Annotated in this window: 46 protein-coding genes (1 of these 46 running past the window's edge); 15 read left to right on the top strand and 31 right to left on the bottom strand. The window is 65.6% G+C overall.

The genetic code is table 11. The features are described from left to right. The 4 genes from M2320_RS08180 to M2320_RS08165 form a co-directional block, all read right to left on the bottom strand. Window positions 1–2,160 carry the 5' portion of an efflux RND transporter permease subunit gene (locus M2320_RS08180; RefSeq protein WP_264596851.1) on the bottom strand. The gene continues 1,149 nt to the left of window position 1, outside the view, so 2,160 of the gene's 3,309 nt are visible here — the first part of the coding sequence; its start codon is at window positions 2,158–2,160; its stop codon lies beyond the left edge, outside the window. A 187-nt stretch (window positions 2,161–2,347) separates the two neighbouring features. Then, complete coding sequence (locus M2320_RS08175) at window positions 2,348–5,473, bottom strand: multidrug efflux RND transporter permease subunit (RefSeq protein WP_264596850.1); 3,126 nt, start codon at window positions 5,471–5,473, stop codon at window positions 2,348–2,350. Window positions 5,474–5,480: 7 nt separating this feature from the next. After that, entirely contained in the window at window positions 5,481–6,926 is a 1,446-nt protein-coding gene (locus M2320_RS08170; RefSeq protein ID WP_264596849.1) for an efflux RND transporter periplasmic adaptor subunit, read from the bottom strand. 90 nt (window positions 6,927–7,016) lie between these two features. Beyond that, the gene (locus tag M2320_RS08165; RefSeq protein WP_264596848.1) at window positions 7,017–8,522 is read right to left on the bottom strand and encodes an efflux transporter outer membrane subunit; all 1,506 of its coding nucleotides are present in this window, start codon (window positions 8,520–8,522) and stop codon (window positions 7,017–7,019) included. Between the two features lie 291 nt (window positions 8,523–8,813). On the opposite strand from M2320_RS08165, the gene M2320_RS08160 reads away from it, so the two are divergent. After that, entirely contained in the window at window positions 8,814–9,689 is an 876-nt protein-coding gene (locus M2320_RS08160; RefSeq protein ID WP_264596847.1) for a lysophospholipid acyltransferase family protein, read from the top strand. Between the two features lie 7 nt (window positions 9,690–9,696). Here the strand turns inward: M2320_RS08160 and M2320_RS08155 are convergent, their stop codons facing one another. Beyond that, complete coding sequence (locus tag M2320_RS08155) at window positions 9,697–10,428, bottom strand: glycosyltransferase family 25 protein (protein ID WP_264596846.1); 732 nt, start codon at window positions 10,426–10,428, stop codon at window positions 9,697–9,699. Between the two features lie 266 nt (window positions 10,429–10,694). On the opposite strand from M2320_RS08155, the gene M2320_RS08150 reads away from it, so the two are divergent. Genes M2320_RS08150 through M2320_RS08140 form a run of 3 tightly spaced genes read left to right on the top strand, consistent with a single transcriptional unit; the run spans window position 10,695 to window position 13,167 of the window. Next, entirely contained in the window at window positions 10,695–11,489 is a 795-nt protein-coding gene (locus M2320_RS08150; RefSeq protein WP_264596845.1) for a glycosyltransferase family 25 protein, read from the top strand. Continuing rightward, entirely contained in the window at window positions 11,489–12,379 is an 891-nt protein-coding gene (locus tag M2320_RS08145; RefSeq protein ID WP_264596844.1) for a hypothetical protein, read from the top strand. The genes M2320_RS08150 and M2320_RS08145 overlap by 1 nt, the downstream gene beginning before the upstream one ends. 2 nt (window positions 12,380–12,381) lie before the next feature. After that, the gene (locus M2320_RS08140) at window positions 12,382–13,167 is read left to right on the top strand and encodes a glycosyltransferase family 2 protein (RefSeq protein WP_264596843.1); all 786 of its coding nucleotides are present in this window, start codon (window positions 12,382–12,384) and stop codon (window positions 13,165–13,167) included. Here the strand turns inward: M2320_RS08140 and M2320_RS08135 are convergent. The 9 genes from M2320_RS08135 to M2320_RS08095 all read right to left on the bottom strand — a co-directional run bounded on the left by M2320_RS08135 (window position 13,164) and on the right by M2320_RS08095 (window position 27,970). Beyond that, window positions 13,164–15,269, bottom strand: coding sequence for a Hint domain-containing protein (locus tag M2320_RS08135; RefSeq protein ID WP_264596842.1), 2,106 nt, complete (start codon window positions 15,267–15,269; stop codon window positions 13,164–13,166). The genes M2320_RS08140 and M2320_RS08135 overlap by 4 nt on opposite strands. 224 nt (window positions 15,270–15,493) lie before the next feature. Then, window positions 15,494–19,675, bottom strand: coding sequence for a DNA-directed RNA polymerase subunit beta' (rpoC, locus tag M2320_RS08130; protein WP_264596841.1), 4,182 nt, complete (start codon window positions 19,673–19,675; stop codon window positions 15,494–15,496). A gap of 105 nt (window positions 19,676–19,780) precedes the next feature. Continuing rightward, a complete protein-coding gene (gene rpoB / locus M2320_RS08125; protein ID WP_264596840.1) occupies window positions 19,781–23,914 on the bottom strand; it encodes a DNA-directed RNA polymerase subunit beta in 4,134 nt (1,377 codons plus the stop codon). Window positions 23,915–24,158: 244 nt separating this feature from the next. After that, complete coding sequence (rplL, locus tag M2320_RS08120) at window positions 24,159–24,536, bottom strand: 50S ribosomal protein L7/L12 (protein ID WP_184425147.1); 378 nt, start codon at window positions 24,534–24,536, stop codon at window positions 24,159–24,161. Window positions 24,537–24,596: 60 nt separating this feature from the next. Then, entirely contained in the window at window positions 24,597–25,118 is a 522-nt protein-coding gene (gene rplJ, locus M2320_RS08115; RefSeq protein WP_184425149.1) for a 50S ribosomal protein L10, read from the bottom strand. A 614-nt stretch (window positions 25,119–25,732) separates the two neighbouring features. Continuing rightward, on the bottom strand, window positions 25,733–26,431 hold the full coding sequence (gene rplA / locus M2320_RS08110) for a 50S ribosomal protein L1 (protein WP_184425151.1): 699 nt from the start codon (window positions 26,429–26,431) through the stop codon (window positions 25,733–25,735). Between the two features lie 3 nt (window positions 26,432–26,434). Continuing rightward, on the bottom strand, window positions 26,435–26,863 hold the full coding sequence (gene rplK / locus M2320_RS08105) for a 50S ribosomal protein L11 (protein WP_184425153.1): 429 nt from the start codon (window positions 26,861–26,863) through the stop codon (window positions 26,435–26,437). Window positions 26,864–27,085: 222 nt separating this feature from the next. After that, window positions 27,086–27,502, bottom strand: coding sequence for a cupin domain-containing protein (locus M2320_RS08100; protein ID WP_184425155.1), 417 nt, complete (start codon window positions 27,500–27,502; stop codon window positions 27,086–27,088). A 204-nt stretch (window positions 27,503–27,706) separates the two neighbouring features. Beyond that, the gene (locus M2320_RS08095; RefSeq protein ID WP_264596839.1) at window positions 27,707–27,970 is read right to left on the bottom strand and encodes a hypothetical protein; all 264 of its coding nucleotides are present in this window, start codon (window positions 27,968–27,970) and stop codon (window positions 27,707–27,709) included. A 143-nt stretch (window positions 27,971–28,113) separates the two neighbouring features. Between M2320_RS08095 and M2320_RS08090 the strand changes: the two genes are divergently transcribed. Then, a complete protein-coding gene (locus M2320_RS08090; RefSeq protein ID WP_264596838.1) occupies window positions 28,114–28,833 on the top strand; it encodes a Crp/Fnr family transcriptional regulator in 720 nt (239 codons plus the stop codon). Window positions 28,834–28,872: 39 nt separating this feature from the next. Here the strand turns inward: M2320_RS08090 and M2320_RS08085 are convergent, their stop codons facing one another. Continuing rightward, window positions 28,873–30,963, bottom strand: coding sequence for an elongation factor G (locus tag M2320_RS08085; RefSeq protein WP_264596837.1), 2,091 nt, complete (start codon window positions 30,961–30,963; stop codon window positions 28,873–28,875). 229 nt (window positions 30,964–31,192) lie between these two features. On the opposite strand from M2320_RS08085, the gene M2320_RS08080 reads away from it, so the two are divergent. Beyond that, a complete protein-coding gene (locus M2320_RS08080; protein WP_264596836.1) occupies window positions 31,193–31,984 on the top strand; it encodes a sulfite exporter TauE/SafE family protein in 792 nt (263 codons plus the stop codon). Window positions 31,985–32,132: 148 nt separating this feature from the next. Here M2320_RS08080 and M2320_RS08075 read toward each other — a convergent pair whose 3' ends face one another. Both M2320_RS08075 and M2320_RS08070 read right to left on the bottom strand, forming a co-directional pair. Beyond that, window positions 32,133–33,827 carry a methyl-accepting chemotaxis protein gene (locus tag M2320_RS08075; RefSeq protein ID WP_264596835.1) on the bottom strand — a complete coding sequence of 565 codons (1,695 nt, stop codon included), beginning with the start codon at window positions 33,825–33,827 and terminating at the stop codon, window positions 32,133–32,135. A 632-nt stretch (window positions 33,828–34,459) separates the two neighbouring features. Further along, window positions 34,460–36,526, bottom strand: a complete 2,067-nt coding sequence (locus tag M2320_RS08070) for an FUSC family protein (protein ID WP_264596834.1) — start codon at window positions 36,524–36,526, stop codon at window positions 34,460–34,462. A gap of 343 nt (window positions 36,527–36,869) precedes the next feature. On the opposite strand from M2320_RS08070, the gene M2320_RS08065 reads away from it, so the two are divergent. Then, entirely contained in the window at window positions 36,870–37,340 is a 471-nt protein-coding gene (locus M2320_RS08065) for a helix-turn-helix domain-containing protein (RefSeq protein ID WP_264596833.1), read from the top strand. A gap of 117 nt (window positions 37,341–37,457) precedes the next feature. On the opposite strand, the gene cobU is transcribed toward M2320_RS08065, so the two are convergent. The 5 genes from cobU to M2320_RS08040 all read right to left on the bottom strand — a co-directional run bounded on the left by cobU (window position 37,458) and on the right by M2320_RS08040 (window position 41,168). Then, window positions 37,458–37,967, bottom strand: coding sequence for a bifunctional adenosylcobinamide kinase/adenosylcobinamide-phosphate guanylyltransferase (gene cobU, locus M2320_RS08060; RefSeq protein WP_264596832.1), 510 nt, complete (start codon window positions 37,965–37,967; stop codon window positions 37,458–37,460). Further along, window positions 37,964–38,881 (bottom strand): division plane positioning ATPase MipZ, encoded by a 918-nt coding sequence (locus M2320_RS08055; RefSeq protein ID WP_184425175.1) that lies wholly within the window; start codon window positions 38,879–38,881, stop codon window positions 37,964–37,966. The genes cobU and M2320_RS08055 overlap by 4 nt, the downstream gene beginning before the upstream one ends. A 95-nt stretch (window positions 38,882–38,976) precedes the next feature. Beyond that, window positions 38,977–40,185 carry an FAD-dependent monooxygenase gene (locus M2320_RS08050; RefSeq protein WP_264596831.1) on the bottom strand — a complete coding sequence of 403 codons (1,209 nt, stop codon included), beginning with the start codon at window positions 40,183–40,185 and terminating at the stop codon, window positions 38,977–38,979. Between the two features lie 10 nt (window positions 40,186–40,195). After that, on the bottom strand, window positions 40,196–40,432 hold the full coding sequence (locus tag M2320_RS08045; RefSeq protein ID WP_184425176.1) for a zinc-finger domain-containing protein: 237 nt from the start codon (window positions 40,430–40,432) through the stop codon (window positions 40,196–40,198). Between the two features lie 106 nt (window positions 40,433–40,538). Then, window positions 40,539–41,168: a hypothetical protein gene (locus M2320_RS08040; RefSeq protein ID WP_264596830.1), complete on the bottom strand. Its 630-nt coding sequence runs from the start codon at window positions 41,166–41,168 to the stop codon at window positions 40,539–40,541. Window positions 41,169–41,446: 278 nt separating this feature from the next. Here M2320_RS08040 and M2320_RS08035 point away from each other — a divergent pair, with 278 nt between their 5' ends. From M2320_RS08035 to M2320_RS08015, 5 genes are all read left to right on the top strand, one after another. Beyond that, the gene (locus M2320_RS08035; RefSeq protein WP_264596930.1) at window positions 41,447–42,223 is read left to right on the top strand and encodes an alpha/beta fold hydrolase; all 777 of its coding nucleotides are present in this window, start codon (window positions 41,447–41,449) and stop codon (window positions 42,221–42,223) included. A gap of 50 nt (window positions 42,224–42,273) precedes the next feature. Continuing rightward, complete coding sequence (gene cysE, locus M2320_RS08030) at window positions 42,274–43,098, top strand: serine O-acetyltransferase (protein ID WP_264596829.1); 825 nt, start codon at window positions 42,274–42,276, stop codon at window positions 43,096–43,098. Window positions 43,099–43,168: 70 nt separating this feature from the next. Next, the gene (locus M2320_RS08025) at window positions 43,169–43,309 is read left to right on the top strand and encodes a hypothetical protein (protein WP_264596828.1); all 141 of its coding nucleotides are present in this window, start codon (window positions 43,169–43,171) and stop codon (window positions 43,307–43,309) included. A 91-nt stretch (window positions 43,310–43,400) separates the two neighbouring features. Beyond that, complete coding sequence (locus tag M2320_RS08020; protein ID WP_184425358.1) at window positions 43,401–43,796, top strand: DUF3126 family protein; 396 nt, start codon at window positions 43,401–43,403, stop codon at window positions 43,794–43,796. Between the two features lie 187 nt (window positions 43,797–43,983). Next, window positions 43,984–45,015 carry a patatin-like phospholipase family protein gene (locus M2320_RS08015; protein ID WP_264596827.1) on the top strand — a complete coding sequence of 344 codons (1,032 nt, stop codon included), beginning with the start codon at window positions 43,984–43,986 and terminating at the stop codon, window positions 45,013–45,015. A 111-nt stretch (window positions 45,016–45,126) separates the two neighbouring features. On the opposite strand, the gene M2320_RS08010 is transcribed toward M2320_RS08015, so the two are convergent. Together M2320_RS08010 and M2320_RS08005 are read right to left on the bottom strand one after the other, a co-directional pair. Then, window positions 45,127–45,558 carry a CBS domain-containing protein gene (locus tag M2320_RS08010; protein ID WP_184425188.1) on the bottom strand — a complete coding sequence of 144 codons (432 nt, stop codon included), beginning with the start codon at window positions 45,556–45,558 and terminating at the stop codon, window positions 45,127–45,129. Window positions 45,559–45,738: 180 nt separating this feature from the next. Next, on the bottom strand, window positions 45,739–46,506 hold the full coding sequence (locus tag M2320_RS08005; RefSeq protein ID WP_264596826.1) for a rhomboid family intramembrane serine protease: 768 nt from the start codon (window positions 46,504–46,506) through the stop codon (window positions 45,739–45,741). Window positions 46,507–46,934: 428 nt separating this feature from the next. On the opposite strand from M2320_RS08005, the gene M2320_RS08000 reads away from it, so the two are divergent. Together M2320_RS08000 and M2320_RS07995 are read left to right on the top strand one after the other, a co-directional pair. Beyond that, window positions 46,935–47,570, top strand: coding sequence for a PAS domain-containing protein (locus tag M2320_RS08000; protein ID WP_264596825.1), 636 nt, complete (start codon window positions 46,935–46,937; stop codon window positions 47,568–47,570). Window positions 47,571–47,710: 140 nt separating this feature from the next. Continuing rightward, complete coding sequence (locus M2320_RS07995; RefSeq protein WP_184425194.1) at window positions 47,711–48,316, top strand: PilZ domain-containing protein; 606 nt, start codon at window positions 47,711–47,713, stop codon at window positions 48,314–48,316. Here the strand turns inward: M2320_RS07995 and M2320_RS07990 are convergent. The 7 genes from M2320_RS07990 to M2320_RS07960 form a co-directional block, all read right to left on the bottom strand. After that, on the bottom strand, window positions 48,313–49,569 hold the full coding sequence (locus M2320_RS07990) for a Gfo/Idh/MocA family protein (protein WP_264596824.1): 1,257 nt from the start codon (window positions 49,567–49,569) through the stop codon (window positions 48,313–48,315). The two genes, M2320_RS07995 and M2320_RS07990, sit on opposite strands and share 4 nt — an antisense overlap. Then, complete coding sequence (locus M2320_RS07985) at window positions 49,566–50,573, bottom strand: glycosyltransferase family 2 protein (protein ID WP_264596823.1); 1,008 nt, start codon at window positions 50,571–50,573, stop codon at window positions 49,566–49,568. Before M2320_RS07985 ends, M2320_RS07990 begins: the two co-directional genes overlap by 4 nt. Beyond that, window positions 50,570–51,415 (bottom strand): glycosyltransferase family 2 protein, encoded by an 846-nt coding sequence (locus M2320_RS07980; RefSeq protein ID WP_264596822.1) that lies wholly within the window; start codon window positions 51,413–51,415, stop codon window positions 50,570–50,572. Before M2320_RS07980 ends, M2320_RS07985 begins: the two co-directional genes overlap by 4 nt. Beyond that, window positions 51,412–52,782: a GumC family protein gene (locus M2320_RS07975; RefSeq protein ID WP_264596821.1), complete on the bottom strand. Its 1,371-nt coding sequence runs from the start codon at window positions 52,780–52,782 to the stop codon at window positions 51,412–51,414. The genes M2320_RS07980 and M2320_RS07975 overlap by 4 nt, the downstream gene beginning before the upstream one ends. A 58-nt stretch (window positions 52,783–52,840) precedes the next feature. Then, on the bottom strand, window positions 52,841–53,623 hold the full coding sequence (locus M2320_RS07970) for an SLBB domain-containing protein (RefSeq protein ID WP_264596820.1): 783 nt from the start codon (window positions 53,621–53,623) through the stop codon (window positions 52,841–52,843). 5 nt (window positions 53,624–53,628) lie between these two features. Then, window positions 53,629–54,852, bottom strand: coding sequence for a hypothetical protein (locus M2320_RS07965; RefSeq protein WP_264596819.1), 1,224 nt, complete (start codon window positions 54,850–54,852; stop codon window positions 53,629–53,631). 79 nt (window positions 54,853–54,931) lie between these two features. Further along, window positions 54,932–55,768, bottom strand: coding sequence for an aldo/keto reductase (locus M2320_RS07960; RefSeq protein ID WP_264596818.1), 837 nt, complete (start codon window positions 55,766–55,768; stop codon window positions 54,932–54,934). A 480-nt stretch (window positions 55,769–56,248) separates the two neighbouring features. Here M2320_RS07960 and M2320_RS07955 point away from each other — a divergent pair, with 480 nt between their 5' ends. Beyond that, a complete protein-coding gene (locus M2320_RS07955) occupies window positions 56,249–57,493 on the top strand; it encodes a glycosyltransferase family 4 protein (protein ID WP_264596817.1) in 1,245 nt (414 codons plus the stop codon). The last annotated feature ends 178 nt before the right edge of the window (window positions 57,494–57,671 follow it).

Here is a 57,671-nt window from a genome sequence, read left to right as displayed (position 1 = left end):
GGCGGCGTCGCGGTCGATCACCAGATCGGTTTGTAGCGCCTTGGTTTGCTGGTCGGAGGTCACGTCCTTGAGCCGGCCGCGTTTCTGCAATTGGTCGACGAGTTTTTGCGACCATTCCTGCAGGTCCGCCGTATTGTCGGCGCCGAGCGTGTACTGGAATTGCGCCGACGAGCTGCGGGGGCCGCGCGAAAGGTCCTGGGCGGGGAAGAAATAGAGCCGGCCGCCGGGCACGTGGTTGAGCTTGGGCCGCAGCCGCGCGATCACCTGATCGGCGGTGAGATGGCGCTCGCCCAGCGGTTTCAGGGCGGCGAAGACTGTGGCGGTGTTGACGGAGCCAAAGCCGCCGCCGCTGCCGGCGCCGGTGAAGCCGACCACTGTTTCGATGTCGGGGTCCGCCTTCACCACGCGGATCAGTTCTTCGAGCTTGGCGCTCATCGCGGCGAAGGAAATGCTCTGGTCGGCCTCGAGCCGGCCGATCAGGCGGCCGGTGTCCTGCTGCGGAAACAGGCCTTTGGGAATGTGCTTGTAGAGCTGGACATTGGCGACGACCACCAGGACCAGGCTGAGCAGGATCAATTTCGGGTGGCGCAGCGCCACCAGCAGGGTGCGGCCGTAAAAAGCCTGGGTCGCGGCGAAGGCGTTCTGCAGGCGGGCGACCCAGGCGCCCTCGCTCTCGACGCGGCGGCGGCGCAGCAGCAGCGCGCACAGCATTGGCGTGGTGGTGAGCGAAATCACCAGCGAGATCATGATCGCCACCGTGAGCGTCATGGCGAATTCGCGGAAGAACGCGCCGATGATGCCGCCCATGAACAGGATCGGCGCGAACACCGCGATCAGCGACAGGGTGATCGACAGCACGGTGAAGCCGACCTCGCGCGCGCCGAGCAAGGCCGCCTGTTGCGGCGGCATGCCCCGCTCCAGATGGCGCTCGATGTTTTCGACCACGACAATGGCGTCGTCGACGACAAAGCCGGTGGCGATGGTCAGCGCCATCAGCGACAGCAGGTTGAGGCTGTAGCCGAGCAGATACATGGCGGCGAATGTGCCGACGATCGACACGGGCACGGCGATGCTCGGGATCAGCGTGGCCCGGCCATTGTGCAGGAACAGGAAGACGACCAGGGTCACCAGCGCGATCGAGATCACCAGCGAGATTTCCGTGTCCTTCAGCGAGGCGCGGATGGTGACGGAGCGGTCCATGGCCGTGTTCAATACGACATCGCCGCCGAGCGCCGCGGCGAGGCGCGGCAGTTCGGATTTGACCGCATCGACGGTGGCGATGATGTTGGCGCCGGGCTCGGCCGTGAGAATGGCGAGAATGGCGGGGACGCCGTCGGCGAAACCGGCGTTGCGCAGGTCCTCGACGGAATCCACGACCTCGGCGACATCGGAGAGCCGCACCGCATTGCCGTTGCGATAGGCTATCACCAGCGGCCGATAGTCCACGGCGTGCGAGGCCTGGTCGTTGGTGTAGATCTGGTAGGAGCGCGGCCCTTGCTCGATCACCCCTTTTGGCGCGTTGGCGTTGGCGGAGGCGAGCGCCGCGCGCACGTCCTCCAGGCCGATGCCATATTTGAACAGGGCTTGCGGGTTGAGTTCGACGCGCACGGCCGGCAGCGTCGAGCCGCCGATCAGCACCTGGCCGATGCCGGGGATTTGCGAAATGCGCTGCTGCAGAACGTTGGAGGCGAGATCGTAGAGCTGGCCTCTGGTGAGCGTTTTCGACTTCAGGCTGAGGATGAGGATCGGCGCGTCCGCCGGGTTGAATTTCCGGTAGGTCGGGTTGGAGCGCAGCGCCGTGGGCAGGTCGGCGCGGGCGGCGTTGATGGCGGCCTGCACGTCGCGCGAGGCGCCGTCGGGGTCGCGGCGGATGTTGAATTGCAGGGTGACGCGGGTCTGGCCGAGGCTCGATTGCGAGACGATGTCGGTGACGTCGGCGATCTGGCCGAGGTGGCGCTCGAGCGGCGCCGCGACGGTGTTGGCGACGGTTTCCGGGCTGGCGCCGGGCAGGCTGGCGTTGACGGTGATGGTGGGGATGTTGAACTGCGGCAGCGGGGCCACCGGCAGCAGGTAAAAGGCGATCGCGCCGGCGAGCGCAATGCCCAGCGTCAGCAGGATGGTCGCCACGGGGCGGCGGATGAAGGGGGCGGAGATGTTCATTTTTTTCCGGGCGCCCCATTCACAACACGCACGTCATGCCCGGGCTCGTCCCGGGCATCCACGCCGGGACGTTGCTTCCACATTGCAGAATGGACCGGAGCGCCGTCTCCGATTGTCCGCGCGCCTCCCTCCATGCCGGCGTGGATGGCCGGGACAAGCCCGGCCATGACGGCCGAGAGAGCGGGGCTCATGCCAGCGGCTCCGGGAGGGCGTTGTCTGTCGGCTGGTGGCGCGGGCCGCCGCCGAGGCGTTGGGCGAGGCGGTCGAAATAGAGATAGATCACCGGCGTGGTGAACAGGGTCAGGATCTGGCTCACCACCAGGCCGCCGACAATGGCGAAGCCCAGGGGTTGGCGCAGCTCGTGGCCGACGCCGCTGCCCAGCATCAGCGGCAGCGCCCCCAGGATCGCGGCGAGCGTGGTCATCAGGATCGGGCGGAAACGCAGCAGGCAGGCCTGGCGGATCGCCTCCACCGGCGGCAGGCCCTCGTCGCGCTCGGCTTCGAGGGCGAAGTCGATCATCATGATCGCGTTCTTCTTGACGATGCCGATCAGCAGGATGATGCCGATCACCGCGATAATGTCGAGGTCGTAGCCAAACAGCATCAGCGTCGCCAGCGCGCCGACGCTCGCCGAGGGCAGGGTCGAGAGGATGGTCACCGGGTGAACAAAACTCTCGTAGAGCACGCCCAGCACAATATACATGGTGGCGATGGCCGCTGCGATCAGCAGCAGCTGGTTGGTGAGGTTCGACTTGAACGCCGCCGCCGCGCCCTGCCAGGCCAGCAGGAAGGAGTCGGGCAGGCCGATCTCCTTGGCCGCGCGGTCCACCGCCGCCACGGCTTCGCCGAGCGAAACGCCCTTGGCGAGGTTGAAGGAAATGGTGGTGGCGGGAAATTGCGCGAGATGGGTGACGACCAGCGGCCCGTTGCGCGGCTTCATTGTCACCAGGGCCGACAGCGGCGTCTGCCGGTTGTTCGCCGAGGCGTTGGACGGCAGATAAATGGAGTCGAGCCCCTTGAGCGAGGTGCGCACGGAATCGTCGCCCTCCAGGATCACCCGGTACTGGTTGGACTGGCTGTAAACCGTCGAAACGATGCGCTGGCCGAACAGGTCGTAGAGCACATTGTCGATGCTCGCCATGGTCACGCCGAAGCGCGCGGCGGCGTCGCGGTCGACGACCAGATCGAGCGCCGCGCCGCCCTGCTGCATGTCATTGGCGACATCGGCGAGTTCCGGCGACTGCCGCAGCCGCTCCGTCAGTTTGGGCGCCCATTCCTTGAACAGTTTCGAATTGGCGTTTTCCAGCACGAATTTATATTGGGCGCGGGTGACCGAGGCGTCGATCGTCAAATCCTGCGCCGGCTGCATGTAGAGTTTCGCGTCGGGGATTTCCGCCGCGGCCTTGGTCAGGTGGCGGATGATCTCGGAAATATTGTCCTTGCGCTGGGCCTGCGGCTTCAGATTGATGAGGAAACGGCCCGAGTTCAGCGTGAGATTGCCGCCGTCTATGCCGACGAAGGAGGACAGCGAGGAAACGTCCGGGTCTTTCAGGATGATTTCGGCGAGCTGGCTTTGCAGCCGCACCATTTCGGGGAAGGAGACGTCTTGCGGTCCCTCCGACATGGCCTGGATCACGCCGGTGTCCTGCTGCGGGAAAAAGCCTTTGGGGATCGCAATATAGAGCGCGACGGTGACGCCGAGCGTGGCGATCGCCACCATCAGCGTGGCGAATTGATGCCGCAGCACCACGTCGAGCAGGCGTCCGTAGCCGGAAATCATGCCGTCGATGACCCGCTCGGCGCGCAGGTCGAACCAGCCGCGCTCGGCCGCCGGCTTGCGCCGGATCAGCCGCGCGCACAGCATCGGCACCAGCGTCAGCGAGACGATCGCCGAAATGATGATGGTGATGGCGAGCGTCAGCGCGAATTCGTGGAACAGCCGGCCGACCACCTCCTGCATGAACAGCAGCGGAATCAGCACCGCGATCAGCGACACCGTGAGCGAGATGATCGTGAAACCGATCTGCTCGGAGCCTCTGAGCGCCGCCTGCATCGGGCTGTCGCCGCGCTCGACATAGCGGGCGATGTTCTCGATCATGACGATGGCGTCGTCGACGACGAAACCGGTCGAAATGGTCAGCGCCATCAGCGACAGATTGTCGAGGCTGAAGCCCAGCAGATACATCACGCCAAAGGTGCCGATCAGCGACAACGGCACGGACAGCGACGGGATCAGCGTGGCCGGCAGGGTGCGCAGGAACAGGAAGATCACCGCGACCACCAGCACCACCGACAGGATCAGCTCGAATTCCACATCGGCCACCGAGGCGCGGATCGTGGTGGTGCGGTCGGTGATCACCGCCACATCCATGCCCGCCGGCAGGTCGGCCAAAAGCCGGGGCAGCAGGGTTCGCACGCTGTCCACGGTGGCGATGACATTGGCGCCGGGCTGGCGCTGGATGTTGAGCAGGATCGCCGGCGTGCGGTCGGACCAGGCGGCGAGCCGGGTGTTTTCCGGGCCGTCGACGACGGTGGCGATGTCCTTGACCCGCACCGGCGCGCCATTGCGATAGGCGACCACCACCTCCGCATATTGCGCGGCATTGGCGATCTGGTCGTTGGCGGCGATGGTCGAGCTTTGCGCCGGCCCGTCGAAACTGCCCTTGGGAATGTTGACATTGGCGTTGGCGAGCGTGGTGCGGATGTCGTCCACCGCCAGCCCATAAGCCGCCAGCGCCGCCGGATTGAGTTTGATGCGCACGGCGGGGCGCTGGCCGCCGGCGATGCTGACCAGGCCGACGCCGGGCTGCTGCGAGATTTTTTGCGCCAGCCGCGTCTCGCTGATGTCGCGCAATTGCGTCAGCGGCAGGGTTTTGGAGGTCACCGCCAGCGTCATGATCGGGGCGTCGGCCGGGTTGACCTTCGCATAGATCGGCGGCGCCGGCAGGTCGGAGGGCAGCAGGCTGTTGGCGGCGTTGATGGCGGCCTGCACCTCCTGCTCGGCGACATCCAGCGACAGCGACAGGCCGAATTGCAGGGTGATGATCGAAGCGCCGGCCGAACTCGCCGAAGTCATTTCCGCCAGGCCCGGCATCTGGCCGAGCTGGCGCTCCAGCGGCGCGGTCACCGCAGAGGTCATCACCTCCGGGCTGGCGCCGGGGTAAAAGGTCTGGACCTGGATGGTCGGGTAATCGACCGAGGGCAGGGTGGCGAGCGGCAGGAAGCGGAACGCCGAGAGGCCCGCCAGGATGATGGCGATCATCAGCAGCGTGGTCGCCACCGGCCGCCGGATGAAGGGGGCGGAGACGTTCATCGCCGGCTCAGTTCGTGGTCGGCGGCGCGGCGCCGTCCTTGCGTTTTTTTCGGCGCTCCTCGCGGGAGGCGCTGGCGTCGGAGGGTTTGGCCTCGGGCGCGGCTTCGCCTTGGGGCTTGGCTTCGCTTTGAGGTTTGGCCTCGCTTTGCGCCTTGGCGTCGCTTTGGGGTTTGGCCGAGCCGCCCTCCACCGGAGTGGAAACCCCGTCGATCATCACCACCCGCGCCTCGCCGCCCTCGCGCAGGCGGTCGGAACCATCGACGACAATGCGGTCGCCCTCGTTCAGACCCGACAGGATCTGCACGATGTCGCCGTCGGTCTGGCCGAGCTTGACGGTTTTGACGGAAACGGTCCCTTCGGGCGCGACCACCCAGGCGTAATCGCCGGGCGCGCCGTGCTGGATGCCGGAAACTGGCGCCGTCAACGCCTGGGGAATGGTGCTGGCGAGCAGCCGCACATTGACGAACTGATTTGGAAACAGCGCGTCGTCCTTGTTGTCGAAATAGGCGCGCAGCTTGACCATGCCGGTGGTGGAATCGACCTGGTTGTCGAGGGCGCGGGTCTCGCCCTTTGCCAAGAATTTTGTGTTGGTGCGGTCGTAGACGTCGGTTTCGAGCGTCTTGCCCTCCAGGAGCTGCGGCGCGACGCGGCGCAGGGAATCCTCGGGGATCGAATAGACCACCGAGATCGGCTGCAATTGCGTGACCACGACAATGCCGGCGTTCGACGAGGTCGAGGCGGTTCCGGCGGTGACGTAATTGCCGGGATCGACCAGGCGCAGGCCGACGCGGCCGTCGACCGGCGAGGTGATGCGGGCATAGGCGATGTTCAGCGCCTGGGCGTCGACCTGCGCCTGATCGGCGGCGACCGTGCCCTCATATTGCTTGACGACGAATTTCTGGTTTTCCGCGGTCTGGCTGGCGATCGAGTTCTGCTTGAGCAGGCGCTGGTAGCGCTCCTCGTCGGCCTTGGCTTGCGCCAGAAACCCCTGGTCGCGGGCGAGCTGGCCCTCGTATTGGGCCTTTTGCGCGCGATAGGGCCGGTCGTCGATCTGGGCGAGGAAGTCGCCCTTCTTGACCTTCTGGCCCTCAACAAAACCGACTTCCTGGAGCACGCCGGAAATCTGGCTGACCACGGTGACCGTGGCGAGCGGGGTGACGGTCCCCAGCGCGTTGAGGATGACATGGACGTCGCGCCGCCCGACGGTGGCGACGCCTACGGGCTGTGCGCCGCCGCGGTCGGATTTCTTCAATTGCGCCACCGGGGTGGCGGTCTCGATGTTGCGGGTCCAGATGAAGCGGGCGGCGAGCCCGAGCGCCGCCAGAACCGCGATCCAGACCAGAATCGTGCGCAGCCGTCCGCCCGTGCGCGCCGGCGCGACGGGCGGCGCGGAGACGCGGGCCGCGGGCGCCTTCCGCTCCGAGGCGAAATGTTCGAGATCTTCGGTCGTCATTCCACGTCCATTTCACGCCCCGGCGGGGCGGCTTAGCTCCGGATTGCGTCGTCTCCAGCACTTGGAGGCGGCTGGCCCCGGGATCAAGCCCTATTGCGGCGGAATCGGCAGAGACCGCGCCACCGCTTCCGAAAGCGGCGGCGGCTGTTCGGCGAGCAGCTCGGAGGCGTCGAAGCCGCCGCCGAGATATTGAATGAGGTTGACGGTGGCGGTGAACAGCGCCTGCTGCGCGGTGAGCACCGCCTCCTCGTCGGCGAGCAGGGTCGCCTGCGCCACCACGACGGTGGTGAAGGCGACCGTGCCCGCGCGATATTGGTTGAGATAGACCTTGACCGCTTCCGCCGCCCGGTCGCGCGCCTGTTCCCGGATTTTGAGTTCCTTGGCGTAGAGGCGCAGGGCGACCAGCTGGTCCTCGACCTCCTGGAAGGCGGTGAGCACGGTCTGCCGGTAATTGGCCACCGCCGCCCGGTAGGAGGCTTGCGCCGCGTCGGTCTGGGCGGCGCGCAGGCCGCCGTCGAACAGCGTGCTCGCGCCCTCGCCGCCGACCGACCAGATCAGATGCGCGGCGGTGAGCGGAAAAGCGTTGGCGCCCTCGAATCCGCCGGCGGCGTTGAAGGTGATTTGCGGGTAATAGGCCGCGACCGCCACGCCGATCAGCGCGTTCTGCGCCTGCATGGTCCGTTCGGCCGCGGCGACGTCGGGGCGGCGCTCCAGCAGGGTCGAGGGCAGGCGCGCCGGCACCGGCGGCGGCAGATGCGCGAGGCTGCCGACCTTGATGGTCAGGTCGGCGGGCGGGCGGCCGATCAGGGCGGCGATGGCGTGCTCGTATTGCGCGCGGCTGACGGCGGCGGATTCATATTGCGCCTGCGTGTTCAACACCTGGATTTCCGCCGTGATCAGGTCGGCCTGGGACACCGTGCCGCTGTTGTACTGATTGCGGGTGATGCGCAGGGTTTCCTCATAGGCGGTGATGGTGCGCTTGAGCAGCGCCCGCAGCATGTCCTGGCTGCGCAGGTTGAAATAGGCTAGGGCGAGCTGGGCCTGGGCCGAAAGCTTGGCGTTCTCCAGCGTGGCGAGGTCGGACTGGGCGAGGGCTTCGTTGGATTCGACCTGGCGGCGCACCTTGCCCCAGATGTCCAGCGTCCAGCTGATATTGCCCTGCGGGTAGGAAATCCCCGTGGCGACGGCGCGGCGGGTGGCGCTGAGCGCGCCGCCGGTGCCGCTGCGCGTGCCGTTCCAATTGGCCCCGACCGTCGGCAACAGGCCGGATTGCGTCTCGCGCACGATGGCCTTGGACTGTTCGTAGGCGGCGAGCGCGGCGGCGACATTCTGGTTGGTGACGTCGACCTGGGAGGCGAGCCGGTCGAGTTCGGAATCGTGGAAGATCACCCACCAGCGGCCCTTTTGCAGGGAATCGCTGGGATGGGCCGGCTTCCAGCCCTTGGCTTCCTTGAACGTGGTTGAAACCGGCGCTTCCGGGCGCTGGTAATCGGGGCCGACCGTACAGGCCGTCAGGGTCAGGACGGCGCCCAGCGTCGCGAATCGGGCGATCGCTCGCTTGGCTCGAACTCTCCTGTGCGAGGGCCGCGCGGCCATGGTCATTCCTTCCGTCCGTCTGGCGGCAACGTGTTAGCCCGGCGCGGCGCGAAAAGCGAGTCGCCGGATCTTGATTCCCTATCGCCGCAGTAGGGAAAACTTGCAACCACAGTTTGGCTTATCCGGGGCGGCACATGAACGGAAAATTAACGAAGGGGGATGAGCCTTTGCGCAAACCAAGCCTTTCCCGCGCTCGGCTTGACGGGCGCGCGGCCGATGCGCTAGAGGCGCCACGCGTGTTGCGGGCGGCGTCCGCGCCCCCCGCGGAAAATTCAGGAGCAATGTGGTGAAATGGCCACGCGAGCGCGTCAGATTCGCCACCTGCTGGAATATGCCGGCTTTCGCGTCATGGGCTTCCTTCTGTCGGCGCTGCCGGTCGAGGTCTCGTCCAGGCTCGGCGGCTGGCTGGTCGGCTGGTTCGGGCCGAAATCGAAGAAGCGCCACCCCCGTCTGCTGCGCAACCTGAAGTCGGCCATGCCGGAGCTCGACGAGGCCGGCGCGGAAAAGCTCGCCGGCGCGGTCTGGCGCAATCTCGGCTTCGTGCTCGGCGAGTTCTTCCATCTCGAGGAGATCGCCAAGGGGCGGGTCGAGGTGGAAAATCCCGAGGTTTTGCGCGCCATCGCCAGCGCCGGCAAGGGCGCGGTGTTCTGCGGCGCGCACCAGGCCAATTGGGAAGGCGGCAGCTCCGTGCTGGTCGAGTTCGGCTTCAAGCCGCTCGGGGTCTACCACCCCATGTCCAATGCGCGGGTCAACGCCAATGTGCTGGCGACCCGGCTGAAATATTATCCCGGCGGCCTCATGGCCAAGCGCGACCCCGAAACCCCGGTCGCCATGATCCGCTATGCGCGACAGGGCGGCAGCATCGCCTTCCTGGTCGACCAGCAGGTCCATATGGGGCTGCAAACCCCGTTTTTCGGCCGTCCCGCCCAGACCACGCCGTTCCCGGCCATGGTCGCGCGCCAATGCGGCATTCCGCTGGTGCTGATCACCGGGGAGCGCTTGCCGGGTGTGAAATTCCGCATGCGCGCGCTGGTGATCGACGTGCCGCGCACAGAGGACCGCAACGCCGATATTTTCGCCGCCACCGCGGCGATACAGGCGGAGCTGGAGCGCACCATCCGCCAGCATCCGGAACAATGGATGTGGACCCACGACCGCTGGAAATGACGCGTCGTCAGGGGTGCGGGCGCGCCGCGAAGGCGTGGTAGAGCCGCACCTGGGCGCGGTAGATCGGGCGCGACAGTTCGCGCCAGAGCTTTTCCTGCGCCGATTTGCTCGGATGCTGGATCGTCGAACCGCCCAGGGATTCGGAGATCTCGAAGACGCCGGACGGCGTGAAGGTCAGTAATTCCAGGCCGGTCACCCAACTCATCTGCAGGAACGTGTCGACCGGCCGGTCGAACCGCTCGGTGACGGCGAGCAGGCGGCGCGCGGCGGCGTTGGAGACGAATTGCGCCAAGGCGCGCAGCGGCGGCGCGCTCGGATGGTTCAGCGTCACCCGCTGGCCCGCGCCCGGGCGGCGGTTCATCGCCGGCGCCAAAGCATAGTCCCACTGGCTGCGCGAGGCCTTGGCGAAGGCGCAGGTGCGGGCGAAGGCGGCGGCGTCGATATGGGCGTCGTCCTCGAACACCAGACCGAAATCCAGCCCGTCCTCGACAATGCGCCGCCAGGCGGCGCGATGCGACAGGAAGGCGCCGATCTCGGCGCGGTTGAGGCCGAGATAGAAGCGCGGCGCATGCAGCTGGCGCGTGTAGACTTTCGCGACCTCGGCGTCGCTGAGCGCCGCGCCGTCGACGGCCGCCAGAATCTCGGTCGGCATGGGCGTCGCGGCGGCGATCGCCTCCGCCTGCGATCGCCGCTGGCGCGCCCGTTCCAGATGGAGAATGAAGGCCTTGCAGTCGGACACCAGAACGCCCCGCGTTAATTTTTCATTTCTAGCCGTGGGTTGTGTTGTTGTCACGTCGCCGCCCAAATCGTCCGATAGTTTACCACTCCGTCACCACTCCTCACGTATAGTCAAGTCAAGCTTAAGAGTTCCAAGGCGAATCGAACGACTTGGCGGTAGCGCTTGTGGCCGATTTGGTATATGACTGCTCATCGGCCGATGGGAACGCCGCGTGTGTTGCGATTTTGGGCTTGGTTCTCAAGGCGAAATCTGTTTGGAGCAACGGTTTGGCTTGGCCTGTTTTCGTGATTTCGCTGAAGCGCGCCACGCAACGGCGCGCAGCGAGCAAGCGGGCGCTCGAGGCGATCGGGCTGCCCTTCACCTTCTTCGACGCCGTCGAGGGGGCGAAGCTGCGCGATTCCGACGTCGCCAGCGTCTATGACGCCGATCTGAACGCCCGTAAGTACAAGCGGCCGTTGTCGCGGCCGGAAATCGGCTGCTACCTGAGCCATTACGAGCTGTGGCGACGCATCGTCGAGGACAATCTCGAAGGCGCCGTCATTCTCGAGGACGATTTCGACGCCGATGGCGCCCTGGTCAGGGTGGTCGAGGACCTCGGCTCCGCGCCGCCGACCGGCGCGCTGGTCAAGCTGTTCTCGCGCAAGCCGGTGCTGGGCGCGACCATTGCGCATCTCAATGGCGAACGCCGTCTGGTCGCGCCCAATCGCGTGCCGGGCCTGACCCTCGGCTATGCGCTCGACCGCACCGCCGCCGAAATGCTGCTGGTCAATGCGCTGCCGTTCAGCCGGCCGCTCGACATGGACATCAAGCACTGGTGGGAGTTCGGTCTTCCCGTGCTGGTGGTCGATCCGCCGCCGCTGCGCATCGGGGAGCTGGGCCTGTGCAGCCATATCAGCGCCTCGCGCATCGAGGCGGCCTCCCAGGCCAATTGCGGCGGCATGCGCCGCTTCATGGCCAATATCCGCTACCAGCTCGATTATAACATGCAGCTGTTCCATGCGCGCGCCGACAGCCGCCGCGCCATCCGCCGGCTTCAAGAGCAGATGACGAGCCACGGTTGATGCGGCCTGATACGGAACGGACGAACCTCGTCGTGGTGCGCGCGGGGCGGAATTCCTTGCACCCGCGCTGGCTCGAGGGCGCGGAGCGGCGCAGTTTCGATCTGATCGTCAGCGTCTATGATCCCGAAGCGGCTTTCGACCATGGCCCGGATGTGCCGGTTGCGCTGAAAAAGGGCGGCAAATGGGACGGCCTGTACGACGTGCTGGCGCGCGAGGGCGCGCTCGACGGCTATGATTACGTCCTGCTGCCCGACGACGACCTCGACATGCGCGCGGCGGACATTGAGGCGATTTTCGCCGCCATGCGCCGCTACGACCTCGATGTCGCCCAGCCCGCGCTCAGCTGGGACAGCTATTTTTCCCATTTCTCCGTGCTGGCCTGCCCGGGCTTCACCCTGCGCTATGTGAATTTCGTCGAGATCATGGCGCCTTGCCTGCGCCGCGACGTGCTGGAAAAAATCCTGCCCGATTTCGCCCATACCCAGAGCGGGTTCGGCCTCGATTATGTGTGGTGCCGGCTGTCCGACGATCCGCACCGGCGGGCCGCCATCCTCGACAGCATTCCGATCCGCCACACCCGCCCGGTCGGGCGCGTGCTGCGCGGGCAGATGGCGAAACAGGGGCTGATCGCCGAGGACGAAGAGGCGGTTTTGCGCGCGAAATTCGGGGTGACGGGGCGCCACCGTCCCTTGTTCTACGCCGGCATCGACGATCGCGGACGGCGCGTCGAGGGACGCGGGGCGCTCGCCCTGCGCATGACCTGGGGCTATGCGCGGGTGCGGCGGCATCTCGCCATGCAGGAGCCGCCGCTGGGCAATATTTTGACCATCCTGCGCCGGCAATTGACGCGGCGCCCGCAGCTCACGCCGCTGCGCCGCGCGCGGGGCTGATCGTGCCGCTGCCGCTCTCCGCTACCGTGATCTGCCGGGACGAGGAGGCCTGCATCGGCGCCTGCCTGCAAAGCCTTTCCGACTGCGCCGAGATCGTCGTGGTCGATTCCGGCTCGACCGACCGCACGCTGGCGATCATCGAGGATTTTCGCAGCCGGGGTTTTCCGATCGCGCTGCACCGGCGGGACTGGCCGGGTTATGCGAAGCAAAAGCAGTTTGCTCTGGAGCAGGCGCGGCAAGATTGGGTGATCAGCATCGACGCCGACGAATGGCTCGATGATTTTTTGCGCGCTGAACTGCCTGAATTGCTGGCGGCGCCGGCGGAAGTCGGTGGCTGGAGGCTGCCTCGCGTGTTGACCCTTTATGGCGAAACCGAGCCGCCGCCCCCGTCGGTGCGGCCCGACCCGATCCTGCGGCTGGTGCGCCGCGCGGGGGCGCGTTTCGACGAAGACGTTTTGGTGCATGAGGGGCTGGTCGTCGCCGGCGAAATCCGCGACGTCACGCGCGGGCTGCTGCGCCATGAGCGCGGGCTGCGGCTCGACGCGCAAATGCCGAAAGAGATTCTTTACGCGCGGCTCAAGGCGGAACAGCGCATCGCCGCCGGGAAGAAGCCGAGCGTTTTGAAACTTGTGTTCAATCCGCCGATGTATTTTTTCCGGATTTTTGTTCTGCGGCGCGTTTTTCTATGCGGCGCGCCGGGGTTCATTCACGCTATGACCGGCGCGATCTATTCCTTCATGGCCGAGGCGCTGCACTTCCAGATGGCGCGGGAGCGGCGGAAAGGCTAGGCGGCGTCGGCTGTCGCCAGCCCCAGTGTCTTGGCGCGGGCGCTGATCAAGGCGCGGATCGCGCGCGGAATTTGCCTGGCCGATTTCGCGCGCGGCCAGAGCATTTCCGCGGCATCGCTTCCCCGTGGACAGATGGCCTCGTATTCGGCCCAATTGTCAAAGCTCATGCGGTCGACGTTGTCGACAAACGTTTCCGCCGCCGCGCCCTCAGCCAGGACAAGGTCGTGGTCGGCGAGTTCGACATGGAAATAGGTGAAGCGTTCGGGAACGCGGGTTTCGCGGAGGATGCTGGCGCCGTTGACCAGCGCGCCGGCATGAATCAGCGCGCCGCTGATGAACAGCGCGTGGTCAGGCGACAGCAGCAGGTCGCGGCGAGGCATTTTATCACCGAGCGCCCCCGCCTTGATGCGGATGGGGCAGGCCCGCAGTGGATCGGCGAAGCGGCGGTGTATGGTGCGGCGTCCGATCCAGCGGATCGGTTTCGCCTCGCCGTCGCTGGTCAACGCCAGGTCGCCGATGCGCAGCGCCTCGACCGGGGTTTCGCCCCGCGCCGTGGCGATTCGGGTTCCCTCGAGAAAACAGGTGATGTCGGTGTTACTCGCGTCGATTGGACCCGTATAGCCTGCGAGCGTAAGGCTCTGGCCGTCGATGGTGATCACGGTGTCGCCGCCGACAATCTGCGAATCCTGCTGCAGAGCCTGTTGGGTCAGGCCGGAAAAGCCCTCGAACTTGAGGATGAAGGATGCGCCGGCGGCGTTGTAGATCGTGCCGCCCACGCGCCCGGCCGTCACTACAATACGATCCGAGGCGCCGCCAAGATAGATTTGCGCGCCGGCCACGGTTTCGACGGTATCGTTGCTGTCGAGATTGACCCGAGTGAAACCGCTCAGGCTGTTCCAGTCCGAGCCGCCGATGCTGAGCTGACCGTTGAGCAGATCGACATTGACGCCTCCGCCGGCAACCTGCAGATCGAGCGTGGAAGCGCCCGAACCGATGAACGCATTGTTGCGGAAAATCAGATTGCCTGTGACGGCGCCATTGGATCGGGTGCTGAGCGCGACAAGGTTATATTGAACTGCGCCGCCTCCCGCAGTTGCGCTTAACCGGAGGGTGAGCAGGTCAGGAGCGCTCGGCGACGTATCAAGAAGGTGAACAGCGTCGTTTTCAAAATCTATCCGTTCTGACCCCGTCGCTCCCGTGAGAACGCCAGTACCGCCGCCGCCAGCATCAGTGGTCAACTTGATTTCGACATGTGTAGCGCTGAGGGTCGTGTTGCTGAAAGACACGCTGGCGCTTCCCCCGCCGCCGCCGCCGCCATCTGGAGACTTGACAGAGCCATCTCCCTTCCAGCCGCCACCGCCGCCCCTTCCGCCTCTGCCACCCTGCGCGTGCTCTGCGATGACGATTGAACGCGCGGCTACCGAAGCCGAATCGACGGAGACCTTCGCATCGCCCCCCGCTCCGCCTCCTCCCCCTTGTCCACCAGCGAACCAAGCATCATGTGGATAGTTGATATACACGGCGCCAAAACCGCCGGCTCCGCCAATACCGCCCTGACCGCCCGTCGCATCAGCTTGAAGAGTGGCGTCGGTGTCTTGGCAAAACGCCACAAGGTTGGATACGTTGGCGGTGGCTTTGCCGCCTGCGCCTCCCTCGGCGCCGTAGCCTGCCCCAAAGAATATATTTGTTGTATTGAGGGAGTGGACGCCATCGCCGCCGTTTCCACCTGCCCCGCCTGCGCCGCCCAGTTCCGCGAGATGGAATTGGAAATTGTAGGTGACAGGCACACTGGACGAGCCGAGTTCATTGTCAGAAAATGTCGCGTTGACCGCACCGCCCGCGCCACCCGCGCCACCGGGTTGGCCACTCCACTGCTTTACATAGCCGTCAAGGCCGTCGCCGCCTTGACCGCCAAGGCCGCCCGTCAGCTGAGGGAGCAGGATTAGTCCGCTATCGTCAATTGTGTGGAGAGTGTCGAGTTGGTCGCCGTCGAGTGTGGTGGACACGCTCGCGCCATTACCGCCTTTCCATCCCATGTAGGGAGCTTTGTCGCCCGCGCCGCCCACCAAGGAAACATTGGCATCGCTCAATGTGAAGGTCATTGCAATCCTCAGGAAATTCGAAAAAGCAAGGTAATGCTTGAAATAAACTGTTAATAATTATCACCAGAAGTTTGACGCGACGTCAATCAGCGCGATCTTCATATTAACTTATTGAATATAAAAGAAACGTCGTCGTTCAGGGGAGTCTAGGCTCTCTCCGTATCTGCCGCAGTCGTCAAACTGCGCAAAACAAAGGCCGCTTTCGCGGCCTTTGTGCTTTTCGATCACTCCGCCGCCGGCAGGGCCGGGGGCTGCTGCACGCCGGCGGAATCTTCCGCCTTCTGCTGCAGGATCATGTCGTCGCGGGTCGTGGCGATATTGCGCAGTTTCGCCATCGCCGCGCCCGTGCCCGCCGGGATCAGGCGGCCGACGATCACGTTTTCCTTCAGGCCTTCCAGCGTGTCCACCTTGCCGTTGACGGCGGCTTCGGTGAGCACGCGGGTGGTTTCCTGGAACGAGGCCGCCGAGATGAACGAGCGGGTCTGCAACGAGGCCTTGGTGATGCCGAGCAGAACCGGCGTGCCGGTGGCCGGCTTGCCGCCCTCGTTCAAAACCTTTTCGTTGGCCTCGTCCATCTCCAGCTTGTCGACCTGTTCGTTGGCCAAAAAGTCGGTGTCGCCGGGATCGACGATGTCGACCTTCTGCAGCATCTGGCGGACAATCACTTCAATGTGCTTGTCGTTGATGCTCACGCCCTGCAGACGATAGACTTCCTGGATTTCGTTGACGAGGTAAGCCGCGAGCTCCTCCACGCCCTTGATCGCCAGAATGTCGTGCGGGGCGGGATTGCCGTCGACGATGTAATCGCCCTTTTCGACAATGTCGCCGTCCTGCAGATGGATGTGCTTGCCCTTCGGGATCAGGTACTCGACGGGATCGGCGCCGTCCTCGCTCGGAATGATCGAGAGACGCTGCTTGTTCTTGTAGTCGCGGCCGAATTGCACCGTGCCCGAGATTTCCGCGATGATCGCGTGATCCTTGGGACGGCGGGCTTCGAACAGTTCCGCGACGCGCGGCAGACCGCCGGTGATGTCGCGGGTTTTCGCCGAGTCCAGCGCGATACGGGCGATGATGTCGCCGGCCTTGACCTCGGAGCCCGGGTCGAAGCTGAGGATCGAATCGACCGGCAGCAGGTAGCGGGCGTCGCCGCCGCGCGCCAGCTTCAGGATCTTGCCGTCCTTGCCCTTGATCACCAGCGCCGGCTTGAGGCCGGACGAACGGGTGTTCATGCGCCAGTCCATGACCATGCGCTTGGCGATGCCGGTGGCCTCGTCGACCGATTCCGACATGGACATGCCTTCCAGCAGATCCTCGTAGCCGATGGCGCCATCGACTTCGGTCATGATCGGACGGGTGTAGGCATCCCATTCGGCGATGCGCTGGCCGCGCTTGACCTTGTCGCCCTCGTCGACCTTGAGCCGCGAGCCGTACTGGACGCGGTGGGTGGCCTTTTCCACGCCGTCGGCGCCGACCACGACCACGGCGACATTGCGCGCCATGACCATGAGGTCGCCTTCGGAGTTGCGCGCCACATGGCGGTTGCGGATGCGCACTTCGCCGTCGAAGCTCGATTCGATGAACGAGCTGTCGGCGATCTGCGCCGCGCCGCCGATGTGGAAGGTGCGCATGGTGAGCTGGGTGCCGGGTTCACCGATCGACTGCGCCGCGATGACGCCCACCGCTTCGCCCATATTGACCGGCGTGCCGCGCGCGAGATCGCGGCCGTAGCACTTGGCGCAGACGCCATTGGTGGCTTCGCAGGTCAGCACCGAACGGATGGTGACTTCCTGAATGCCGGCCTGGGTGATGCGCTCGATGTGCCATTCCTGGATCATCTCGCCGGTCTTGACGATGACTTCGCCTTCCTGGTCGACGAGGTCTTCGGCGGCGGTGCGTCCCAGAATACGGATGGAGAGCGGGGCCACCACCTGGCCGGCGTCGATGATCGCGCGCATGCGGATGCCGCGGGTCGAGCCGCAGTCCACTTTGGTGATGATCGAATCCTGCGCCACGTCGACGAGACGGCGGGTGAGGTAACCCGAGTTCGCCGTCTTCAACGCCGTATCCGCCAGACCCTTGCGGGCGCCGTGGGTGGAGTTGAAGTATTCGAGAACGGTCAGACCTTCTTTAAAGTTCGAGATGATCGGGCTCTCGATGATCTCGCCCGAGGGCTTGGCCATCAGGCCGCGCATCGCCGCCAGCTGGCGCATCTGCTCGCGCGAGCCGCGCGCGCCGGAATGCGCCATCATGTAGATCGAGTTGATCGGGCGGTCGCGGCCGTTGTCGTCCTTCTTGACCGAGGAAATGCCGTTCATCATCTCGTCGGCGAGCTGCGCGGAGCATTTGCCCCAGGCGTCGACGACCTTGTTGTATTTCTCGCCCTGGGTGATCAGACCGTCGAGATATTGCTGCTCATATTCCTTGGCGAGGTTGCGGGTCTCCTCGACGATGCGCTTCTTCGCCTCGGGCACGACCATGTCGTCCTTGCCGAAGGAAATGCCGGCTTTGCAGGCCTCGCGGAAGCCGAGCGCCATGATCTTGTCGCAGAAAATGACCGTCTCCTTCTGACCGCAATTGCGGTAGACGGTGTCGATCATTCCGGAAATCTCCTTTTTCGTCATCAGCTTGTTGGCGACGTCGAAGGGAACTTTCACATGCTTGGGCAGGAGTTGGCCCAGGATCATGCGGCCCGGCGTGGTGTCGAAAATTTTTGCAACGCGATTGCCGTTCTCGTCATAGGTCCAGCCGCGGCCCTTGACCTTGGCGTGCAGCGTGACGCTCTTCGAGAACAAGGCATGCTCGATCTCGGACATTTCGGCGAAGGCCATGCCCTGGCCCGGCTCGCCGTCGCGCATCAGCGTGAGGTAATAGAGGCCGAGCACGATGTCTTGCGAGGGCACGATGATCGGCTGGCCGTTCGCCGGGTGCAGGATGTTGTTGGTCGACATCATCAGCACGCGGGCTTCCAGCTGCGCCTCAAGGCTCAGGGGCACGTGGACCGCCATTTGGTCGCCGTCGAAGTCGGCGTTGAACGCCGAACAGACCAGCGGATGCAGCTGGATCGCCTTGCCCTCGATCAGCGTCGGCTCGAACGCCTGGATGCCCAGACGGTGCAGCGTCGGCGCGCGGTTGAGCATCACGGGGTGTTCGCGGATCACCTCATCGAGGATGTCCCAAACCTCCGGCTTTTCCTTCTCAACCAGCTTTTTGGCTTGCTTGACGGTGGCAGACAGGCCCTTGGCGTCGAGACGCGAATAGATGAACGGCTTGAACAGCTCCAGCGCCATCTTTTTCGGCAGGCCGCATTGGTGCAGCTTGAGTTCCGGACCCACCACGATGACCGAGCGGCCGGAATAGTCGACGCGCTTGCCGAGCAGGTTCTGGCGGAAGCGGCCCTGCTTGCCCTTGAGCATGTCGGCGAGCGACTTCAGCGGACGCTTGTTCGCGCCAGTGATGACGCGGCCGCGGCGACCGTTGTCGAACAGCGCGTCCACCGCTTCCTGCAGCATGCGCTTTTCGTTGCGGATGATGATGTCGGGCGCGCGCAGTTCGATCAGCCGCTTCAGACGGTTGTTGCGGTTGATGACGCGACGGTAGAGGTCGTTGAGGTCGGAGGTGGCGAAGCGGCCGCCGTCCAGCGGGACCAGCGGGCGCAGGTCCGGCGGGATCACCGGCACTTCCGTGAGGATCATCCACTCGGGCTTGTTGCCGGAGTTGATGAAGGCCTCGATGATTTTTAGGCGCTTCGCCAGCTTCTTCGGCTTCAGTTCGGTGGTCGCCTCGGCGATCTCCACCTTCAACTGCGCGGCGATCTGCTCGAGGTCCATGTTGCGCAGGATCTCGCGGATCGCTTCCGCGCCGATCATGGCGGTGAAGGAATCCTGGCCGAACTCGTCCTGGGCGACGAGATATTCCTCTTCGCTCAACAGCTGACGGTTTTTAAGCGAGGTCAGGCCGTTGTCGATGACGATATAGGACTCGAAATACAGGATGCGCTCGAGGTCCTTGAGCGTCATGTCGAGGAGCAGGCCGATACGGCTCGGCAGCGACTTCAGGAACCAGATGTGCGCGACAGGCGCCGCGAGCGAAATATGGCCCATGCGGTCGCGCCGGACGCGCGACAGCGTGACTTCGACGCCGCACTTTTCGCAGATGACGCCCTTGTATTTCATCCGCTTGTACTTGCCGCACAAGCACTCGTAGTCCTTGATCGGCCCGAAAATGCGGGCGCAGAACAGGCCGTCGCGCTCGGGTTTAAAAGTGCGGTAGTTGATCGTCTCGGGCTTTTTGATTTCGCCGAACGACCAGGACAGAATCTTTTCCGGGCTGGCGATGGAAATTTGAATCTGGTCGAAAGCCTGCGGCTGGACGACCGGATTGAAGAGATTCATGACCTCTTGGTTCATGCTGTGCTCCTGCGATCCCGTGCGGGATGCTCGCTGAAAATTTCAGGCGCAGCCGGTGACGGCTGCGAACGCCATGGGGCAGGGGAGGCGCGCGGCCTCCCCAAATCATTCGGCGGCTTCGGCCGGCGGCAGCTCGCCATCGACGGCGGGCGGGTTGGACTGGGCCAGCTCAACATTGAGGCCGAGCGAGCGCATTTCCTTGACCAGCACGTTGAAGCTCTCGGGAATGCCCGATTCAAACGTGTCGTCGCCGCGCACGATGCTTTCGTAGACCTTGGTGCGGCCGGCGACGTCGTCCGACTTCACCGTCAGCATTTCCTGCAGGGTGTAGGCGGCGCCATAGGCTTCGAGCGCCCAGACCTCCATTTCACCGAAGCGCTGACCGCCGAACTGCGCCTTGCCGCCCAGCGGCTGCTGGGTGACGAGCGAGTAGGGGCCGATCGAACGGGCGTGGATCTTGTCGTCGACCAGATGGTGCAGCTTGAGCATGTAGATCACGCCCACGGTCACTTTTCTGTCGAAGGCCTCGCCGGTGCGGCCGTCATAGAGGACGGTCTGGCCGGAGGCGTCCATGCCGGCCTTTTCCAGCATGTTGACAATATCGGGCTCGCGGGCGCCGTCGAACACCGGCGTGGCGATCGGCACGCCCCGGGTCAGGTTCTGCGCGACTTCGAGCAGTTCGCCCTCTTCGAGATGGTCGAGATCGTCAATGTCGGCGCCGGCGCCGTAGAGGTCCTTCAGCTTGTCGCGCAACGGGGCCGCATTGCTCGACCGCTGGTAGGCGTTGATCGCGTCCGAAATCTGCTTGCCGAGGTTGCGGCAGGCCCAGCCCAGATGCGTCTCGAGGATTTGGCCGACGTTCATGCGCGAGGGCACGCCCAGCGGGTTGAGCACGATGTCGACGGGGGTGCCGTCGGCGAGGAAGGGCATGTCCTCCTGCGCGAGAATGCGCGAGACCACGCCCTTGTTGCCGTGGCGGCCCGCCATCTTGTCGCCGGGCTGGATCTTGCGCTTCACCGCGACGAAGACCTTGACCATCTTCATCACGCCCGGCGACAGTTCGTCGCCGCGCTGCAGCTTTTCGACCTTGTCGAGGAAGCGGCTTTCAAGACCCTTCTTGGCCTCGTCATACTGCTTCCGCATCGCCTCGATTTCGCCCATCATGGCGTCGTCGTCGACGGCGAACACCCACCATTGGCTGCGCGGATATTCATCCAGCAGTTCGCGGGTCAGGGTCTGGTCCTTCTTGAACCCCTTGGGGCCGGAGATGGCGAGCTTGCCGGTGAGCATTTCATGCAGGCGCGCGTAGACGTTGCGGTCCAGAATGGCCTGCTCGTCGTCGCGGTCCTTGGCCAGACGCTCGATCTCCTCGCGTTCGATCGCCTGGGCGCGCTCGTCCTTGTCGACGCCGTGGCGGTTGAACACGCGGACTTCCACGATCGTGCCGGTGACGCCCGGGGGCACACGCAGCGAGGTGTCGCGCACATCCGACGCCTTCTCGCCGAAGATGGCGCGAAGCAGCTTTTCTTCGGGGGTCATCGGGCTTTCGCCCTTGGGCGTGATTTTTCCCACCAGAATGTCGCCGGCTTGCACTTCCGCGCCGATGTAGACAATGCCGGCTTCATCGAGGTTTTTGAGGGCCTCTTCCGAGACATTCGGGATGTCGCGGGTGATTTCCTCCGGGCCGAGCTTGGTGTCGCGGGCCATCACTTCGAACTCGTCGATGTGAATGGAGGTAAAAATGTCCTCCTTCACGATCTTCTCGTTGAGAAGGATGGAGTCCTCAAAGTTGTAGCCGTTCCAGGGCATGAAGGCGACGACCACATTGCGGCCGAGCGCCAGATCGCCCATGTCGGTCGACGGGCCGTCGGCCAGAATGTCGCCTTTGCGCACCACATCGCCCACGCGCACCAGCGGACGCTGGTTGATGCAGGTGCTCTGGTTCGAGCGCTGGAACTTCATCAGACGGTAGATGTCGACGCCCGGCTTGCCGGCGTCGAGCTCTTCCGTGGCGCGGATGACGACGCGGGTCGCGTCGATCTGGTCGACCACGCCGGCGCGACGGGCGGCGATGGCGGCGCCGGAGTCGCGGGCGACCACGCCTTCCATGCCGGTGCCGACCAGCGGCGCATCGGCGCGCACCAGCGGCACGGCCTGACGCTGCATGTTCGAGCCCATCAGCGCGCGGTTGGCGTCGTCGTTCTCAAGGAACGGGATCAGCGCCGCGGCGACGGACACCAGCTGCTTGGGCGACACGTCCATGAAATCCACGGTGTCGCGGGTGTGCATGACGACTTCGCCGGCCTGACGGCAGACGACGAGGTCTTCCATCAGATTGCCCTGCTCGTCGATGGGCGCGTTCGCTTGCGCCACCGAATATTTGCCTTCCTCCATGGCCGACAAATAGACGACTTCGTCCGTGACCTGGCCGTCCTTCACGCGACGGTAGGGGGCTTCAATAAAACCGTACTTGTTGACGCGGGCGAACGTCGCGAGCGAGTTGATCAGGCCGATGTTCGGACCTTCCGGCGTCTCGATCGGGCAGATGCGGCCATAGTGCGTGGGATGCACGTCGCGGACTTCGAAGCCGGCGCGCTCGCGGGTCAGACCGCCCGGGCCAAGCGCCGACAGGCGGCGCTTGTGGGTGATTTCCGACAGCGGGTTGGTCTGATCCATGAACTGCGACAGCTGCGACGAGCCGAAGAACTCGCGCACGGCGGCGGCCGCCGGCTTGGCGTTGATCAGGTCCTGCGGCATGACCGTGTCGATGTCGACCGAGGACATGCGCTCCTTGATGGCGCGCTCCATGCGCAGCAGGCCGAGGCGATACTGGTTTTCCATCAGTTCGCCGACCGAGCGGACGCGGCGGTTGCCGAGATGGTCGATGTCGTCGATCTCGCCACGACCGTCGCGCAGGTCAACCAAGGCCTTGACCACCGCCAGAATGTCGTCGCGGCGCAGCACGCGCACCGTGTCGGGGCAGTCGAGGTCCATGCGCATGTTCATTTTCACGCGGCCCACGGCCGAGAGGTCGTAGCGCTCGGGATCGAAGAACAGCGAATGGAACATGGCCTCCGCCGAATCAATGGTCGGCGGCTCGCCCGGGCGCATCACGCGATAAATGTCGAACAGGGCTTCTTCGCGCGAAGAATTCTTGTCGACCGCGAGCGTGTTGCGGATGTAGGGGCCGATGTTGATGTGGTCGATGTCGAGGATCGGCAGCTCGTCGAAGCCCAGGTTGAGCAAGGTTTCGAGCGATTTGGCGCTGATCTCGTCGCCGGCCTCGGCAAAGATTTCGCCGGTCTGCGGGTTGAACAGGTCCTCGGCGATGTAATGGCCGTAAAGATCCTCGTCCACCGCACGGATGAACTTGACCTTCTCAGCCAATTGACGCGCTGCGCGCGCGGAAAGTTTCTTGCCGGCTTCGACGACGACGTCGCCGGTGTCGGCGTCGACAATGTCGATCGTCGCCTTCACGCCCTTGAGGCGGTCGGCGTCGAACGGCAGGCGCCAGCCGTCCTTCTCGCGCTTGTAGGTCAGCTTGCGATAGAAGCTGTTGAGGATTTCCTCGCCATCAAAGCCGAGGGCGAACAGCAGCGACGTCGCCGGAAGCTTGCGGCGGCGGTCGATGCGGGCGTAGACGATGTCCTTGGCGTCGAATTCGATGTCGAGCCAGGAGCCGCGATAGGGAATGATGCGGGCGGCGAACAGGAGTTTGCCGGAGGAGTGGCTCTTGCCCTTGTCGTGATCGAAGAACACGCCGGGGGAGCGGTGCATCTGCGAGACGATGACGCGCTCGGTGCCGTTGACGATGAAGGTGCCGTTCGACGTCATGAAGGGCATGTCGCCCATATAGACGTCCTGCTCCTTGATGTCCTTGACCGACTTGGCGCCCGTGTCCGGGTCCACATCGAACACGATCAGGCGCAGGGTGACCTTCAGCGGCGCGGCAAAGGTCATGCCGCGCTGGCGGCACTCGTCGACGTCATATTTCGGCGCTTCGAACTCATATTTCACGAATTCGAGCAGGGAGGCGCCCGAAAAATCGGAAATCGGGAACACCGATTTGAACACGGCCTGCAATCCCTCATCGGCGCGGCCGCCTTTCGGCTCCTCCACCATGAGGAATTGATCGTAGGAAGCCTTCTGCACTTCGATCAGATTGGGCATCACCGCGACTTCGCGGATGTGACCGAAGAATTTGCGGATACGCTTCCGGCCGGTGAACGTTTGCGCCATGTCGCTCCTCGCACCTCATTGCTGGCGGGTCCGAATTGACCTCCGCCCGTCCCGGCCTGGCCGGGGATGCACGGTTGAAAAACCGCGCAAAATCCTGGAAGTTTTTGTGTTCATGAGGTCTTCCCCCTCACGTCCAAGTTTTTAAGCCCCTGGGACGGCTTGACGGCCCCGGGGAAAACCCCGGGACCGTCTTGAATTCGTGCCGAGCGAGGGACGCGCGGCGCCCCTCGCGTCAGCTCGCGAATTACTTGAGCTCGACCTTGGCGCCGACCTTCTCGAGGGCTTCCTTGATCTTCTTGGCGTCGTCCTTGGACACGCCTTCCTTGAGCGGCTTCGGCGCGCCTTCGACGAGGTCCTTGGCTTCCTTGAGGCCCAGGCCGGTGATGGCGCGGACTTCCTTGATGACTTCGATCTTCTTGTCGCCGGCGGCGGCGAGAACGACCGTGAACTCGGTCTGCTCTTCGGCCGGGGCGGCGGCGGCGCCAGCAGCCGGGGCGGCGGCGACGGCGACGGCGGCGGCGGCGGAGACGCCCCACTTCTCTTCGAGGAGCTTCGCCAGCTCGGCCGCTTCCAGAACGGTCAGGGCGGAGAGGTCTTCGACGATCTTTTCGAGGTTAGCCATTGTAATGGTTCCGTTGTCTTGAGTTTGGTTCGTTTAAGGATGTGCTTCGCCGGGCCGCGATCACGCGGCGGCGTCGTCCTTCGCGGCATAGGCCCCGACCACGCGCGCCAGCTTGCTGGCGGGAGCGGTCGTGAGCTGCGCGAGCTTGGTCGCCGGGGCCTGGAGGAGGCCAACCAGCTTGCCGCGCAGTTCGTCCAGGGACGGCAGGGTCGCAAGCGACTTCACGCCATCCGGATTCAGGGCCGTGGTCCCCATGGCGCCGCCGAGGATGACGAACTTGTCGTGATCCTTGGCGAAGGCCGCAGCGACCTTGGGCGCCGCCACCGGATCGGCCGAATAGGCGATCAGGGTCGGGCCCTTGAGCAGGGCGCCGATGGAGGCGACGTCAGTGCCGTCGAGGGCGATCTTGGCGAGGCGATTTTTCGCCACCTGCACGCTCGCGCCAGCCGCACGCGCCTGCTTGCGCAGGTTCTGCATCTGGGCGACGGTCAGGCCGGAATATTTCGCCACCACGACCACGCCCGTCTTCGAAAAGACGTCATGGAGCGTGGATACGGCTTGTTTTTTTTCCGCTCTGTCCACAGTGCTCTCACTATGTTGGCGCAATCGAAACGACTGCGCCGGTTGCCGACATGCCGCGAAACTTGCGTCTCACGGCGCCGATGCCTGTCCCCACTTGAGGTCGCGCTGTCGCGCATCCCCGTGGATCAGAGGGTTCGAACCAAACTTGTGTCCGGCGGTTGACCCGCCGGGAAATCCGGTCTTTCCCCGTCTATGCTGGCCGGATGCGGAAAACCGCCCTCCGATTAAGCCTCCCGTAAGGAAAGCGCCGGCAGTCTCGGACAGGACGGGTCGAAGCGTTGAAGCGAACTCCAGCATTTCGGCCCTTCCACCGCTGAAGGCCTTGCGGCGCTTCAACGGAAGCTCTCTCCCGCGAGAGCAAAGATTCGGACAAAACCTTAGGCGCCGATCCAGACCCTTCGGTCCGGGGCGCTCAAAAATCTTGTTCGCGGCTGTCATCCGACCAAAGCGGAAATCGCCCTTTGCGACCTGCACGGGAAAACGGGGATGGGACGCATCCCCGAATTTCGTCTTTTAACGATCTTCGTTTCGCCTGCCAAGAGGGGCGGAACGAAATTTTGCAAATTGTCAAGCGCCCTGACGCAAATTCGCGTCAAGGGCCTATTTTGCAATATTTAGTGCTGCGCCACGGAAATGGAAGAGGGGTCCACCTTCACGCCCGGGCCCATGGTCGAAGAAATCGCCACGCGCTGCAGATAGGTGCCCTTGGCGCCCGCCGGCTTGGCCTTGACCACGGCGTCGACGAAGGCGGCGATGTTTTCCGCCAGCTTCTCGTCGCCGAACGAAGCCTTGCCCACCGAGCCCTGCACGATGCCGGCCTTTTCCACACGGAACTCGACCGCGCCGCCCTTGGAGGCGGCGACCGCGGCCGCGACATCCATGGTCACGGTGCCGACCTTCGGGTTCGGCATCAGGCCGCGCGGGCCGAGCACCTTACCGAGACGGCCGACCAGCGGCATCATGTCCGGGGTGGCGATGCAGCGATCGAAATCGATCGTGCCGCCCTGAACGATGGTGACCAGCTCTTCCGCGCCGACCACGTCGGCGCCAGCGGCCTTGGCTTCGTCAGCCTTGGCGCCGCGGGCGAAAACGGCGACGCGCAGGGTGCGGCCGGTGCCGTTCGGCAGGTTGACCACGCCGCGGACCATCTGGTCGGCGTGCTTGGGGTCGACGCCGAGGTTCAGCGCGATTTCGACGGTTTCGTCGAATTTGGCGCTGGCGCGCTCGCGCACCATCTTGATGGCGTCGGCGACCGGATAGAGCTTGGTGCGCTCAATGCCCTCGCGGGCTTTCGTAATACGCTTGCCGCTCATGGCTTACCCCACAACTTCCAGGCCGATGGACTTGGCGGAACCCTCGATCATGGCCATAGCCGATTCGACCGAATGGGAGTTCAGGTCCGCCGCCTTCTTCTCCGCGATTTCGCGGATCTGGTCGCGGGTCACCTTGCCGACGAAGCCGCGGCCGGTGGTCTTGGAGCCCGACTTGATGCCGGCGGCCTTCTTCAGGAAGAAGGTGACCGGCGGCTGCTTCATCTCGAAGGTGAAGGAGCGGTCGGCGTAAGCGGTGATGATGACGGGGATCGGGGTCCCCTTTTCCATCTGCGCGGTCTTGGCGTTGAACGCCTTGCAGAATTCCATGATGTTCAGGCCGCGCTGGCCGAGCGCGGGACCGATCGGCGGCGACGGATTGGCCGAGCCGGCCGGAACCTGAAGCTTCACGTAGCCCGTGATCTTCTTTGCCATAATGGCTGCTCCCAAGGGATGATTCGCCTGGCTTGCGCCAAAACGAAATGCGCGGCGACGGTTTTTGCCGGTCCGCGCGGGTTGCAGGTTGCGGTGCGGTTTTCACTCCGGCTGGCGACCGGAAAACCTCCCGCACATGTGGGCCTTGACCGGGAAAACCCGGACAAGGTTGGGCGTCTCTATAGGGAAACGGACGGCTTGACAAGTTTTTTTCGGCCGCGGTCAGGCGGGAAGCGCGATCGGCTGACCCTTTTCAAGAATATAAGTCGAGATGATCTTCATCGGGCGGTCGCCGTTGCGGAGAAGATGCGGGCGCCGCGCCGCGATGATCACGCCGTCGCCGGCTTTCACCGGCAGGGGCGGCGCGCCCTCGAGCTCCAGAACCGCCGAACCCTCGACAATATAGCCGGATTCGACGCCGGGATGGATGTGGCGCGGCACCATTGCATTGGCGTCGACCAGGGCTTCGGCGAGCACGGTTTCGAACTCCGGCGTCGGCCCCTCGCCGCGGCGCAGGATCGTTCGACGCACGCCTGCGGGCGCCGCCGGCGCTTCCGCCTGGGCGGCGGTGGCGGCGAAACCCGATTGGCTTGCAATGGCGCAAAGAAGACATTGCGCCAGTCCGCGGCGTGTCAGCATGGGGTCCTCCGGACGTTTTTGCGGCCGCGAGTCGCGGCCTGCAGATTTTACGCTCGGGGAGGCGGGGGCGGAAGTTGTCGCGCGTCGGACCCTGGGTCGGGTCCGGCGCTTGGGCTCAGAGCATTTTCGAGCGAAGGGAACGCCGGTTCGTGGTGAAGAAAATGCGTTGCGCCAAGAATATGGAGCCTGTTCGGTGAACAGGCTCTAGTGCTTCTCGCGCCGTTTCAGGGCGGCGATCGACGAGTTGTTTTCGAAACATTCGCCGCCGGCGAGCTGCGCCCATTCGGTGAGCGCCGACGCCAGCAATTCCGTGGCCTCGCTGCCGGTGAACGCGCGCGATTTGGCCAGCATGCGCATCTGCAGGGCGAGGTAATGGGCGTTGACGACGGTCTCCAGCAGCGACGCGCCTTCGTCGGTCTCCTGGTCTGGCGGTGTTGACCTGTTCTGCTCCTGCGCTGCAGCCTTCATGTCTCGCTCCTGATAATTTTTTGCCTGATGCCCTTGGTCATCCTATGGCGGAATGGAGCGGGTAAATGTTAAGTTTACACCAATTGCAGGTTTGGCGGAGCATTTTGGCGGGGCGTCGTTCCGCAATATGATATGTGGAAGCCATGGGGCAGAAGTCAATCGACATTCCCGCGATCGTAAACGGCTGCCGCGTTTTCGCGCGACTCTCGGAACAGGAGCGTCGTGAACTCTGCGGAAAGGCGCGGCTTGAGCATTATCACGAACGCACGTTGTTGACCGAACGGGATGATCGCCCGGAATACTTGCGCTACGTTGTCGAGGGCAGTCTCGATTACACCCTGTCGACGGCGGATGGCGGATATTCGTACTTGCCAATTCTTCCCGGAAAATGGATGAGCTGGATTGGCGTGTTCGGCACGGCGCCGATGATGTGCGACCTCTGGAGTTCGCCAAATGCAACATTGATCGCCCTGCCGGCTCGCGACCTCCAGCGCATGGTCGGCGCCAATCCGGCCGCGCTGCTCGAAGTCATCGACCGCGTCGGCGAGTGGACCCGGCTGCTGACCGGCTGGGCTCTGTCCTTCGCCGCCTTCGGTCCGGAAAAACGCCTTGTCTATCTGTTGCTTCTCGCCTCTTCCGACGGGGTGGCGCTGGCGCGCGAGGGCCATGCGGCGCCCGTCACCCAGACCCATCTGTCCCAGTTCGGCTTCGGCTCGCGCCAGCGGGTGAGCCGGTTGTTGCGCGGGCTCTCCGACAAGGGGCTCATCCAGATGAGATATGGCGGCGTGGTGATTCCCTCGCGCGTGCGGCTCGAAGCCTATCTCGCGGGTGATTCGGCGCGTGGCAAAGTGTCGCCGGACTGAGGCGGCGCCCGAAGGCGCCGCCTGTTTCCAGCGCTTGCGTCAGTGCGCCGGCGCCTTGGCGGCGGCGGCGCGGTGGGCGACGATGGCGTCGGCCGATTTTCCGACGATTTCGGCCCAATGGTCGAATTTCTGCGCGAACGAGCCGACGCCGGCCGTGGCTGAGCGCAGCTCGACAATCAGGCCCTCCATTTCCGCCTCGGGGATCAGGGTGTTGAGCACGTCCCAGCCGTCCCAGTCGGGGCGGGCGTCATAGCCGAGGATCTGGCCGCGCCGTCCCGAGACGATCGCGGTGATCTTCGACAGGCAGTCGCTCGGCGTGGTGATCTCCACGGCGAGAATGGGCTCGAGTAGCACCGGGCCGGCCTTGGCCAGGGCTTCGGCGACGCCGAGTCGCGCCGCCGTGCGGAACGCCATGTCGGAGGAATCCACGGTATGGTAGGAGCCGTCGGTGAGCGTCACCGCGACGTCCACCACCGGGAAGCCGAGCGGGCCGCGCTCCAGCGCATCCTTGCAGCCTTCTTCGATGGCGCTGAAATAATTCCGCGGCACCGCGCCGCCGTGGACGGTTTCCTTGAAGGCGAAACCGTCGCCTCGGGGCAGGGGGGCGACGTCGAGGACCACGTCGCCGAACTGGCCGTGGCCGCCGGACTGCTTTTTATGGCGTCCGCGCACATTGACCGTGTGGCGAATCGTCTCCTTGTAGCCGACCGAGGGTTTTTGCGTCTCGACCACCACGCCGAACCGGGCGTTCAGCCGCTCCAGCGCCACGCGCACATGCATCTCGCCCTGGCCGAGCAGGCGCATTTCGCCGGCCTCCTGGTCGTGGACGAACACCAGCGACGGGTCCTCCTCCGACAATTTGGCGATGGCCGTGGCCAGGCGGGCCTCGTCCTTGCGGTCCTTCACCGTCACCGCCAGCGCATAGGCCGGCTGCGGCGGCGCGACATGCGGCACGGCCTGCGCCGGCGCGGCCGCCGCTGCGGCGCCCGCCTTGGCGTCGCCAAAAGTGTCGCCGGTGGCGACATGGTCGAGGCGGCCGAAGGCGACGCAATCGCCGTCCTCGACCTTGGCCTGTTTGGTCGCGGTGAGGCCCATCAGCCGGGACAGGCCGGAGATGCGGTCCTCGCCGCGCGCGCTCTTCACCACGCCGCCGTCGACAAAACCGCCGCGCAGCACGCGCGAAAACGTCAGCTTGCCGCCATGGGCGGTGTGCACGGTCTTGAGCGCATGGGCCAGCGGCGCGCCCTGGTCGGCTATGCCCAACCGCGCGCGCAATTGCGCAATGCCGGGCGCCTCGTGGCGAAGCGCTTTGAGCAGGCGGGTGACGCCATGGCCTTCCGCCGCCGAGCCGATCAGGACGGGGGCGACCAGGCCCTTGCGCAGGTCGGCGGTGAGGTCGTCGAACACCTGGTCGCGCGGCGGCTCGATGTCGGAGAGCAGCTCCTCCATCAGCGAATCGTCATAATCCGCCAGTTTCTCCAGCATGGTGTAGCGGGCTTCCTTCTCGCTCGGCAGTTCGCCGGCGGGGACGTCCACCACCACGGAGGGGGCGTGTTCGCGATAGACGAAGGCGCGCTCCAGCGCGAGGTCGATGAAGCCGGTGACGATGCCGTTCTGCCAGATCGGGATTTGCCGCAACAGCAGCGGGGTGCGCGAGGCCGGCTGGAGCAAAGCGAGGATTTCGCGGATGCGCGCCGTGGCGGAGTCGATCTTGTTGAGGAACAGGATGCGCGGCAGGCCGAGCTCCTCGAGCTCGCTCAGGATCACGCGCAGGGCCGGCACCTTGCGCTCGTCGGCCTCGCAGACGACGACGGCGGCGTCGCACAGGGGCAGGACGTTGCGGGCCTCATGGGCGAATTCGACGGAGCCGGGCAGGTCGACGAAGGTGAAGCGGTCGCCGAGATAATCCACGGAGGCGACATTGGCCTCGACGCTGGCGGCGTGGGCGCGGGCCTCCGGGCTGGAATCGCCCACCGATGAGCCGTCGCGCACCGATCCCTGGCGCGACAGCGCGCCGCCTCGGGTCAGGATGGATTCGAGCAGGCTGGTCTTGCCGCTCTGGAACGGGCCAACCAGCGCGATCAAGCGCGGGCCCGAAACGCGTCTGTCGCCGGGCAGAACTTCGCTCATCTTAAGCCTCCTTCGGCTTCGTCCGGTCCGTGCTGCTCCGTGCTGCGACGGGCCTTGTCGCAAATATTTCACTTCTGTCCGATTTTGCCAATGATCAAGATCATGGCTTGAACTTAACCTTCTGACGTAGCGTCAGAAACAGCTCGTGGGCCGGGGTCCTCGGGACAGAAATTATTTGACTATTTCACTAGAAAAAATATCTTAGCGCCGTGAACGGGAGCGGCGGCCGATGGTCTTGAGCGGTTTGGTGGAATGGCCCTTTGTTTTTTCGGGGCTTTTGGTCGGCAGCGTGGTCGGTCTGACCGGCGTCGGCGGCGGCGCGCTGATGACGCCGCTGCTGGTGCTGGCCTTCGGCATCCATCCGGCGACGGCGGTCGGCACCGATCTGCTCTATGCCGGCCTCACCAAAATCGCCGGCTCGACCGTCCATGGCGTCAACAAGGCGATCGACTGGAAGGTGGTTTTGCGGCTGGCCTCGGGCAGCGTCCCGGCCGCGCTCGCCACTTTGTTCGCGCTCTCGCATCTTGGGTTCAAATCCGCCCAGGCCGGCTCCGCGATCACTTTCGCGCTTGGCGTTGCGCTGCTTTTGACCGCGGTTTCGCTGCTGTTCCGGCCCTGGCTGGTGGCGCGCATGGCGCCGGCCTTCGACCGGCTGTCGGACCGCGCCATCGGGGCGCTCACGATCTCTTTGGGCGCGGCGCTCGGGGTGCTGGTGACCATTTCTTCCGTCGGCGCCGGCGCCATCGGCGTCACCGTGCTGCTGATGCTCTATCCGCGCATGCCCACTTTGCGCATCATCGCCTCCGACATTGTCCACGCGGTGCCGCTGACCCTGATCGCCGGCGCGGGCCATTGGGCCATGGGCTCGGTGGACTGGCGGATGCTGGCGTCGCTGCTGATCGGCTCGATTCCCGGCATCATGATCGCCAGTTCTTATGCCGCCAAGGCGCCGGACAGGTTTTTGCGCGGCGCGCTCGCCGGCGTGCTCGTGCTGGTCGGGGCCAAGCTGGCTCTGGCGTGACGGCGGAAGGTTGAGCATCCGTCTGGCCGGAAGGCGCAGCCTTACGGGCGCTGAAAAGCCCGTGGGCCGCCCCCGCCCTTCGAGACGCCCGCCAAGGCGGGCTCCTCAGGGTGAGGGCTTACTGTATTGTTCTTTATAGATAAAATCCTCAGGCCGCCGCGAGATCGCGCACAAAAGTCTCGACGGTGCGGGTGAGGTCGGTGGCCTGGTTCGACAGGCCGCCCGACAGGGACATCAGCTGGCTCGACGCCGCCCCCGTCATATTGGCGGCCTGGCCGACCTCGGCGATATTGTGGGTGACCTCCTCGGCCCCCGTCGCCGCCCTCTGGCAATTGCTGGCGACTTCGAGAATGGCGCCGCCCTGCTGCTCCACGGAGCCGGCGATCGACACCGACACATCCTTCACGCTCGACAGCGTGCGCACGATTTCGTTGATCGATTGGACCGTCGAGCCGGTGGCCTGCTGCATTTCCGAGACCCGGCCGGAAATGTCGTCGGTCGCCTTGGCGGTCTGCAGGGCGAGCTGCTTCACCTCGGAGGCGACCACGGCGAAGCCGCGGCCGAGCTCGCCGGCGCGGGCGGATTCGATGGTCGCGTTGAGCGCTAGCAGGTTGGTCTGGTTGGCGATGTTGCGGATGAGGTCGACCACGTCGCCGATCGCGGCGGCGTTGGCGGCCAGCGCATTGATCTGGGCGTTGGCGCCTTCCGCCTCGCGGAACGCGCTTTCCGCAATTTTTGCCGAATGATTGACCTGATTGGTGATTTCCTTCACCGAGACCGCGAGTTGCTCGGAGGCGGCGGCGACGGTCTGCACGCTGTTCGAAGCGGAGGCGGCGGAGGTCGCGACCACATCCGCCTGCCGCGAGGTTTCCTCCGCGGTGGCGGCGAGGCTGCGCGCGGCGTCGGCCACTTCCGTCGACGACTTGCCGAAGCCGCCGGCGAGCTCGCGCATATGGGCGACGAACCCATTGGCGAGCGTTTCGCGCTGCTGCAGGCGCTTGCGCGAGGCCTCTTGCCTCGCGGCCTCCTGCTGGCGCTGGCTTTCGGCCTCCCGCAAGCCCTGGCGCATGCCGACGAGCGTGCGCGCCATCGAGCCGATTTCGTCCTGGCGGTCGCCGCCGGCGACCTCGGCGGAGAAATCGCCGCGCCCCACCGCGCTCATCGCGCCATCAAGGGCGGTCAAGGGGCGCGTGACATAGCGGCTGACCACCATCAGCGCCGCCCCCACGGTCAGGATCAATCCGGCCAAAAATCCGAGCGCGGTCCAGAGCATGGTGGAATTGACCGAAGCGGTGAGATCGTCGGACGCTTTCTCGGTCGTCTTCATGGCCCGATCCGTCAATTCGGTTTGCACGTCGATCATCTTGAGCAATGAGGGCTCGCATTCGGCGCGCATGGATACGGAAGCCCTGGCGATGCCTTCGGGATCGGTGGCGTTTGCGTCGCGAAGGGTCTTGGCGCAGGCGTTTTCCAGAATGTCATGGAGGTTGCGCGCGGCGGCGTCGAGATCCGCCGCAAAGGCCGGCAGGCCGGCGCGCGCTTTCGCGATGTTTTCGTCGTAGCGCTGCAGGGCGCTCTCGCGATTCTCTATCGCTCTGCGATTGCCCTCGGCATTGGTCGCCGAGATGTTTTCGTAGATTGCGGAGACCACGGCTTGCACGCGGCGATTGGCGCGCGCCAACTGGATTGTTGCGCTCGCGGGCCCGTCGATCAGATTGGAATAGGCGGTGTCGACGCCTTTCAACTGGGAGAGGGCGACGCCCAGACCGACCACGGCGATGCCGCCGAGAACGAGCATCAGGCTCGCGACCTTCCTGCCCAGGCCCCAATCAATATAGCGCATCCGTGTTTCCCCGCTGAATAATCTCGATGATTCATGCAGGTTTACTCTCTTAAGGAATGGTTATCAGACCGTTTACAATCCGTGTCGTCTGCTCATTCTTTGGTATTGATGACGTATCGTGATGATGTTTACTGCTGTTTTTGCTCGCGCGTCCGGCGCCGGTAGGTTATCACGTTTCATTATTTGTCCGGCGCGCATGTCTTTGGCGCAACAGGCGCCGCCTGCTGCTGTTTTATTTGCAGATGAACTGCGCGGATGTCGGCTTTGACGCCAATGGGCGCGGGCGGGCCGGGAGGCTGCTGGAGGACGGTGGCTTCAACCGTCCGGTTGTAATCGGCGGTTCGAAACCGTGGAAAACAGGTGAAATTCTGCGAAATTCGCACGAATTCTTGTCAAAAACCGCGCGATTTTCACCGATGCAACCTTGCGATTGCGTACGAGATGCGGTGCGCTCCGCGGCGGAGGGTGCGCCGGGGCGGCGGGCTTCTCGGCTAAATTATCTCTGCAAAACAGAGTGTTGCGAGGCGAGGCGGCGCCGAAATGTTTCACGTGAAAACAAAGAGAGAACAAAATATGGCGTCGTGCGCGTTTTCACCTGCAATCGCGACCTTACCGCCGGCGAAAAAGAGCGTTCACACGCCCAATTGCGCGGCCAGGCGGCGCAGGCGCTTCGCCTCCACCGCCGCTTCGGCGCAGCGCAGGCGCAAAGCCGCGAAAGCGTCGCTCTCGTCGGGACAGAATTCGCAGGCGGGCGGCAGGTCGGCGCAGGCCGGACGCAATTGCGCCAGCACGGCGGCGCGGGTGTCGTCGAGCAGCGCCGCGCTGTCATAGGGGTCGAGCTCGTCGATGCGGTTGCGGATCAGCAGTTTGATGGTGACGATCTGGGCGGCGGTGAAATAGGCCTGGGTGATCAGCTTGCTGTAGAGCGGCCAGAATTTTTCGGCGCCTGGATTTTCGCGCGTCAGCTTTGAGGACTCGCCCAGGGCGGAAAAACTTTCGATCAGCGCCTTGCGCGCCAGGCGATAGTCCTGCACCGGCACGTTCCAGCGCAGCACGCGGTCGGCGTAGATCGCCAGTTTTTCGACGAAGGCGCGCGCCAGCTTCGCCGCGCCATGGCGCTCGTAATTGGGCAGCAGCAGGTTGAACACATAGGCGAGGGCGGCGCCGATCGCGGTGTCGATCAGCCGCGAGCCCACCGGCGCGACTTCGCCGGGGTCGAGCAGGTGCAGGCCGAGCAGGGCCATCACCGAGGCGGCGACCGAGGTGAGGCGGTAGTCGACGCGGGTGAAGGCGTGGGCGATGCCGACGGCGGAGAGTTGCGCGGCCATCAGCAGCGGGGTGGAGTCGAGCCAGAGCAGGGCGCCGGCGATGCCGCAGCCGACCACCGAGCCGAACAGCCGCTGGTCGCGGCGCTGCGTCGTCGCGCTGTAACTCGCGCGCAAAATGACGGCGATGGTGAGCAGGATCCAGTTGCCGTGGCGCAGCCCGGGCGTCAGCTCGATCAGCGCATAGCCGCAGCCGAGCGCCGCCGACAGCCGCAGCGCGTGGCGAAAAATGTGCGAGTCCCAGCGCAGCTCCTTGACGAGCGGCTTCAGCGACACCCGCAGCGGCGGGGCGAATTTTTTCAGGTCGAGCCCGGACAGCGCCTTTTCCGCCTCGGCGAGGCTCGCGACCACGGCGGGAATGCGGGCAAGCGCATTGAGCACGAAGGCGAGCCGCGCCCGGGTCATGCGCGCGGCCCGCAACAGCCGGGGGTCGTCGGTCTCCAGATGGGCGATCTCTTCGGAAAACGCGTCCAGCGCGGCGGCATGCTCTGTGGGAAACGTGGGCGTGCGTCCGGCGATCAGCAGGTCGAGCGACAGGGCGTCGAGATCGTCGGCGAGCTTGCGCAGCAGGGATTCCACGCGTTCCGCGAGGTCGGAGGGGGCGCTGACCAGCCGCAGCGGCGCATGGTCGGCCATGGTGGCGATCATGCCGTCGAAGGCTTCGAGCAGGACCGCGAGCGCCGCGATCAGCCGGGCGCCGGATTCCGGGTCGGTGGCGTGGACGCTGAGGCTGCGCGCCGCCTGCAGCTGGTCGGAAAAACTCGCCTGCTGCTCCACCACTTTCAAGCAGGCGGCGCCCTCGTCGGCGCCGGGGCGGTAGAATTCGGCCATGCGGCGCAGGAACGTGGCGAATTCGCGGATCAGCTCCGCCAGCATCACCCGCCGTCCCGAGGAATCCGAGGCCCGGGTCAGGGCGAGCGCGATCGGGATATAGAGCGCGCCGCCGAGCGCGATGCTCTCGCAGAAGGCGAATTTGTCGCCGGGCGCGCCCATGGTGAACACCATGGCCAGCAGGGTGAGGATCGACAGCGGGATCGCCCAGCGGCCCCAGGCGATCTGAATGCCCGCGACAAAGCCGATGACGAGCACGGTGACGCCCTGAAGCGCCGGAACGCCATCGGTGAGCGCGGTGAGCAGGGCGCTCGCCACCGCGCTGCACCAGCACAGCGGCAGGATGCGGATTTTCGCCGAAAGCGGGGAGGGGGTGTCGCCGACGGAGACGCAGAGCGCGCCGGAGGCGGCGGTGAGCCCGGCTTCGAAACCGGCGAGCGCGCCGACGGCGAGGCCGACCAGCAGCACGCCCAGGGCGACGGCGTAGCCGTTGAGAATATGTTGGCCGAGCAGATATTTGAACAGGGAGGGGGGAATGCGCATCAAGCCGTCTGGCGTCCGCCTTTGGTTGGGCGGCGAGGATAGGCGCTTCGCGGGGGCGGGAGCAAGCCGGGCGGTCTCGCCGGTCGGTCCTTGGCTTATTTTTCGCTCAAGCGTTCCTTGCGACAAGGTGTTTCTTTGCGCCAAAGCCCCCGCTCGCCCCAGTCCCGCCAGGATTATGCCCCATGGTGGCCAAAGCCTGTCGGATTCGGCTGTAAAGGTTGACGAGCTTAATCCCGCGTGACCGCACTTGCGCCTTGATGGGTTTTTGTGCAGTTTCTGAGAAACTAAGAAACAGTTTACCATCAAGCAATCAAGGCGTCTCCGTGGCGTCGAGGAAAAGGGCATGGTGAATCAAATCGATCAGGAAATTGGCGGCCGATTGCGGCGCAGGCGGGAAGGTCTGGGCTTGAGTTGCGCCACGGTTGCGAAGGCGCTCGACATCGATGTCGCCCTTATTGAGTCCTTTGAATCCGGCGAGCGGCGCATGAGCGCCCGCCAGTTACAGCAATTGTGCGGCGTGCTTGATGCGCCGCCCTCCTATTTCCTGGTGTCGGACAGTGATTTCTGCGCCCCGGGCGGAAGACCCGGCGAGCGCGACGCCCTGCTGAGCGACGCGCACCGTTTGTATCGCGCCTTTTTTCAGATCCAGAGCCCGGAACTGCGCGGCGTGCTCGCCGATCTTGCCGAGGCTTTCGCCAAGGGCGGCCAATCGCCCGCGCTGGTGCAGGCCGCGCAATTGTTGCGGCCCGAAAGCGAGCTCGAGGACAATATCGCGCAATTGCGCGCCTTCCGCAGCGGTCCCTGGTCCAACTGAGGACGGTATTTCGCGCGAGGCGGATGCCGGTCCGCGCGAGGAAAACGCGTAAAGACGGAGTTCGTGTTCGGTGAACTGGCGTTCGCCGGACGCGACGGGGCGTTACAGGCCTGGACCCTATTTCAGTTTCAGCGGCAGGCCGGCGGCGACGAGGACAACGGTGTCGCAGGCCCGCGCGATCCGCTGGTTGAGCAGGCCCTGGGCGTCGCGAAAATCATTGCCGATCTGGGTCGGCGGCGAGACGCCCAGGCCGATCTCGTTGGAAATCGCCACAATTGGCCCCTCGGCGCCGGCCAGAGCGGCGGCGAGGCGATCGGCTTCCCGCGCCAAATCCGTGTCCTGAAAGAACAGGTTCGACAGCCAAAGAGTCAGGCAGTCGATCACCACGACCCGGTCGGGCCGGGCGATGCGGCGCGCCAGCCGGGCCACGTCGGTCTGCTCCTCGAACACCGTCCAGGACTCGTTGGCGCGTTCCGCGCGGTGGCGGGCGATGCGCGTCGCCATGGACTCGTCGACCGCCGGGGCGGTGACGATCATGAATTTTTTCAAGCCGGAGGCGCGCGCCAGCTCCAGCGCATGGCCGGTTTTGCCCGAGCGCGCCCCGCCCAGGACCAGGGTGGCGGTCATCCGTTGCCGCTCTTGAGTTCGCGGTAATAGGAGGAGATCTGTTCGAACCAGACGTGGCGCGCTTCGAGATAATTGGCGCCGGCGACGCGCGAGGGCAGACGTAATTCGCCGATCAGGGATTCGATCTCCCGGCGCGCGGTCTGCTGCGAGGGGGTGAGCTGGTGGTTGGCCTCCTCGATCGCGTCGAGCGCGGTGAGGCCGATCGGGAAGAGTTCGCGGAAGATGACGCGGTCGCGCAGGCCCTCGGCGACGCGGAACTGCAATTCCACCGCGAGCTTGCGCAGCGCCTGGTCGACCTGCCGGGCGTTGTTGGATTGGAGCGCGGCGATGCGGTTGCGCACCAGCACCCAGTCGATCATGCCATTGTCGACCAGGCGGCGCTTGCGGCGCGCCTCCAGCACGATCTCGGCATATTGCGCCACCTGGCCGCGATGGGCGCGGTCGTGGTGCACGCGCGACATCACGTCGACGTCGACGAAACTGTCGTTCATCGGCGAAATCAGCGTGTCCGCCAGCGAATGGGCGAGGCGCATCAGATAGGTGTCGCTCGCCGGGGTGTCGATCACCACGAATTCATAGGCGTGCTCGACCTCGCCGATCGCTTCGGCGAAGGCGGCGAATTCGGCGGATTCGTTCTCCTGCGCATTGGCGCCGCGCACATGGTCCATGGCGAAATGGCGCGGCAGCTCCACGTCCCAGGGGGCGGTGCGGGCGAAGGAGGCGCGGTTCTCGTAGAAACGCGTCAGGCTGCGCTGGCGGGTGTCGAGGTCGATGGTGGCGACGCGATAGCCGGCCTTGAGCAGCGCCACGGAGAGGTGGATCGACATGGTGGACTTGCCGACGCCGCCCTTTTCATTGGCGATGACGATCACGTGAGCTGGGCGCAAGTCCGGCAGTTCGGCGTCAGTGCTCATGGTGTGCTCTTAAGGCGCTCTCAGGGGCGGAGCCTCGGACCGACTCAACGCACAGTTAACCACGTTACGCTGATTAGCCCACAGGATCGCGTCGCTCAAGCCGAATATATCCAGTTCTGGCGGGCCATCAGCCGCGCGGACGGGGTGAGGCGCAACACGAGATCGCGGGCGAAGGCCGGCGCGCCGGCCATGTGGTAGATTTTTCCCTGTTGGCGCGAGGCTTGCTGGATCTGGCTGGCGCGGGGCAGGCGGGCGGCGGAATATTGGCCGAGCGCCTTGACCGGGTCGCGCGCGCCATATTCGAGCATGGCCAGCGACAGCGCCGCCGAATCCTCGATGGCTTGCGCCGCCCCCTGGGCGAGATAGGGCAGCATGGGATGGGCGGCGTCGCCGAGCAGGGCGGTGCGGCCGCGCGCGTAAGCGGCGAGCGGCGGACGGTCGAACAGCGGCCAGCGCAGCCAGGTTTGCGGCGCCGACAACAGCTCCAGCGCCTCGGGCGCCCAATCGCCGAAACGGTCGAGCAGGAAGCTGCGGTCGCCCGCCTGGTCCCAGAACTGGGCGCCGTCGCGCGCCCGCTCGCCGTCGCCGCGCCAGTCGTCCTCGACCAGGGCGACGATGTTGACGAGCGCGCCGCCGCGCAGCGGGTAATGGACGATATGGGCCTTTTCGCCGAGCCAGAGGTTAGAGGCGGGCGCGCTGAAGGCGGGGGGGAGGTCGGACGCCGGGATCACGGCGCGCCAGGCGGTGTGGCCGGTGTAATTGGGCTTGTCGGTCTGGGGATCGCTCAGCCGTCCGCGCACGATCGAGCGCACGCCATCGGCGCCGATCAGCGCCTCGCCGCCGGCGCGATGGGTCTCGTCCTGGCTGCGATAGCTGACGGCCACGCCCTGCTCGTCCTGGACGAAGCCGGTGAGCGTCGCGTCATTGCGGATTTCGATCAGCTCGTTGCCGCGCGCCTGCTCGAGCAGGGCGGAGAGCAGGTCGGCGCGATGGACGTTGAGATAGGGCGCGCCCCAGCGCTTTTCGGCGTCGCGCAGAGACAGATTGGCCAGTCGGGCGCCGTCGCGGCCGCGGCGGATGCGCACATGAGTCGGCGCGACCGCCAGACCTTCGAGCGCCTCGAGGGCGCCATAGTCGCGCAGGATTCGCGTGGCGTTGGGCGCAAGTTGCAGGCCCGCGCCGACCTCGCGGAATGCGGGCGCGCGCTCCAGCACGAGCGTGCGGCGGCCGACCCGCGCCAGCGCCAGGGCCGCGCTCAGGCCGCCGACGCCGCCGCCGGCGATGAGGATGGGCAGGGAGTCCACGTTCGCTTGCTCAGGCGGCCTTCACTTCGCATTCCGCCGGCTCGGCATGGCCGTGCAGGGCGGGATCATAGACGTAGCGCGTCGAGCAATAGGGGCACAGGGCCTCGGATTCGGCGCCCATGTCGATATAGATGTGGGGGTGGTCGAAGGGCGGCAGCGCGCCGATGCACATGAACTCCTTCGCGCCGATGCGGATCGTCGCCAGCCCGGGCTGGTTGTGGAAATGCGGAATGGCGTGCTCGGACATCGATATCCCTAGGTTTGCGCGCGTAAAAAAGCGCGGCGCTTGCGGCGCACCATACTGAAAGCGGCGCGCTTTGGGTAGGGGGCGGCGTCAGACGTTGGACGGGACGTTAGAGGGGGTTGCGCGCCTCGCGCTTGCGCAGGATGTGCGCGGCGAGCCCGAGGGTGACATTGGCCAGCGCGGCGAAGGACGTGTCCTGCACGCGCTTGGCGTGTTTGAGGACGACGTCGCGGTAGCCGCGGCCCTCGCTCGCCCGCTTGTTGCCGTACCAGACATAGCGCTGGAGGTCGCGCAGCTCCGATCCGATCAGCTCCGGCGCCGCGGCCGGGATGTTCACGGTTTCCGTCAGATAGGCGAAGGCGTCGTCGGGGAGGTTGGCGGCGCCGATCTGATGGCCGATCTCCCTGCGCACCACGTAACAGAACTCGTTGCGCTCCGTGTAAACAGCGTAAATAACCGCCGCCTTCACCTGATAGGGAAAGCGCCGGCGAGAATCATAGACCAGGAAATGGACGTCGATGACATGCTGGGAGAGCGCGTTCCGGACGATGTCGCGCTGCCGGCTGGTGAAGCGAATGTCGTAATCGAGATATTTCGCCCGGTTTTTCGAAAGCTCCTCGCGCAGCGCCGTCATATATTCGGTGCACTGGTCCTGGACGCCGGGCGCGATCGCCCGGCCGGTGGTGAAGGACTGAAAAATGCTGGATGTTTTTTGAGCTTCGGCGATCTCGGTTGTCATTTTTCCATCCTAAGCAAACAAGCAAATTCCCTGCTTCCCCATGCGCGCGTCCCGGTCGCGGACCGCCAGGGATTTCAAGCGTGACGGCGGGCTGGCGCGCGCCGCCATGTTACTCCCAAACTTGGCCGTCACAACATTTGCGCGCGGACTGCGACAGCGAACCGCAACCGTTTTCGGGCGCCGCGGCCGACTCGCCACGAGCGGCGGCGCTGATTATGGTGCGCCGCGACGTTGCGCCTCAGGGCGGCGCGGGCAATTTCACGGGGAAGACCTTGGGCATGCAGGAATTTTTGTCGGATGGCGTGCGGATCGCCTATCTCGACTTCCCGGCGGAGCGCGAAGATCGGGGCGCGCCGATCCTGCTGGTCCATGGCTTCGCCTCCAACCACGGCGTCAACTGGATGTTTCCGCAATGGGTCAAGACGCTGACCGGCGCGGGACGGCGGACCCTCGTGTTCGACAATCGCGGCCATGGCCGCAGCGGAAAGCCCCATGAGCCCCAGGCCTACACGCCGCAGGCCATGGCCGGCGACGCCGCCCGCCTGCTCGATCATATCGGCGTCGCGCGCGCCGATGTGATGGGCTATTCGATGGGGGCGCGCATCGCCGCGCATCTGGCGCTCACCCAGCCCGAAAAAGTCCGCGGCCTGATCCTGGCGGGGCTCGGCATCCATCTGGTCGACGATGAAGGCTTGCCCTCCGGCATCGCCGACGCCATGGAGGCGCCGTCGCTCGACGCGCTCACCGATCCGAAGCAGCGGATGTTTCGCGCCTTCGCCGATTCCACGCGCAGCGACTTGCGGGCGCTCGCCGCCTGCATCCGCGGCTCGCGCCGGGCGCTGAGCGCGCAGGAGGTCGGGCGGATCACGGCGCCGACCCTGATCTGCGTCGGCTCCGAGGATGATGTGGCCGGCGACCCCCTCGCCTTGGCCTCACTGATGCCCAACGCCCGCGCGCTGGTCATTCCCGGCCGCGACCACAATCGCGCCGTCGGCGACAAGGTTTTTAAGGAGGGGGTCCTCGCCTTCCTCGAGAGTTTGCAACCCGCCGTTTAGCTCCTATGTGTAAAGGAAAGTTCGGGGCTGCGGCTCCGCAGGAGAGCGCCATGATCGCCGCGAATGTGCTGGCCTTGAAATCCCCCGCCGATCCCGTTTTCGCGCAAATCCGCGCCGAAGCCGAGGAAGCGGCGCGCCGGGAGCCCGATCTCGGCGGTTTTCTGGCTGTCTCCGTGCTCAACGCGCCCAATGTCGAACATGCCGTCGCGCATCGGATCGCCGCGCGCCTGTCCCATCTCGATTTTCCCGGCGATCTCATCGAGCAGAATTTTCTCGAAATGGCGGGGCGCGATCCCGCGATCGGCGAGGCGATCCGCGCCGACCTGCGCGCCGTCGCCGAGCGCGATCCCGCCTGCACCCGGCTGATGGAGCCCTTGCTCTATTTCAAGGGGTTTCACGCGCTGCAGACCCACAGGCTGGCGCACGCCCTTTGGAACGCCGGGCGAAAGGATTTCGCGCTCTATCTGCAAAGCCGCGCCTCCGCGGTGTTCCAGACCGACATCAACCCGGCCGCCCGCATCGGCAAAGGGGTCTTTCTCGATCACGCCACCGGACTGGTGGTCGGCGCCACCGCGGTGATCGAGGACGACGTGTCGATCCTGCACAGCGTGACGCTGGGAGGCACCGGGCACGAGCGCGGCGACCGGCACCCAAAAATCCGCCGGGGCGTCCTCATTGGCGCCGGCGCGAAAATCATCGGCAATATCGAGGTCGGCTGCTGCTCGCGCGTCGCGGCGGGTTCGGTGGTCTTGAAACCGGTGCCGCCGGGGGTGACCGTCGCCGGCGTGCCGGCGCGAATCGTGGGCGCGTCGGGCTGCAAGGAGCCGGCGCTGGAAATGGATCAGATTCTCTCGGGGAAGACCGAAGAGGATTAGCAAGCTTCCGTCCATCTTTTTGTGGCCTCATCTTGGTGCGAGCGAGAAGGCTCGAGCAGAGGAGGCCCACATGATCGCATTTTCTCGCGTTCTGAAGCGGCAGGCCGGCGCGACCGTCGGCGAACTCACCGCTCTGGCGGCCGTATGCGTATTTTCGCTGGCCTCCCTGGTCGGCTATGGCGTCTACGTCACCAGCGCGGCCTTCTTCTAGCGGCGTCGCCCAGGCGCGTGACGCGCGGCCCACTTGCGCGGGGCCCCGCTTTTTGGCAAGCCTTCGGGCCACGAAGCAGGGAGTCGGCGTGTTGAACAAGACCGAATTGCGGAAATTGCAGGAGTTTCTGCGCCAGTCGTTTGGCGCGCCCGGCATCAAGGTGGGGCTTGATCCCAAGAACGAGGATGCGGCTGTCGCGTCCTTTGGCGAGCGGGTGCTCGGGCCGATCAGCGTCGACGACGAGGATGGCGACCGCTCGTTCTCCTTCGCCATGAAGATCCCGGTGGAGCGCCCGGTGTTGCAGGACTATCTGCGCCGTCTGTTTGACAATGACGACCTCAAGATTGTCGCGCGCGGCCGGAAAACCGATTCCGTCGAGCTGAACCGGGGCGATGATTTTCTCGCGGTGATTTCCGCCGACGACCCCAAAGGCAAGACGTTTACCCTGCAAATGGCGATCCTCGACATCGACCTCGACGATTTGTGAGTGCGGCCCCGGGCTTGACGGTTGGTCCGCTCGAGGAACATTATCCTTTTCTAAGCATTACGGCTTGGGCGGCCCTTTTCGAGGGCGGGGCGGCTTAAGCCTTCGGCAAGTTTCCGCGCGCAGGCTGTGGATCAAAGACGTCGTTAACAAGACGTCGATTCAGGGGGTCGCGCAGTGGAGTCGAGCCATGTTCGGACTGAACTGGAGAAATTACGAGCGTCCGCAGGAATCCCTTTCCGCCGCGAGCGGAGGCGCGGTCGCCGGCAAGACCGAGCGCCGCCCGCGCATCGGCCTGGCGCTCGGCGCGGGCGCGGCCCGGGGCTGGTCGCATATCGGGGTGTTGCAGGAGCTTGAAGCCCGGAAAATCCCCATCGATGTCATCGCGGGCTCCTCGATCGGCGCTGTGGTCGGCGGCTGCTACGCCGCCGGCAAGCTCGACGCCATCGAGGCTTTCGCCCGCTCGCTGACCAAGCGCCGCGTGCTCTCCCTTCTGGACCTGTCATTCTCCGGCGCCGGCATGCTGGCGGGGTCGCGGCTGCGCGACGAACTCTCCCGCGCCCTGACTGGCCAGCGCATCGAGGATTTGCGCCTGCGCTTTGGCGCGGTGGCGACCGAAATCGGCCTCGGCCATGAGGTTTGGCTGCGGCGCGGCGATCTGGTGCAGGCGATCCGGGCCTCCTATGCGCTGCCCGGCATTTTCGAGCCGGTGCGCTTCGACGATCGCTGGCTGTTCGACGGCGCGCTGGTCAATCCGGTTCCCGTCACGCTCTGCCGGGCCATGGGGGCGGAGATTGTGATTGCGGTCAATCTGGTCGGCGACGCCGCCTATCGCGGCTCGCTGATCGCCGACCCCGGCGTGGGCGCCGGCGCCGAAGCGCCAGCCCCGCAAAAGGAGCAGGAACGCGCCGCCGACGCTCCCGCGCCGGTGAAGGAGGCGCGATGGCTGCGCCGCCAGTTCGCGCCAGGCGCGGATGGCGCGCCGGGCATCGCCACGGCGCTGCTCGAAGCCTTCAACATCACACAAGACCGCATTGCGCGGTCCCGGCTCGCCGGCGACCCGCCGGACGTGCTGATCAATGCGCGGCTGGCGAAGATCGGGTTTTTCGAGTTCCACCGCGCCGACGAACTGATTGCGCTCGGGCGCGAAGCGGCGCGCCGCGCCCTCAACGACATCGCCGAAATGGCCGCGCTGGAGCGCAAGCTGCACGAAACCACGTGAGGCGCGGGCGGGAATATTGTGGCGCGGTCGGGGACATGAACGAATTGCGCGGATGGACCGGCCCCCTCTCGGGAAGGGAGACAGCGTAAGTCGATCAAGTCCCCTCGGTCGCTAAGCGGTGGCGATGTAGTCGCGCATGGCGCGGTATTCCCACTCGATGGAATCGAGCCTGAACTTGACGACGTCGCCGATCGAGACGACGCCGACGAGCCGGTTGTGCTCCATGACCGGAATGTGGCGGAACCGTCCGCTGGTCATCATGTCCATCACATGGTCGACGGCTTCGCCGGGATCGGTCGTCACCACCTTGCTGGTCATGTGCTTGGACACGGGATCGCCCAGGACGCCGGCGCCGTAGCGGCCGATGGCGCGCACGACGTCGCGCTCGGAGATGATTCCCACCACGGCGCCGGCGCCGTCGGCGACGATCGCCGCGCCAATGCCCCTCTCGGCGAGCAGGGCGGCGGCCTCCTGAAGGGTGCGATGCGGCTGAGTCGTGATCACATCGCGGCTCTTTCCCGCGAGAATCATGGCGACGGTCATGCGGTTTCCTCCTGTTAACTTGTTGAGATACGGCTTTTTTCTTCTAACGCCGCGCTTGCTCAGCAAGTTCCCGCCGCGTGAACCACACCGCTTCGTGAGGAATCATCGACCTGTTCGCCGGCGCGCGCAAGCGCCGGCGCTCTCAAGGGCGCGCACGATTTCGTGGGGTCGCGGGGTCGGTCAGGCCTTGCGGCGCAGGTCGAACAAAGGCGCCGCCAGCAGGCCGAACAGGAAGCCGCCAAGATGGGCCTGCCAGGCGACGGGCGCTTCGGCGAGCCCGGCCCCCTGGCCGGCGAGGCCGGTGAACAGGTTCAACAGGAACCAGAAGCCGACAAAGGAGAGGATTTGGCGATTGCGCACCATCTCGCCAAAGCTGGCGAGCGGCGGCGGCGCGCCCTGGGCGCGCGGATCGCGCGCGAAAGCGCCGGGCAGGAACACGAAGCGGGCGGCGGCGCCGAAACAGGCGGATATGGCGGCGGAGGCGCCAACCATCGGATTGAGCTCGAAAGGATTGTAGGCAAATTGCGCCAGAGCGCCGGCGACGGCGCCGGCCAGGTTCAGCGCCAGGAAGCGGAACGCCCCGAAACGACGCGCCACCGGCGCGCCGAAGGCTGTGAGCCAGACCGCATTGAGCAGCAGATGCGTCCACGAACCGTGCAGCAGCGCGTAGGACACTGGGGTCAGCCAGAGCAGCGACGGCGGCGCATAGGTGAGGAAGAACTGGGCGAGTTGCGCCTGGTCGGCGGAGCTGCGCGCGACATCGTTGAGCTGGGCGACCACGCCGCTTGCGTCCACAAGCATGCCAAAGCGCGCGGGCGTGAAGGCGAAGGTCGCCAGCACCTGAATGTCGATCTCGCCGGGCAGCAGAACGCGGAAAAAATGGACCAGGAACAGCACGGCCAACGTCAAGGTGACCACGCCCGGGAGATTGAAAATCTTTTCGCGCATGGACCTTCCTTCAAGACAACGAAGGGGGAGAGCGCAGGCTCTCCCCCTTTGACGGCAGTGCGGCGGCGTTAACCATCAACGGCCGCGCGGTCAAGATGCTTCAGGCGCCATGGCTCGGCGCGGTAACGATTTCTCGACCTTTTCATCTTCCCCGAGCAGAGACGACCAAAGGAAAAATCATTGAAATCCAGCATCCTGCATTTCTTGTCTTCCGCCGCCTCATCCGGGTCGCTGTCCGTTTCGGCCGCGTGCGATGACAAGAGATTGCCAAAGTCCTAACGCTCTTACAACGTCAACCATAAATTAATGTTAACGCACCGCCCGCGACTGGCCCGTGCTTCGCACATTGCTGATCCGTAATGTTTTTTTTGGCGATTTCCGTCCTTCCACCGGACGGAACCGTCCCGGAACGGATCAAGAGCAAGAAAATGAGACAAGCCGCGACGCAGGAGCTCTATTCGTACTGGAACCAATTGCGGGGCGCGCGGCTGTCGCCGGAGCGCGAGGAAATCGATCCGACCGCCATCCGTCATATTCTCGCCGACACCATGATTCTCGAGGCGGACGAGGAGCGGCAATTTCCCATCCGCATTTCCGGAACTCGTCTCAATGCTCTGTTTTGCAACGAACAAAAGGGCGCGCCGCTGGTCGCCCTGTTCGCGCCGGAGGATCGCGCCAGCATCAGCGCCATGGTCGAGGCGGTGCTCGACAACCAGCGCCCGGCCGTCGCGGGGCTGCTGGCGGAATCGGATGTGGGCGAGGACGCGCCGCTGGAACTGCTGCTGCTACCCTTGCGGCATCGCGGAAAGACCCACGCGCGGCTGCTGGCGTCGCTGACGCCGCAGGCGCTGCCGAGCTGGTTCGGTCTGCGCGCGGCGCGGGCGCTGCGCCTTGTCGCCATGCGTTTTCTCGACAGCAGCGCGGCCGTGTCGCCATCGGAATTGATCCTGCGGCGGGAGCCGACGAAACGGCCCGCGGAGCTGGCGGCCCGCAGCCGATTGCGGCGCTTTTCTTTCTTCGTCATCCCCGGCGGGCGCGACCGCGACGCCGACAAGCCGCTCTAGATTCTCATTTGCTCCATTTTCTTCGCGGACCGGCCTCCACATTGCTCGAAAATGCGGCGCATCGAGTCGACCGCGCGTAACACCGGGTTAACCGAGGCGCTCCTACAATGCCGCCAATTGTTTAAGCTCATGGCGGTCCTATGAATCTCCGGCCCAAGATTAGCGCCACGCCGATGGAGCGGCGTCGGCACGCGCGCGTGAAATTGGCGCTGCTGGGGCGCTACATGCTTGAAGATCGTCGCGAATTTCCCTGCCAGACCAATGACGTCTCGGTGGGCGGCATTTCCGTGACCGCTCCCGTGCGCGGCGCCATCGGCGAACGCATCGTCGCCTATTTCGACGCGCTCGGCCGGATCGAGGGCACGATCATCCGGCACATCGATTTCGGCTTCGTCATGACCGCGAACATGCCGGCGTCAAAGCGCGAAAAGCTGGTGAACCAGCTGACTTGGCTCGCCAATCGCAAGGCGCTGGGGCTTCCGGAAGATCGGCGCCATGAGCGCATCGTGCCGATCGCCGCCAACACCACCTTGCGTTTCCAGGATGGCGGAACGGCCCCGGCGCGGATCGTCGACATTTCGGTGTCCGGCGCGGCGGTGTCCTGCACCGCGCAGGCGCCAATGGGAGCGATGATTCATGTCGGCCGCCGCCCGGCGCGGGTGGTGCGCGTGTTCGAGCACGGCCTGGGACTGGAATTCGCCTTGCCGCTCTCCTTCGACGAGTTCGACGAAAACGTCATCCTTTAATGCCGGTGCAGCGCTTCTAATCTTTGTCCCAGCCAGCGCCGCCAGGCCGGCGGCGGGTCGTGACGGAACGGGGGCGCGGCCAGCGTTTCCGCGCGCGGTTCGAGCGGCGCGAAGGTGCTGGTCAGGCGCGTTGGCGCGCCGGCGACGCCAGCCGCCTGAATCGCGAAGGTCAGTTCGGCGAGATGCAGGGAAAAATCCGGCGGCGGAAAGGCCGGGCGGTTTTCTGTGATCGCCTCCGCCAGTTCGGCTACGCCCAAAACCTTGTCCTGGTCGTTGATCTCGCGGCGTTTCAACGCCGCCACCGAGACGTCGTCGCGCTTGCGCCCGAGCAAGGGCAGCGGGCGGCCGCCGACGCCGAACAGGCTTCGCAAAAAACTGCTGCGCCGCACGCTCATGAATTTGCGCGCATTCAGACCGACGGCGTCGAAGGTCTCAAGAAAGACGGGGCAGCGGTAGTGCCGGTAGCTGTCGATGCTCAGCATGCCGCGCGCGCCGATCACCCGGATGGAATGATCGATCGGCGCACAAATGCTGAAAGTCAGGCGCGCCACCATGCCGGAGGCGAAGTTGAGGCAGGCGACGGAAAAATCGGGCGTGTCCATCGGCTCCGGCGTTTTGTCTGGCGCCACGACGCGCGAAAAGGCGGTGACGCTTTCAACCGGCCCAAAAATCGCGCAGAGCCAGGACAGGTGATAGCCGGCATGCTCCCAGGTGCAGCCGCTCAAACATTCGTCGCGCCAGGGCCAGGGGGCGCCGCTGCGGCTGCGCCAGGTTTCAGGCCGCATCAGCGGGATGACATTGTCGTCGAATTCGGCATAGGCGAGGCGGGGCGCGCCGATCGCGCCTTCGCGCAGAGCCTTCCACAGCGTCTGGATGCTGTCGCTCAGCACATTGCAAGGCGCGCAGGACAGTTTTAACCCGCGCGCGTCCGCCAGGGCGAGCAAGGCGCGCGAGGACTCGAAATCGTCGGTCAGCGGCTTTTCCGAATAGACATGTTTGCCGGCGTCGAGCGCGGCGCGCGTCACCTCGAAATGGCTGGCGATGCTGGTGAGATTGACCACGAGTCCGATCTCGGGATCGGCGAGCAGGGCGTCGTTGGACGGATAGGCGCGCAGTCCGTAAAACAGAGCCGGCTGTCGCAGCCGCGTGGGGTCGCGGTCGGCGATGCCTGCGATTTCGAGGCGCGGATGGCGAGGCCATGTCGCCATGTAATGGTCGAAGACATAGCCGGCGCCGATGATCCCGATTTTCATTCCGCGGGCTCCCGGTAAAAACGCTCGGGACGGCCGGTCTCGCCGCGCAGGCCCGCCGCCCAGCCCGCCAGCGCGGCCTCGAAATTCCGAAAGGCGCCGACGGCCAGGAATTCAAAGGTGCGCGCCAGCACCACGAGCGCGGTCCAGCGCAGGCGGTCCGGAAACATCCGCCGGACGAAATGCAGGCGGTTGCGGTGGTCGAGATAGACGGCGAGCGCCGACCGCTTTCCCCGCGCGCCGGCCGAGCCGATGGTGGCGCCGACCACGTGGCGCACGGTCGAATCCTCCGCCAGCGCCAGCCCGCATAGGGTTTTCGCGCGCAAACCCCATTCGAGATCCTCGTAGAAGAGGAAATAGCTTTCCTCCATCGGCCCGATCTCTTGCAGCGCCACGCGGGTGACGTAGAACGAGGCGCCGGAGGGGGCCTCGAGCAGCGTCGCCAGTTGGGCGCTGGGTTTATCCCGCGACGGCCTTGACCGCTCCAGGGCAAGCGGGCGGCAGACCAGCGGCCGCCAGCGCATGCCGCGCATCAACACCCGCTCGGGCCAGGCTGTGGAGACGAGCTGGCTGGCGACCATGCCATAGCCGCCGCGCTCGGCGCGCGCGATCAGCGCCGACAGCGCGCCCGGCTCCGGCTGGGTGTCGGGGTTGAGAATCCAGTAGCCTTGCACGCGCCGGTCCGGCTCCAGGCGCCGCAGCCACAGATTGACGCCGCCGGCATAGCCGAGGTTTTCCGGCGCCAGCCCCACCCAGACGGCCGCGCCATGGGGGCCGCCGGCGAAATGGACCAGGCGGGCGAACGGACTGGCGGAGCCGCGCGGCGCCTTGAAGATCAGCCCTTCCTCCGCGAGCAGGGCGACCAGGACGGCAAAGGCGTGGGCGCCGCCGTTTTCGACCAGGCAGATGTCGAAGGTCTCGCCGGGGTCGGCCGCGCGCAGCGCGCGCAGGCAGCGGCGGATGTCTTCGGGATTGCGATAGGCGACGATGATCACCGCTGTGGTCATGTGCGCAGCAACTCCATGAACCAGGAGAGACGACGCCAGCGCAGCCGGAACAGCAGCGCAATGGCCTCAAGTTTCAGGCGAAAGCCGGAAATTTTCCGCGACGACGCCAGTTTGATCGCGTGGACGAAGGGCGAGGCTGCGAGCGCGACGAGATAGAAGGCCCAGGCCAGAGCCCCCTGGCCGCGGCGCAGGTGGTGCAGTTCGCCCGCCACCCGGCGGTTTTTTCGCAAGAGTTCGGGCCAATCGCGCCGCGCGGGATGGCCGACCACGACGCTGTCATCGTAAACGAGCTTCAGGCCGAGGCGGACGGCGCGCCGGCTCCAGTCGAGGTCCTCGGGCGCGCCGGTGCGAAAAGGGCCGACGCGATCCAAATCGGCGCGGCGCGCGAACATGTTGCAGCCCAGGCAGAAGTCCTGGCGGACATAGCGCCGGTTGTCGAAGGCGAACACGGCTTCATAGGCCTCCGCCGCAGTCGGCCGCGGCGGATTGGCGAACAGAACCTCGACCTTGCCCGCGACCACGACGCCATCACGCAAGGTTTTCAGGCCGCGCTCCAGCCAGGTTTCGGCGGGGCGGCAGTCGGAATCGATGAAGGCGAGGTTTGGGCCGATCGCGGCCGCCAGCGCGGCGTTGCGGGCATGGGCCGCGCCCTCAAGCGGCGCCGGAACGACGCGCGCGCGGGCGCCGCAGACCTCCAAGACCTTGGCGAAGCCACAGGCCGAATTGTTGTCGGCGACGACAATCTCGAAATCTCGAAACGTCTGGCGCTCCAGCAGAGCGAGACACAGGACCAGGTTTTCGCAATCGTCGCGATGCGGAATGATCACGGAGACACAGGTCATTTGCGCGCTCCGAACAGGCCGCGCGGCGGCGCGAAGTCGAGCGACACGCCCAGCAGCGGCGCGCCCGCGGCTTCCGAAATGTCCTGCGCGCGGCGGATGCGGCGATCCAGCGTCTCGGCGATCAGCGCGCCCAACACGGCGACGCCGAGGCCGGCGACGCAGGCCAGCGCCAGGGCGGGCAGGGGCTTGGGGAAGATCGGGCTCGACGGCGGGGCCGCGACGTCGATCACGGCGATGTTGGAGAAGGACAATTGGCTTTGCAGCCGCGCCTGGACGGCGGCCCGCTGCAGCCTGTCATATTCGTCCTGCTGGAACTGGGCCTCGGCGCGCAACTGCGCGAGGCGGTCGCGCTGGCCCTGCACGCCGACCATGTCGCGGACATGAGCGGCATAGGTTTTTTCCAGTTCGGCGACCTTGACCAGCTGCGCGGCGACGCGGTCGCCGAGCTTGGTTCTGTAGGCGTCGACCGCCTGACCGATCTGACCGCGCAGCGAGTCGCGGGCGGCTTGCCGCTCCAGCATTTTGGGATGGTTGGGGCCGGCGTCGGCCTGCAGGCGCGCGATATCCGCCTCGGCCGTGGCCTGCGCCGTGCGCAGGGCGATCAGCGTTTGTACATCGGGGTTTTGGGCGTCGCTGGGGCCGCCGCCCGGGGTCGCCAATTGGCTTTGCAGGGCGACGAGCTCGGTCTTGGCGAGCGACAGCGCATTGCCGATCTGCAGCAGACGGTCGGATTCCGCGTCGCCCGCGCCCGGCGCAAGCAGACGCGCCTCCGTTTGAAAGGTTTCCAGTCGCGCGCGCGCTTCGGCGAGTCGGATCGCGACCTTCTCGATCTGGGGGGCGAACCAGTCGGCGGCTTTTTGCGCCGTCTGTCCCTTGAGCGCGATGGCCGCTTCGATGAAAGCGGCCATGACGCCATTGGCGAGGCGCGCGGCGTTTTCGGGCGAGCGGTCGCGCATCGAGAGACTGAGGACGTTGGAGCCCGGCAGGAATTTGGCGTCGAGCCTGTCTAGCAAGCGCTCCGCAGCGAACTGGCGGATGTTGTCGGGCTTGCGCCACAGCCCGGCATAGGCGGCGCGAATCTCTGGGTCGCCGTCGAGGCCCAGGCGATCCACGACATCGAGCGCGATCTGGTTGCTCTTCGCCAGCGCCGCCAGATTGCCCTGGACGATCAGCAGGCTGCCCGGCGTCGGGCCGAGGCCGCTCACCGGATCGGCTGAACTTGGATCGATGCTGGCGACGGCCGTGGCCTCGAAACGCTGCGGCGCGAGCGCCAGAGTCGCGGCCGCGCCGAGCAGCGCGCCGGCGAACAGCAGCGCGGCGAGGGCGATGCGCTTGCGCAGGACGAGGAGAAACAGCGGCAGGCTCATGTTCTTGGCTTTGGTTTCGCGTCATCGCTGACGCGGCCCCCTTCGGGTGTTGACGGGCTCAGAACAGGCGTTCGTTGACGATGACGGTGTCGTCGGCCTCGACCGGCTGGTCGATGTCGGCGGCATATTCGACGCCCGCCCGGCGCAGTTTCAGGCCCCAGCCGTCCGAGCCGAGCGGCGTGAGCCCACCCGCCAGCGCGATGGCCTGTCGGATGGTGAGCCCGGGGCGGTTGAGCGCGAACTGGCCGGGCTTGTTGACATAGCCGGTGACGTAGATGATCCGCCCCTGTTCGACGAACAGCGTGTCGTTGTTGGCGAGAAGAATTTTGGCGCCCTCCCGGCCCTCGAGCACGGCGCGAGCGGAAAAGCGAAGGACGCGGCTTCCGCGATGCACCACAAGCGTCGACTCCGCTGCGTCCTCCTGCAGGCCGCCGGCCCGGGCGAGCGCCTGCGCCAGGGTGATGGGACGGTCGAGCGTGAAGGCGCCGGGCTCGCGGACTTCGCCGAGCACGGAGACCTGCAGTCCAAAACTCTGCACCTCCACGGACACCTGCGCCGCCTTGACCAGGCCCTTGTCCCTGAGCAGCGCCGCGATTTGCGCGGCGAGCGCGCCGGTCGTGCGTCCGGCGGCGCGCAGGCGCCCGACATAGCTCAGCGCCAGCGTGCCGTCGGGCTCGACCCGCGCGCTGGCCGAGAAATCCGGCTGGCCGAGCACGCCGACCTGCACCACGTCATTAGTGGTGAGCGTGCGCCCGCCCGATTCAGCGGCGCGCGCGACATCGGCGCCGCAGACCAGCGCCAGCAGAATGGTGAGAACGAGGAGCAGAGGGCGGCTTTTCATGGGTCTCAATAGGGTTTGAAGTCGACGCCGATCATGGCGAGGGTGGTTTGGGTTTGGCCCGCCGCCACGCTGCGAATCCCGCGCAGAAAACTCGCGGTCAGGCTGGTGAACGGGGTCATCTGGTAGACGGCGCGGCCCGAAACGGTGTTCAGAGTCGTGCCGCCGTAAAGGCCGGGGGTCGTGGGGCCGTTCTCGAGGCGCAGGCGGCCGAGGCCGGCGGTGAAGCTGAGTTTTGGCGTGGGACGCCAGGTCAGCGACAGATTGAGCGTCTGCGCGATCTGGGAATTGGCCACGATCGAGATGGGGGCGTTGAGCGTGCGGCTGGCGCTGAACGAGGCGCGCCAGAGTTCGGACGGGGTCCACAGGAGTTCGGCGTCGTACACGGCGATCTGGTTCGGCGCGGCGCCGGGGGTGGTGGGAGCGGCGCTGGCGCCGATCATCGCCCTGGCCTCCCACAGCGGCGAAAACGCTCGCCTGTAGGACGCCTGGAGGTCGGTGAGGGTCGAGTCCGGGCTCAGGGTTCCCGTGGCCTGCGGAAAGCGCAGGCCGGTGAGTTTGATGAAGAGTTCGGCGTGGTCGCGGTTGCGCCCCTCATAGTCCAGGCCGAGCTTGCCATAGGCCTTGTCGTTGTCCAGCGCCTGCGCGCTGACGGTCGAATGGCGCAGGCTGGAGGCGCCGCCGCCGACAAGCGCGCCGAAGGGACCGGAGACGGCGCAGCGCCCCTCGTCGTCCAGTTTGCGCGTGCGCAAAATGTCCTGGCCCGGCCCCGAGGCCTGATCGAAATCGGACTGCTTGTCGCTGGCTTCGGCGGCGAGCCTCCCCTTGCACGGCTCTCCCAGGCGTTGGTCCCAGCCGAGGCGCAGGGCGCGGTCGTGAAGCGAGGCCGAGGGATCATCGAGGTAATCCGTGGCCGTGAGAGTCGCTGAGGCGGTGAAGGCCTGTTGTCCCAGGCGCAGCCGCGCGGTGGCGCCAACGCCGGTCTGGGACAGGGCGCTGGCTTTCGGCTGGACGCCCGGGGGGCTGTTCAGGATGTTGTCGTTGAAGCCGCCGTATTGATGCAGATCGAGCAGGACGGGCGAGTCCGACCAGTTGAAGGTTTGCGGCCAGCTTATGGGCCAGTCCTGGGGGAGCGCCGCGGCGGGCGCGGCCAGCGCCAGGGCAAGGGCGAGCGCGACCGCCGCCACCGCCTTCCCCTGCGCATGCCCGCCGGCGCGGTCCGCCCGTCTCATCTGCGCGTTCTCCAGCCTCCCGGACGCAGCGGGCCGCGCGGTGTGAAAGCCAAGGCGAGGTTAATGCAGGCTTGCGCCGTCAAATGGCTGGAGCGTGACATTGCACGGCCTCGCTTTCCGCCGCTTGCGCGAAAACCTGCACGCGCGCCATCTTGCTGGTGCTGACCACCAGCGCGCCCTCGGGGTTGCGCCTGAGCGCCTGTTCCAGGATTTCTGCTATGCCGAGTCTGGGCTGGCGTTGGCGCGCCGCCGCGACATATCCGTAGGTGAGTTGCGGCGCCCGCCCGCGCGCGACCAGCGCGTCGGCCTCGCGCAGGTCGAGGCTGTCGGGATGCTGAATGATTTCGGCCAGGGGCGGCGCGTGGTCGAGGAAGGCGAGCGCGCTCTCGGCGCTCGTGACCGCGACGCCATAGGCGCCGATGCGGCCCTGCGCGCGCAGACTGTCCAGCCAGGACCGCCATTCGTCGGCGGCGAGAAGGTCGAGGCGCGGCGCATGCAGCAGGAAAAGGTCGATGTGGTCTCGGCCGAGCCGTCGCAGGCTGCCGGAAAGCGACTCCCTCGCCCGCGACAGGGAAAAGTCCACCTGCGCCCGCGACAGCGCCGGCGCTAGTTTTCCCGCGGCCTTGCGCAGGAAGATCGCGGAGGCGGGGCTGTCCTCGCCCGCCGGCGCGTAAAGGCCGACCTTGCTGGTCACGGTGAGGCCAGGCCTGGATTTAAGCAAGGGCGCGAGGTCGCGCTCCGCCATGCCGAACCCGTAGGAGGGCGCGACATCGAAATGCGTGAAGCCCGCATCCGCCGCCTCCGCCAGCAATCTTGCGCGCGCCAGATCTGCGCCCGCATTGAACAGGCGGGCGCAGCCGAACACGAATCGCGATAGGCGCAGGTTGCAGCCGGGTAGGGGCAGGGTGCGGATCATGCACAATCATGACGCGCAATTTTCTCCCCACACAACCAACCGCCCGCTTGCATTGCGCCCGCCGCGCGACGTGATCCCGGCCCAAGCCGCAGCTGGTCGTCCCCTGGATGGCGAGCGCGGGGCTCTGAGTCGGCTTTTGGCGTCGGGGCTGCGCCAACCCCTTGGATGCGCAGATCGATTCCGATCCTGGCCCTGCTTGGTCCTGGCGGCGCTGGCGACGCGCGTTGGCGCCGCGTGGCGGCAAAAAACATTTTTCTTACCTTAGGTTAGATTGATTTATGCATAAATGCAAGAAAAGAGCGTGAGTTTTGCATGCGTTGCTGCGCCTAGAGCTTTCTCGTCGAAAAGCTATACAACCGAATGCGTGTATACCCAGAATTTTGCTTTTGAATTGACCTGATCGCCGGGTTCATTCCTTCTAATTGCACATGACATGACGGCGCGCCGTCACCCGAAGCCAGATAGCGTGGAGAAAACAACGTGTCTTCGACGCGAACGGGGAAGTCGTGCGTGATCGTGGTGGAAAACCTGCCGGTTCCACTCGACCGCCGCGTGTGGCAGGAAGCCCAGGCGCTGCGCCGCGCCGGCTTGCAGGTTTCTGTGATCTGCCCGGCCACAGTGGATTATCCCGCGCGTTTCGAAATTCTCGACGGCGTCGAAATTCATCGGCATCCCCTGCCTTTGCAGGCGCGGGGACGCTGCGGCTTCGTGATCGAATATGCCGCCGCGCTCTATCACGAGGCGCGGCTCCTGCTCCGCATCCATCGGCGGCGCGGCGTCGACGTCATCCAGGCCTGCAATCCGCCCGATCTCATCGTCTTGGCCGCCCTGCCGCTGCTGGCGATGGGCGCGCGATTCATCTTCGACCAGCACGATCTCTGCCCCGAACTTTATGAAGCCAAGTTCAGCCGGCGCGGCCCGTTTTACTGGCTGTTGCGCGCGGCGGAGCGGTTCACCTACGCCTGCGCCGATCAGGTGGTGACCGCCAATGATGCGTTTCGCGAGGTCGCGCTGGCCCGGGGCGCCAAGGGGGGGCGGGTTGCTTCGGTCTATTCCTACCCCGACACGACATGGCTGCGGGCGCGAAAAAAACCGCAGGCGGTGAAGGACAAACCCGTGCTCGGCTATCTCGGCGTGATCGGCGATCAGGATGGGGTGGACGGGCTGGTGCGCGCCGTCGACCATCTGGTGCATGTCGACGCTTTCACCGATTTTCGTGCGCTTGTCGTCGGCGACGGGCCGGCGCTGGGTGGCGTCGCCGCGCTGGCCCATGACTTGCGTGTCGACGACTACATCACCTTCACCGGGTTCCTCACCGGGGAAAAACTTGCGGCTCAGCTCGCCGCCTTCGACATCGGCCTCATTCCGGACCCGCTCAATCCCAGCAACGACCGGATGAGCATGAACAAGGTTTTTGAATATTGCGCGCTCGGCGTGCCGACCGTCGCCTTTCCGCTGGTCGAGACCCGGCGGCTGCTCGGCGACGCCGGCGTTTACGCGAAGGGCGGGAGGCCGCAGGACTTGGCGGAGGCCACGCTGCCGCTGCTGCGCGACAACGCGCTGCGGGCCGCGCTGGCGGAAGGCGCGCGGCGGAGGTCCGCGCGGTTCGATTGGGCGCGCGAGGCGCAAAAATATCTGCGGGTCTATGACAGATGTCTGGGCCTGCCGCAGCCGCTGGCGTTCGAGGAGCGCCGGGGCGCGGGCGTGCTGCTTCCGGGGGAGTGAGCGCAGGGGGCTTCGCGTCGCGCGCTACTCTTGCCATTTTCATGAGACGACGGGCGCGTTCCTGTCCCCGCGAAGGAGGTCGACCGGTGATGGGGTGGACGGCGCCCCGAAGCGGCATCGATGTGCCATGATGGTCGTCGGTGAAACTCCCGTCAGATGAGGCGCCGTCCATGGGCAA

Source organism: Rhodoblastus acidophilus (genome assembly GCF_025961575.1).
GTDB classification, from domain to species: Bacteria; Pseudomonadota; Alphaproteobacteria; order Rhizobiales; family Beijerinckiaceae; genus Rhodoblastus; species Rhodoblastus acidophilus_C.
This window is presented reverse-complemented; position numbering and strand designations above follow the sequence as displayed.

Coding starts and splice junctions, on each gene's coding strand:
- M2320_RS08175 (WP_264596850.1), bottom strand. CDS start 5,473: ATGAACGTCTCCGCCCCCTTCATCCGGCGGCCGGTGGCGACCACGCTG.
- M2320_RS08170 (WP_264596849.1), bottom strand. CDS start 6,926: ATGACGACCGAAGATCTCGAACATTTCGCCTCGGAGCGGAAGGCGCCC.
- M2320_RS08165 (WP_264596848.1), bottom strand. CDS start 8,522: ATGGCCGCGCGGCCCTCGCACAGGAGAGTTCGAGCCAAGCGAGCGATC.
- M2320_RS08160 (WP_264596847.1), top strand. CDS start 8,814: ATGGCCACGCGAGCGCGTCAGATTCGCCACCTGCTGGAATATGCCGGC.
- M2320_RS08145 (WP_264596844.1), top strand. CDS start 11,489: ATGCGGCCTGATACGGAACGGACGAACCTCGTCGTGGTGCGCGCGGGG.
- M2320_RS08135 (WP_264596842.1), bottom strand. CDS start 15,269: ATGACCTTCACATTGAGCGATGCCAATGTTTCCTTGGTGGGCGGCGCG.
- rpoC (WP_264596841.1), bottom strand. CDS start 19,675: ATGAACCAAGAGGTCATGAATCTCTTCAATCCGGTCGTCCAGCCGCAG.
- rpoB (WP_264596840.1), bottom strand. CDS start 23,914: ATGGCGCAAACGTTCACCGGCCGGAAGCGTATCCGCAAATTCTTCGGT.
- rplL (WP_184425147.1), bottom strand. CDS start 24,536: ATGGCTAACCTCGAAAAGATCGTCGAAGACCTCTCCGCCCTGACCGTT.
- rplA (WP_184425151.1), bottom strand. CDS start 26,431: ATGAGCGGCAAGCGTATTACGAAAGCCCGCGAGGGCATTGAGCGCACC.
- rplK (WP_184425153.1), bottom strand. CDS start 26,863: ATGGCAAAGAAGATCACGGGCTACGTGAAGCTTCAGGTTCCGGCCGGC.
- M2320_RS08100 (WP_184425155.1), bottom strand. CDS start 27,502: ATGCTGACACGCCGCGGACTGGCGCAATGTCTTCTTTGCGCCATTGCA.
- M2320_RS08095 (WP_264596839.1), bottom strand. CDS start 27,970: ATGAAGGCTGCAGCGCAGGAGCAGAACAGGTCAACACCGCCAGACCAG.
- M2320_RS08090 (WP_264596838.1), top strand. CDS start 28,114: ATGGGGCAGAAGTCAATCGACATTCCCGCGATCGTAAACGGCTGCCGC.
- M2320_RS08085 (WP_264596837.1), bottom strand. CDS start 30,963: ATGAGCGAAGTTCTGCCCGGCGACAGACGCGTTTCGGGCCCGCGCTTG.
- M2320_RS08080 (WP_264596836.1), top strand. CDS start 31,193: ATGGTCTTGAGCGGTTTGGTGGAATGGCCCTTTGTTTTTTCGGGGCTT.
- M2320_RS08075 (WP_264596835.1), bottom strand. CDS start 33,827: ATGCGCTATATTGATTGGGGCCTGGGCAGGAAGGTCGCGAGCCTGATG.
- M2320_RS08070 (WP_264596834.1), bottom strand. CDS start 36,526: ATGCGCATTCCCCCCTCCCTGTTCAAATATCTGCTCGGCCAACATATT.
- M2320_RS08065 (WP_264596833.1), top strand. CDS start 36,870: ATGGTGAATCAAATCGATCAGGAAATTGGCGGCCGATTGCGGCGCAGG.
- cobU (WP_264596832.1), bottom strand. CDS start 37,967: ATGACCGCCACCCTGGTCCTGGGCGGGGCGCGCTCGGGCAAAACCGGC.
- M2320_RS08055 (WP_184425175.1), bottom strand. CDS start 38,881: ATGAGCACTGACGCCGAACTGCCGGACTTGCGCCCAGCTCACGTGATC.
- M2320_RS08045 (WP_184425176.1), bottom strand. CDS start 40,432: ATGTCCGAGCACGCCATTCCGCATTTCCACAACCAGCCCGGGCTGGCG.
- M2320_RS08040 (WP_264596830.1), bottom strand. CDS start 41,168: ATGACAACCGAGATCGCCGAAGCTCAAAAAACATCCAGCATTTTTCAG.
- M2320_RS08035 (WP_264596930.1), top strand. CDS start 41,447: ATGCAGGAATTTTTGTCGGATGGCGTGCGGATCGCCTATCTCGACTTC.
- cysE (WP_264596829.1), top strand. CDS start 42,274: ATGATCGCCGCGAATGTGCTGGCCTTGAAATCCCCCGCCGATCCCGTT.
- M2320_RS08025 (WP_264596828.1), top strand. CDS start 43,169: ATGATCGCATTTTCTCGCGTTCTGAAGCGGCAGGCCGGCGCGACCGTC.
- M2320_RS08015 (WP_264596827.1), top strand. CDS start 43,984: ATGTTCGGACTGAACTGGAGAAATTACGAGCGTCCGCAGGAATCCCTT.
- M2320_RS08010 (WP_184425188.1), bottom strand. CDS start 45,558: ATGACCGTCGCCATGATTCTCGCGGGAAAGAGCCGCGATGTGATCACG.
- M2320_RS08005 (WP_264596826.1), bottom strand. CDS start 46,506: ATGCGCGAAAAGATTTTCAATCTCCCGGGCGTGGTCACCTTGACGTTG.
- M2320_RS08000 (WP_264596825.1), top strand. CDS start 46,935: ATGAGACAAGCCGCGACGCAGGAGCTCTATTCGTACTGGAACCAATTG.
- M2320_RS07995 (WP_184425194.1), top strand. CDS start 47,711: ATGAATCTCCGGCCCAAGATTAGCGCCACGCCGATGGAGCGGCGTCGG.
- M2320_RS07990 (WP_264596824.1), bottom strand. CDS start 49,569: ATGAAAATCGGGATCATCGGCGCCGGCTATGTCTTCGACCATTACATG.
- M2320_RS07985 (WP_264596823.1), bottom strand. CDS start 50,573: ATGACCACAGCGGTGATCATCGTCGCCTATCGCAATCCCGAAGACATC.
- M2320_RS07980 (WP_264596822.1), bottom strand. CDS start 51,415: ATGACCTGTGTCTCCGTGATCATTCCGCATCGCGACGATTGCGAAAAC.
- M2320_RS07975 (WP_264596821.1), bottom strand. CDS start 52,782: ATGAGCCTGCCGCTGTTTCTCCTCGTCCTGCGCAAGCGCATCGCCCTC.
- M2320_RS07970 (WP_264596820.1), bottom strand. CDS start 53,623: ATGAAAAGCCGCCCTCTGCTCCTCGTTCTCACCATTCTGCTGGCGCTG.
- M2320_RS07965 (WP_264596819.1), bottom strand. CDS start 54,852: ATGAGACGGGCGGACCGCGCCGGCGGGCATGCGCAGGGGAAGGCGGTG.
- M2320_RS07960 (WP_264596818.1), bottom strand. CDS start 55,768: ATGATCCGCACCCTGCCCCTACCCGGCTGCAACCTGCGCCTATCGCGA.